A 51,781-nucleotide genomic window follows, 5' to 3' on the forward strand; every position below is an offset into this window, starting at 1 on the left:
CCTTAAACCCGGTTTTTCCGGTATGCATTTTTATCACCTTCTTTGGTTGTGATTTGACTATTATATCAGTGGATTTGTTAAAAAAAGATTACAAAATTTTAAGATTTAGATATTGAATTTATTTAAGGATTTTATTTAAAAAGAACTTATTTTTGGAATAACTTTATATACTCCCTACACCTTGATTCTATATCAGATGCGGTCCAAACATCACTGATTACAGCTACCATATCTGCTCCCAAATCTATTAGCTCTTTTGAATTTTCAGCTGTTAAACCACCTATCACACATACCGGTATTTTCAAAACATTTTTAGCTTCCAAGACAACTGATTTTGGAACTATCCTTGATTTTGGTTTTGTAGGAGATGGATAAAAACTACCGAAAGCTACATAATCTGCTCCTATTTCTTGCATCTGTAATGCTCTTTCAACACTACCATAACAGGATACACCCATTATTTTCCCTTTTGTTTTTTGACGAACTTCAACCACATCCGGGTCTTCTTCACCTACATGAACACCGTCTGCATCAACGTTTAAAGCAAGGTCAACTCTATCGTTTACAATAAAAATTGCATCGTATTTATGACATAGCTTTTTAAGCTCTAAACAGTAAGGGATTAAAAATTCATCCGGATTGTTTTTATCTCTAAGTTGAACGATGGATGCTCCTCCCTTTAATGCTCTTTCTACCATATCCAACATTCTGTCGTAAGGTGTTAACTTTTCATCTGTGATTACATACAAACCTTTTAGTTTCATTTTCACCATCCTCTAATTTCTTATTTAAGCTTAAAACAATTAAGTTTTCATTTAAAGCTTTAAAATTTCATTTAAATGGATATTTTTTTTATCGTAAATAAAAACTGGTTTTACAGAGTATTTTGATAAAAATCCACACTCTCTAACTTCTTCAAACTTTGCTTTGTATTCGTTGAAGATAAAATCATCTTTTGTTTTATAACTGCAAGCCAATATTAGTAAAACAGCTTCTTTACAGTTTACAAGTTGAAAACGCTTTATCGCTTCCGAAAAATGATTTTCAAGAATGTGTACAATACCCCTTAAAAACCATTTTTCCTGCATGTCATCAGTTTTCTCAAGTATTTTTTCTATCTCTTCTTCTTTTAAAAAGCTGTCATCTTCCTTTAAAAAACCTATCTTAAGTTTTCTAAAGTCTTTTATCTCCATCATCCAAAGTACTCTAAAAATCTTTTTAATCTAAACTTTACTCTTTCTATACCAATAACTTCAACTAAAATATCCAGTCCTACTCCCGATGATTCTCCTGTTAAAGCAACTCTTAAAGGGTGAAATAGTCCTTTTCCTTTAAATCCGTACTCTTTTTGTATTTCTTTTGTTATGTTTTTAAAATCTTCTTTGGTTATAGAATGTAAGTCTTTTATCTTTTGGTAAAAGATTTCTACCACTTTGTAAAAGTTAGGGTCAGATTTTACTTCTTCTTTTATTTCTTGGCTAAAAGGAAACTCATCTACAAAGAACACTTTTGCCCTTTCTTTAATATCCATTAGAGTTTCTATGCTGTCTCTTATTGCTTCCATAACTTTTTTGTAGTATTCAAAATCAGCTTTGTATCCAAAACCTTCAAAAAATTCTATCGCTCTTTTGGTAAGTTCTTCTAAATCCAATATTTCTCTTATATAAACTCCGTTCATCCATCTTAGTTTGGTTCTATCAAATATTGCAGGAGATTTGTTGACATCCTGTATTCTAAACTGTTTTATTATCTCTTCTTTAGACAGTATTTCTCTTTCGTCCTTAGGATGCCAACCCAGTAGAGATAGGTAGTTAAACACAGCTTCCGATAAAAAGCCGTCATCTTTCAGTGCTCTGACCGATACTGCTCCATGCCTTTTTGATAGTTTTGTTCTATCTTCCCCAAGTATTATAGGCAAGTGTGCAAACTGTGGGATGTTAAAACCAAGAGCTTCGTATATAACTATCTGTTTTGGTGTGTTTGAAAGATGGTCTTCTCCCCTAATAACATGTGTTATTCCCATCAAGGCGTCATCTATGACAACTACAAAGTTGTAAACTGGCATACCATCTTGACGAACTATTACAAAATCTCCAAACTCTTTCGTGTCTATCTCTACATGACCTCTTATTATATCTTCAAATACGACCGTTTTATCCGGAACTTTAAATCTTATAACTGGTTTTATTCCTTTTGCTTCGTAATCTGCTCTTTCTTCAGGGGTTAGATTCCTACATTTACCACTGTATCTGTATGGTCTTCCTTCTGCTATGGCTTTTTCTCTTTCTTTTTCTAACTCTTCTTCACTACAGTAACAGTAGTAAGCATATCCGGATTTTAAAAGCTTATCTACGTATTTTTGATAAATTTCTAACCTTTCAGATTGTCTGTAAGGTCCGTGTGGTCCACCTTTATCTGGTCCTTCGTCCCAATCTATTCCCATCCATTTTAAATCTTCCATCAACATTTCTTCGTACTCTTTTTTTGACCTTTCTAAATCTGTATCTTCTATCCTTAATATAAAGGTTGCTCCTTCGTGTTTTGCAAATAGGTAATTGAATAAAGCAGTCCTTGCATTTCCAAGGTGAAGATATCCGGTAGGACTTGGTGCAAATCTTACTCTTTTCATCAAAATCCTCCACTAAAAAGTTTTAAAACAAAGTAAGTTATTATTAAACCAAGTATTAATCCGATTATGGATATAATTATTTTACTACTTCTTTCTATTTCTTGCTTTTTGTACTCTTCCAACTTATTGTTTTCTTCTAAAAGTACTCTTCTGAGTTCTAATCTATCTATATGGTCTACTATTTTTTTTCTTTCTAAGTCATAAGTTGCTATAAAAATTTTTTCTTTTTTATTTAAGGGTTGTAGATACAAAGTGAATATATTTTTTTCTATTTCTCCCGAAAGGTTATAAAATTCAGCGTAATCTGAGAAATTTTCTTTGTAATCTGTTTGAAGTATCTCTTCTAAAATTTTGTAAGGTAAATAGTCTAAATTTTCTTTGAAAAATGCAAATTTCAAACTTTAACACCGAACTTTTTTCTTTTATTTTTAACAAACTTTTCAACTTCTTGCCATGATAGGGTGTTTATTATATCTTCTTTTTTAGCCCATCCTCTACGGGCTATGTATACACCTAACTGAATGTAGTGAAAGTTAGATAAAGAATGGCTATCACTACTTATTACAAGTTTAACTCCACTTTCTACTGCTTTTTTAACCATCACATCCGGTAAATCCATTCTCAGTGGTTGAGAGTTAATCTCTAAGGCTGTTCCCGTCTCTTTTGCCACTTTAAAAATCTCATCTGAGAGTTGATAACTTTCTCTACTTCCTAATATTCTTCCTGTTGGATGTCCTATTACGTTTACGTATGGATTTTCCATAGCTTTTACTATTCTATCTGTGTTGTCTCTGTTAAAGTGGGTGTGTATGGATGCCACTACCCAGTCTAACTTTGCTAAAATTTCATCTGGAAGGTCTAACGAACCATCCAACATTATATCCACTTCTATACCTTTTTTTAAAAGTGGGTACCCAAGTATTTTGTTTACTTTGTCTATCTCTTCTATCTGTTTTAAAACATCTTCTTCCGTTAAGCCATGGGCTACTCTTACAGCTTTAGAGTGGTCCGTTATTACAAGGTACTCGTATTTAAAGTTTTCTTTGATATATTTTGCTATCTCTAAGATTGTGTTGTATCCATCTGTCCAGTTTGAGTGGCAGTGAAAGTCTCCTTTTATGTCAGAAAGTTCGACTAAAATCGGTAGTTTTCCTGAAATAGCAGCTTCTATTTCACCTCTATCTTCTCTTAATTCTGGTGGTATCCACTGCATTCCTACAGCTTTGTAAACACTTTCCTCTGTCTCTCCAGCTATTTTTTCTCCCGTTTTTGAATCAAAAACACCGTATTCACTTATTTTAAGTCCTATGGATTTTGCATAGTCTCTAAGGTGGACGTTGTGTTCTTTTGAGCCAGTAAAGTATTGGAGACCACTTCCCCATTCTTCTTGTTTTAAAACTCTTAAATCGACCTGTCTGTCTTTTTCTTTTATTATTACACTTGCTTTTGTGTCTCCTTTTGCTAAAACTTCTTTAACGTCTTCAAGATTTACAAAGTAGTTTATTATTTTTTCTCTGTCCTTGTCATCACAGGTTATCAGAATATCTATATCTCCGATTGTTTCTTTCCTTCTTCTTAGGCTTCCGGCTACTTCAATGTTTTTTATCTCTTTAAGTTTTTTTAGTTTTTCAACTATTATGTTACTAATTTCAAGGGCTTCCCAAAGGGTTAATCTTGCTTGGGATTTTTCAAAGAGCTCTAATCCTTTTAACATGTTTTCAACTTTTTTTGGTCCAAAGCCTTTTATTTTTGCGACTCTACCATCTTTAAGGGCTTTTATAAGTTCTTCTTTTGTTGATATACCAAGCTCTTGGTGTATCTTTTTTAGAGTTTTTGGTCCAAATCCGGGGACTTCCATCAACTTTAAAAAATCCGGTGGAACTAATTTTTTAAGTTCTTCGTATTTTTGTATTTTTCCGGTTTTTACATACTCTACTATTTTTTCTGCTGTGTGAGTTCCTATACCTCTTATTTCGTCTAATTTTCCGGATTCTATGTAGTTTCTTACGTCATCGGGAAGGTCTTCCAAAACTTGGGCTGCTTTTTGGTAAGCTAAAGCTCTGAACTTATCATCTAAAAACTCGTAAATGTGAGACATATCCCTAAATATTTTTGCTATTTCCTTGTTTATGTTTTGGTACATACTAAATCAACTCCCTTAGTTTTTTTCCTATGTCTTTTTCTCTCATAAGGGACTCTCCTATTAAAAATGCATCTACTTGATAATTTTTCAACTCTAAAAGCTCTTGTTTTGTGTTTAAACCGCTTTCAGCAACAATTACCTCTGCTCCCAATTTTTTCATTTTTGGTGCGAGTTCTTTAGATGTATTTATATCAACTTCGAAAGTTTCCAAATTTCTGTTGTTTATTCCTATAATTTTTGCCCCGGCGTAAAGAGATTTAACTCCTTCATCGTAGGAATGGATTTCAACAAGGGGCTCCATATCAAGCTCTTTTCCAAATTCTATTAGTTTTTTCATTTCTTGCAAAGTTAAAACTTTTGCGATTAAAAGATAACTATCTGCTCCATAAGCGTAAGCTTCAAGTATCTGTCTTTCGTCTATTATGAAATCTTTTCGTAGTAAGGGTAGATTTACTTCTTTTGATATGTTGTAAAGGTACTCAATACTTCCTTGGAAGTACTGTTTATCAGTTAAAACGGATATAGCTTTTGCTCCGTTTTCTTCGTATATCTTTGCAATTGTTACAGGTTCAAAATCGTACCTTATAACACCTTTTGATGGTGATGCTTTCTTTACTTCGGCTATTATGTTTATTCCTTTACCTGTTATAGCTTTTTTAAAGTCCAACACTTTTTTCTTTCTCTCCAATGCTAAACTTTCAAGATGTTTTACGTAAGAAGATGTGTAGTTTTCAAGTTCTTCCTTTTTTGTTTGAATTATTTTTTCTAAAATGTTCATCTTTTTACCTCAATACGATAATGTAGTAAAGTATTCCCAAGATTATTCTGTAAATCCCAAATGGTGTGAAGCTGTGGTTTGATATGTATTTTAATAAAAGTTTTATAGCCAAGATAGCAAAAACAAACGCTGTAATAAATCCTATAACAAGGTTTTCCCAATCTGACACATTAAAACTACTGTGATTTTTGTAGATGTCGTAAAATGTTGCCATAAACATCGTAGGGACTGCCAACAGAAATGAAAATTCAGCTGCCGTTTTTCTGTTTAAACCAAGCATTAAACCACCTATTATTGTAGCTCCACTTCTTGACGTTCCAGGTATCATCGCAATAGACTGAAATACTCCTATAAAAAACGCTTTTTTGTAGTTTATTTCTTCAAAACTTTTTATCGGATAATCTTTGTTTTTATGGTAGTACTCAATTAGTATTAAAATCAAACCTCCTAACACAAGCATAAATACAACAATGAAAGGGTTAAAAAGTGATTTTATCAATTTGTAAAGAATAAAACCCAGAGTTCCGGTAGGAATAAACGCAATCAGTAGTTTTTTTAACAGTTGTATATCTTTAAACTTTTCAAAGTATAAAAACACAACAGCCATTATTGAACCAAGTTGTATAGAAACTTCAAAGGCTTTATGGTTATCTGTTTGCTGAATTCCCATCAATGTAGAGGCTAATATTAAATGTCCTGTTGATGATATGGGTAAAAATTCTGTTAGACCTTCTACCACTCCCAATATAAAAGCTTGTAAACTACTCACTCTTTTCTCCTTTCTTCTCCTTTTCTATCTCTTTTATTATACTTTCAAAGTCTTTAATGTCTTGGAAGTTATCACATACGGAAGCAAATCTTAAAAATGCTACGGCGTCTAACGACCTTAATTTACTTTTTACAATGTCCCCTATTTCTGCTGAGGTGACCTTTAATTTACCTTCATCTATAAAGTATCTTTCTATCTCATCAGCTATCTGTCTTATTTGTTGTTCTGTAATTGGTCTTCCTGTAGATGCAAGTTTTATTCCTCTTACTATCTTTTCTTTATCAAAAGGTTCAACGGAGTTATCTTTTTTTACAACGGTTATAAATTCTTCTTCTATTCTTTCGTAGGTTGTAAACCTGTATCCACATTTTAAACATTCCCTTCTTCTCTTTATAACTGTACCTTCTTTTGACTGTCTTGTTTCTAAAACTTTATCTTCCAATGAGCCACATTTAGGACATTTCATCTTTTCCTCTTTTATAAATTTTTAAAACATTCTCTTGCTTTTTCTAAGGTTAAATAAAGGTCTTCTTTACTGTGAGCTGTAGATAGGAAAAATGCTTCAAACTGTGATGCTGGTAGGTACACACCTTTTTCAAGCATACATCTGAAAAATTTAGCAAATTTTTGAGTGTCCGAAGTTTTCGCAGTTGTAAAGTCTTTAACTGGTGTTTGTGTAAAGAATACCGTTATCATTGAACCAACTCTGTTTATCTGGATAGGTATAGATGTTTCTTTTGATATTTCTTTAAAGCCTTCTTCGATAATTTTTCCTTTTTCGTCTAACTCTCTGTATGGGTTCAACTCTTTTAGAAGTTGGAGTTGCCTTAATCCGGCTGCCATTGCTAATGGATTTCCTGATAGTGTACCTGCTTGGTAAACGGGTCCAACAGGTGCTACATACTCCATTATCTCTCTTTTTCCTCCGTAAGCTCCAACTGGAAGACCTCCACCTATCACTTTACCAAAAGTTGTCAAATCTGGTTGAATGTCATAAAGCTCCTGTGCTCCTCCGTAGGACAGTCTAAATCCTGTCATAACTTCGTCAAATATGAGTAAAGAACCGTATTTTTGCGTTACCTCTCTAAGTTTCTGGTGGTATTCTCTGGAAGGTGCTACAACTCCCATGTTTCCAGCTACCGGTTCTACTATCACACAGGCAATGTCTTCTCCGTATTTTTTAAATGCTTCTTCTACTGCTTCTATATCGTTGTAAGGTAGTACTATCGTTAGGTTTGCTAACTCTTCAGGAATTCCGGGTGTTCCGGGTATTCCAAGGGTTGCAACTCCAGAACCTGCTGAAACAAGAAGACTATCTCCATGTCCATGATAACATCCGTCAAACTTTACTATCTTCTTTCTTTTTGTGTAGCCTCTTGCAAGTCTTATAGCACTCATTGTCGCTTCTGTTCCGGAGTTTACGAACCGAACCATTTCTACGGATTTTACAGCATCTACAACAGCTTTTGCCATCTCTACTTCTAAATAGGTAGGTGCTCCAAAACTTGTGCCATAGTTTGAAATCTGTTTTATCGCGTTAATAACTTGGTCGTGGGCATGTCCTAAGATTAAAGGTCCCCACGATAAAACATAGTCTATATATTCATTTCTGTCAACGTCCCATATCCGGCTTCCTTTTCCTTTTTCTATAAAAATAGGGTCTGTACCTACCGACTTAAAAGCTCTCACAGGAGAGTTAACACCACCAACCAAAAACTTCTGCGCTTCTTTGAATAACTCCTTAGACTTTAGGATATTCATAACTTATTTTACCTCCTTTATTTTTTGGTTTGAAAATCATTTTTGCTAGTTTAGGTGCGTACTGTATAAAGAAGGTTCCTATAAATGCCATTGTAAATGTGTATACACCAAAAAGAGGTACAAAAGAAGCCGGAGAGAATTTGGAAATGACTATTGAAAACTCACCTCTATTTACAATGGAAAATCCGGCTGTTAAAGATGCTTTTTTTGACAATCCGTAAATCTGACCCCCTATATATCCCGTTAAAACTTTACCTACGATGGAAACAACAACCATTAAGATTAAAATAATAACATTTTGTAATGTAAAAAACTCAGGACTGAAAACTATGTTTGAACCAAAAACGAAGAAAAATATAGCAACAGCTAAATCTCTTATAGAGAATAATACTCTTTCAACTTCTTCAGCTTTTCCAGATTCTGATATCAACATGCCTATTAAGAAAGCTCCCAAAGCTTCAGATAAACCTATGTAATAGGTAAATCCGGCAAAAGAAATTAGTAATCCAAATGCAAACAAAATAAAAATGTCTTCGTTTAAGAATCTTTCAATGAAAGTTGAAATCTTATCCTTCATTGTCATCGCAATAAGAATCACAAAAGAAAAAACAGCTAAAACTTTGAAAATAATAATACCAAAAGAAATAGGTTCTAACTTTCCACCTGATAGTAATCCCGCTAAAATCGCCAGCATAACAGGAGCTACAATATCTTCAAAGACCATCAATCCCAAAATCATCTCAGTTTCCGGATTGGCAATCCTTTTTTCATCTACAATAACTTTTGAGGTTATAGCTGATGAGGAAGCGTAAGCTATTGCACCACCCAAAAAGGCTATTACAGTATCAAATCCTAAAATCAGCAACAGTACAGATATAGCACCAAAATTAAAAATTATATCTAAAAGACCAACAACCCAAATTCTTTTAGAAACATCTACAGCTCTTGCTATGTTAAACTCAAGACCAAGATAGAAGAATAAAAGAACAATACCAATTTCACTGAGTCTTTCTATCGTTATATCTTCATGTAGAAACCTACCTGCCACTATTCCAGCTAAAATAAAAGCTATTATTGTAGGAATTTTAACAAATCTACTTAAAACTCCAAGTATAAAAAGGAAAAAAGTGCTTAAACCTAAGGTAAGTAAAAATTTTTCCATTACTCTAATTCGCAAACAGGATAAAAAATTTCAAAAAATCTTTTAATCTGGTCTTTATTCCCTACAACAACCAAAGTATCCCCTGGTTTTATAATTTCGTCAGGAGAAGGATTTGTAATTGTTTCGTTGTTCCTTATAATTGCTATTATAGAGGCACCTGTTTTTTTTCTTATTTCAAGTTCTTTTATGCTTCTATTAGCCAATATAGAGGAAGGTTCAACATTTATCCACTCAATCACTAAATTTTTCATAAACATCTCTTTTTCTTCTTTGGCTTCCGGTTTAAAGTAAGTTCCCATAAGAATAGAACCAAGTTGAGTAGCCTCCTCTTCGTTTAAACTAAAAGCACATACCGGTTCATCAAAATCGTCCTTTTCAAAGAAGTATATTTCTCTTTTCCCAGAAAGATGAATTATAACCACAACTTTTTCTTTGTTAGCTGTTATCACAGAAAATTTTTTGCCTATTCCAGGTAAATCAACTTCTTTAAAAAGCACAGCAAACACCTCTTTTTTATGAGATAATAAACATACTAAATTATACAAAAATTTTGCCGAAAAGGTTTAAGAATACAGATAGGAGGTTTAAAAATGTCCGTGGCTATAATATCATACGATACCAAATTCGTTGAAAATTTGATAGAGAGTTTAAAGGGTATCAAATATGAAGTATTCGGCGATAGTTTGGCGTTTATAAAAGGTTTTAACGATAGTATCAACACAGTAGTTTACGATGCATCATCCGGTGTTTTTGCGGAAGATGACCTTAGGTATCTTATAAACAAAATGAAAGATAAAAATTTAAGATACTATGTTTTAACTATACCTCAAAATCCTATAGGTAAAGAGTCTTTAGATGGAAAAATAGAATTTTTCAATAAAGAGAGAGATTTGGAGTTATTGAAAGAAAAACTTACAGATGAAAAAAATACAGTTGAAAATCAACTTTTTGGTTATAAACCACAAGAGTCTGATTTTGAAGGTAAAAACACTACAATAGAAAAAGCTACTACTTTTGATATAGAGTTTAACGATTTGAGTTTAGATTACGGGCTAACGGAAACAAAAGTTCAACCAACGGAAGGAAAAAATATTGAAGATATATTGGAATCTTTTGATTTCCAACTTATGGAAAGTAAAGAAGAAAGTAAAGTTGAGAAAAATATTGATTTAGATTCTTTAATTCAAGAATTTGAAAGTGTTTATAAAGATAAAGAAAAAGAGGAAATTAAAACCGATAGTGAATTTTTACAAACAGAAAAAGTAGACCAATCCTTGGAAAACTTTGGTGAAGAGATAAAGAATTTAGGTATAACTGAAGAGTTAATGGAGACAAAAAAAACCGCTTTTGAAAAAGTTTCAATAGATGATATACTTACAAGTCAAGAAGAAGATAAGGTAGTAATAAATGAAGGAGGAAAAGATATGGTTGCCAACTTTAACATTCAGATCTCTTCGGAGGATATTAAGAATGTGGTTTTGGACATAGCCAGAAATTATTTAAAAAACGATCCTGCGATAAACACTATAATAGACCATTTACAAATAGACTTTCAAAATGAGACAATGAAAGAACTTGAAGATATAAAAAATCAGTTGAAAGAAAAAGCAAGAGAAGAAGCAGAAAAAGTATTAAAAGAAGAGATTACAAACCTTATAAAAAATGAGCTTAAAGAATATGTAGCGGAAATAACGGCTAAAATAGTAAAAGAAAGATTGGAGCAAGCTTTTAGATCTTTTTGATGTTCAGCAAATACAGGGTAGTAGCTAAAAGGCTGCTACTTGTTATTATAAATGTGTGAACTAAAAAAGCTGAAAGTAAGGCAATTTCCCTTAATGTACCTAAGAATATAAGAATTCCTGCATACCCTGTTTCGTAAGTTCCTATTCCGGCTATTCCGTGAATAGGTAATACAGTTGTTAAATCTGCCAAAGAAGAAGCTAAAAAAGATTGTAAAATGTTTAATCCGGATTCTTTTGGAAGAATGATATAAAATGCCGAAAATTTAAGTATTACGGTTAAAACCGATAAAAGGTAAACCATAACAATGTTTTTAAAATTTATCATATTACGATTGTACTCTTTAACTTTTTCATGTTTTATAAATTTTAAAACAACTGGCAAAATAATAAATGAAAATGGAACTAAAATAAAGGCTAAAATTCCTAAAAATAAAAATCCATTATAAATAAAGTATGTTAATAAAAAAATACCAACCAGTGAAATCCCATCAAAGAATCTCGTTATAATAAAACTCATTGTTGACTCAGCGATATGAACCCCCTCTTTTTTAAGCATATAGAAGAAAGAAATCTCTCCTGTCCTAAAAGGTAGAATTATATTAAAAAAAGTGTTGAAAACTGTTAATTTAAAAAGTTTATAGAAATTTTTAATGCTTAATGTATACTGCCACCTATAAGTTCTAGCTATATAACTAAAAATGTAAAAAACAAATGCCAAAATTAGTTGTTGAAATGTAAGCAATTGAAAAAAACTAAATATTTTATCAAAGCCTACTACTCTTTGAAAAAAGTATAAAAATAATCCACTGATAAAGATTGATAAAAGGAGTTTTATTATTTTTATTTTATTCATTCTTTTGAATAATTTCTTTTATTACATAAGGTTTTTTCCCTTGAGACTCGTAATAAGTTCTTATGATTAACTCAGCTATAATACCAGTTGAAATCAGATTTATTCCTGTTAAAAATATCAAAACTCCAAATATTAAAAGAGGTCTATTCCCTATTGAATGTCCTAAGCACACCTTTTCACAGGTAAGGTACAACAATATTAAAAATCCAACTATTAAAAATAAAAATCCAAATCCACCAAATACCCTTAAAGGTTTATTTCTATAGTCTAATAAAAACTTTACCCATATTAAATCAAGGATAACTTTAAATGTCCTTGATATACCATATTTTGACTTTCCGTAAATCCTAGGATGATGTTTAACAGGAATTTCTGTTATGTTTGCACCTACAACTTTTGACAGTGCAGGTAAAAATCTGTGCATTTCACCGTAATAATCTAAACTCTTTGCAACTTCTGCTTTGTAGGCTTTAAGAGAGCAACCGTAATCATGTAGATGTACACCTGTCACTTTTGAAATTAGCCAGTTGGCAATTCTTGATGGTAGTGTCCTACTTAAAAAAGCATCTTTTCTGTCTTTTCTCCAACCACTGACAACATCGTATCCTTCATCTATCTTTTCAAGAAGTTTAGGAATATCTTCTGGGTCGTTTTGTAGGTCTCCATCCATCGTTATTATTATTTCACCTTTTGCTTTATCAAATCCGGCTGCCATAGCTGCCGTTTGACCAAAATTCCTCCTGAAATTTATTCCTACTACATGAGGGTCTTTTTCTGCAATTTCTTTAATAATTTCCCAAGACCTATCTTTACTTCCGTCGTTTACAAATATTATTTCATAGGTTTTGTCTTTGTATTTTTCTTGACGAAAAAGATTTTCTATTACATCTTTAATTTTTTTATAAAGTATGGGAAGATTTTCTTCTTCGTTGTAAATTGGTACCACTATGGATAAGTAAATCTTTTTATCCATGACTCTCCTTTATTTGATTAAAATTTTTATATTTTCTACCTCTGAATTGTTATAATTATTTGACTTTTCTGTTTCTTGCTTTTTATATTCATCTTCTATTGGTTTTTCGTAAGAATGTGTATTTTCAATCATATCTAACAAAGTTTTTCTTATTTCTTCTTGTAGTTGTTTGTTTTCTTGTGAAGACTTCAATGCTTTTTCCAAGTAAAATTTTGCTAAATCTATCTGTCCTAAATCTCGGTAAACTTTTCCAAGTTTAAAATATATTACAGGGTCGTTTAAACTTAGTGTTAAAGCTTTTGCGTAATATTCTCTTGCAAATTTTAAATAAGAAAGGTCTTTTTTATCTAAATATTTTTCGTAATAGTAATCACCTAAGGCTGTATACGCATTTAAATAGTTTGAGTTATACATTATAGCTTTGTTCATGTACTCTAAAAATAAATCCTCTTTTCCGGTATCTTTGTATATTAGTGCCATGTTAAAAAAAACTATCTCTTTTCTTTGGTAAGTGGTGTGATTTTCAGCTTTTTTTAAATAGTTTAAAGCATCGTTGTATCTTTTCTGGATTGCAAGTAGTATTCCGTAGTTTGTAAGTAGTTCCGGAGAGTTTGGATACCTTTCTAAACCTTCTTTAAATACAATCTCTGCTTTTGTAAACTCTCCGGCAAATTGGTAAGCTAATGCTAAAGAGTTGTATACATCCGGATTTTTGTAGGTTTGAATAGCTTTTTCTAAATATGAGATAGCCATTGCGTTGTTACCACTTGTTAGGTAAGAGACTCCCATATCGTACAGATATCTTCCTTCGTTAGAAGACGTTTCTTGATAAGGATAATCCACATTTTGTGTTCCAGCACAACCAAAGATGTTAAAAACGTTTAAAAAAGCCACTAAGTAAATTATTTTTTTCATAAATACTATTATACCATTGATTTAATCTTCTAAAGATATTTCCAAATCTTTGATTTTTTTAGTTATAGTGTTTCTGTGAAGTCCAAGGTATTCAGCTGCTTTTGAGACATTTCCATTTGTAAATTTTAAAGCTTCTTTTATTAGGATGTATTCAGCTTCTTCTATTAGTTTGATATATATATTTTTTCTTCTTCTGGTTAGCATTTTTCTTGCTTCTATTAAAAATCCACTCCTCCAATCTGATGTTTTTTCTTCTTCACCTTTTATGTTTGCAGGTAGTAAATCAGGAGTGATTGGTCTTTCTCTGTAAAGGGCTATAAGTTTAAAAACAAGGTTTTTAAGTTCTCTTACATTTCCGGGCCAGCTATAGTTTGTTAAAAACTTTATAGATTCGGAAGTAAATCCTCCGGAAGAAAGTCTGTATCTTTCTAATGCCTGTTTTGTAAAAAGTTCTACCAAATCCGGAATATCTTCTTTTCTTTCTCTTAACGGTGGTACTCTTATTTCTATTACAGATAACCTGTAAAACAAATCTTCCCTGAACTTTCCTTCTGCTACAAGCTTTATCAGGTCTTTGTTGGTTGCTGTTATAATTCTTACGTCTACTTTTATACTTTTGTTTGAGCCTAGAGGTTGGATTTCCATTTCTTGAATCGCTCTAAGCAGTTTTGCCTGAGATTCTAGTGGAAGTTCTCCTATCTCATCTAAAAACAAAGTTCCTCCGTTTGCTTGAAGAAACTTTCCTTCCCTTGACTTATCTGCTCCGGTAAATGCTCCCTTTTCAAATCCAAACAGTTCACTTTCTACAAGTCCGATAGGAATGGATGCCATGTTTAGAGCAATGAATGGTCTGTTGGACCTGTCTGAGTATTTATGTATAAGATTGGCTATTACTTCCTTTCCTGTTCCACTTTCTCCTGTTATTAAAACTGGGTCTTTTGAACTTGCCGCTCTTCCGACTATTTTAAACACTTCTTTCATCGCTGAGCTTTTTCCTATTATCTCTTCTTGAGGAATATCGGATACTACCTTGGCTTTTATACTTTCTCTTATTTCGTTTATTACTTGTTTTATTCTTTCTATATCAAAAGGTTTGATTATATAATCAAAGGCTCCATGTTTCATAGCTTGAATGAGATATTTGTACTCGGAATGTCCCGATATAATAACCACATAAGGATGATTTTCTAAAGATGTGATTTGTTGTAAAATGTCTAAACCATTAGAATCTTTGAGTCCTATATCTAAAAAAATAAAATCCGGATTTATCTCTTTTACTTTTTCTATAGCATCTAAGCCTTTTTCGTAATCGTAAACTTCTATGTTTTCTTTGTTTAAGATTCTTTTTAATATGTTTCGTGTAGTTTTTTCATCTTCAAAAACTATTGCTTTCAACTTCCATCCTAATTGGTAAAACTATCTCAAAAGTAGAATTTCCTATATATCTTAATACACCTTTATGACTTTTTACAACATTGTACGCATTTGCAAGTCCTACACCAGAACCAAACTGTTTTGTTGTGAAGAAAGGTAAAAATATTTTGTCAACTATTTCTGTAGGTATTCCTTTTCCACTATCTTTAATTTTTATGGATACTTTGTTCATCTTTGGGGAAAAGATAGGGTCGTTTGATAACCCTGTATATATGGTTATTTTTCCTTCCTGATTGATTGCTTCTATTGCATTTTTAATGAGATTTTCTATAACTGAGGTTATTTTTTCTTTGTCTATTGGAATATCCGGAAGGCTTGGGTCGTACACTCTTTCAAATTTTACACTTTTATAAATAGCTTGGTATTTTTTTATAAGTTTGTCAATTATCTTGTGTATGTTTTCGTACTCAAGATTTAGTCGTACTGGCTTTGATAAGTAAGAAAGTTGATTTATAAAATCTTCAATCCTTTTTACCTCATAAAGTATATCATCTAAGACTTCTAATTCATCCGGATTTTGTTTTAAAAATTGGGTTGCGGCTTTTATTCCGGTGAGAGGTCCTTTTATATCGTGAAACAGTTCTACCAAAAATTTTGAAACTGTAGTTAAAGTTCCTTCTTTTTTGGTTTCATCTTCAACTTTCAAAAGTCTTGTAATATCTTTTATCAAAACGATGAATGAATTACTTTCCAAAGGATAAACATCTATTAAAAAAGAAAGATTGTCAACGTTTAAAATATAATTTTTTACGGATATACCTTCTTTAAGATATTTTATGGAAATCACTTCAGTTATCAATTTTTTTACATCTAAGAAAAAATAACTATCAAAAGCTGGATTTGAGTATAGAATCTTTCCCTCGTTATCAATAACAATTACAGGTTCTTGAAAATTCTCTAAAATTTCCTTTTCATACATTAAGCTCTTCACAAGTTTTTAAAAGTATTATACCATTGTAATCCTTTCCTTCCCATACTTTTGACCTCAGAATAAATCCAATACCTTCATGACCATCTTTTGTAATGGAAGTTATTGTTCCAACAGGTTTTTCGTCAAAAGTTATTTTTTCTCCTTCTTTTACATTTTTGCTGAATGAGAATTTTGCCATCACTCTTGGAGGCTTTCCTCTGTAATAAACTCTTGCAATAGCTTCTTGTCCTACATAACACCCTTTATTTAAGCTTATAGCGTATTTCCATATGTTTGTTTCTAAGGGTAGTATGTTTTCTTTTAATTCTTTCCCTATTTTAGGAATACAGTTTTTTATTCTTAAATCTTCAAAATCATTTTCATTTATCTGTAGATTTTTATCTAACTTTTCAACTATTTCATCAATGTTACCAAACAAGTCAAATCCGGATACTCCTAATCTAAGAGGATTGTTTGCAATATAAAACTTATCCGTTTTTTCAAAACTAAATTTTTCAGGTGTAGGCAATCCTAAATTAGACAAAATTTTCTTAGAATCATCACCAAAGATGTAAAGATGTTTATAATCTAGTATCTCAAAGAATACTTGTAAAGATAGTTTGAGTTTATTAAACTTTTCTATAAGCTCATTTGGATTTTGGTCTGTATCAATGATAAATTTGTTTTCATCGTTGTAAACAAAAAAATCGAGTAAAGGAGAACCTTTTGAGTCAAGCATAAAGTTGTAGTTAAACTTTTTATCCGCAAGATTGTTTATATCGTTTGTCAACAAATTGTGTAAAAATGCTTTATGCTCTTCTTGTATACCTTTTAAATTAAGTTTTGATTTTTTACCTTTAACTAAAATTTTAGAGCGTTTTAGTACTATCCAGTTCATCAAAAACTCCTTTACACTTTTGATAAAAATCAATGATTTTAAATTAGCTATTATCTTAAAAATTTTTTAATCTTTTCTATGATTTAAATTAGTTAGTTGTTGTTAACTAACGGTTTCAGGAGTATGATAAAATTATTAAGATTTTTAAAAAATTTTTTTGGAGGATGCTATGGCAAAAATTGTTATTGCCGGAAGTGGGTTTGCAGGGCACTACGCAGCTCTTATTTTAGGTGATAGGCTGAAGGGTCAGCATGAAATTACGGTTGTTACCCCAAATGAGACGTTCAACTACATTCCTTCTCTTATATGGGTTGGCGTTGGACAGATGCCTGTTGAGAAAACACAGTTTCCCCTAAAACCTGTCTATGATAAGTTCGGTATCAAGTATGAAAGGGCATTTTTAACGGAAGTGCATCCGGATGAAAACTACGTAATCATTCAACCTTACGGAACTCAGGATACCAAAAAACTTGACTACGACTATCTTTTGGTAGCAACAGGTCCTAAGCTAAACTTTGATGCAACTCCCGGACTTGGACCGGATAAAGGTTATACTTACTCAGTCTGTACACCGCCCCACGCAGTAGAAACAGCAAAAGCGTACTTGGAGTTGGTAAAAAGATTGGAAAAAGGAGATAAAGCTAGAATAGTTATCGGAACAGGACACGGTACATGTACATGTCAAGGAGCCGGATTTGAGTTTATCACAAACGTTCATAATGATTTGGTAGATAGAGGTTTAAGAGACAGGGTTGAGTTGATATGGCTTTCCAACGAACCAAAACTTGGAGATTTCGGTATAGATGGTCTTGAAGCAAAGAGAGGTTCTTTGATATTCACTTCTGAAATGATGGCTGAGGCTATATTTTACGATTACGACATCAAGTATGAAATAAGAAGTCATGTTCACAAAGTAGATGAAAAGAAAATATACACAGAAAATATAGAAGGAGAGTTTAAAGAGATAGAGTACGACTTTGCAATGTTGTTACCGCCGTTTGCAGGTCAACCTATAAAATGGATAGACAAAGATGGAAACGACATTAAAGATAAAGTCTGTAATCCTGCCGGATTTGTAAAAGTTGATGCGGTTTATGGAAAACCTTACGAAGAACTTGATGGTCCAGATTGGCCCAAAACTTATCAGAACCCTATTTACAAAAACATTTTTGCTGCAGGTATTGCATTTGCACCTCCAGGACCTTTATCTAAGCCAAGTAAATCTCCAAACGGAACTTTGATAGCACCTGCACCACCAAGAACAGGATACACAGCTGAACTTTCCGGTAAAGCAGCTGCTTTAAACATAATTGATATGATTGAAGGAAGAGAGCCTCAAAACACAGCATCAATGGCTGAAACTCCAGGACTTTGTGTAGCTTCTATGAAAAATGGTATCTTTGATGGAATGGCAGGAACAATAGCAATTTTCCCTGTCGCAAGGAACAGAGCAAAATATCCGGAATACGGAAGAGATTTAGACCTTTGTGTGGCAGAACCTGGTAAAGCTGGAGCTTGGTTTAAACTTGGACTACACTATGCATTTTTATGGAAACTCCAAGGTAAACCTTTCTGGAAACTAATACCTTAAAAATAGGAGGAAGATACTATGGCACAGGCAAAATTTAGATTTTCAGATAGTGACAAAAGAAGAATGCACTCTTTGATTTATCAACTTTTCAGAGCGATAAGTCTTGCTTTTCACTTTTTAAAACTTGTTAAAGTAGCTGAAAAAGGATATAAAACTCATTAAAAAGACAGAAGCAGTCCTTTATGGACTGCTTCTATAAAGATTTTTTCTGTGTATATAATCTTCTACTTCCTTTGTTGTTAGGTACTTTATGGATTTATTCAATCTAACTCTTTCTCTTATCTCTGTTGATGATATATCAATCCTTCGGCTATCGTAAAAGTAAACACCATTTTTAATGTTCTTTTCATTATAGTAAATATCTGTAAAGTTAAACATTTTTTTTAAGTATTGAAAAATAGTTTTGTAATTGTCTTTACCTCTTCCTACAACTATAAAGTTTGCGATTTTTAAAAGTTCATCCGGATTTTTCCATTTATGAAGCGTTAAAATAGAATCAGAGCCAAGTATAAAAACAGGTTTATGAGAAAGAATCTGTTGATAATGTTTAGCTGTATCTATCGTAAAAGATTTTCCACCTTTTTTTATCTCATAGTCAGACACTTCAAAAAAAGGGTTATCTTTTATAGCTAAATTTAACATATTTACCCTATCTTCCGCTGAAGCATTTGTAAAGGATTTTAAAGGAGAGATAAAAGCCGGAATAAATACTATCTTCTCTAACCCAAAAAATTCCCTTACATCTTCAGCAATTCGTAAATGACCCAGATGAACTGGGTCAAAACTTCCACCAAATAGAGCTATCATCTTAAAGATAGTGTTGTGTATATTCTGTTATCACCTCTTTGAACATAGAGTAAAACGTTGTCTTGTCCTTCTTTTTTTGCTTTACTTACCAAAGACCAAAATTCAGAGGAAGATTTTATCGGTTTTCTGTTTACAGACAGAATAATATCTCCTGCTTGTAATCCTGCATCTTCAGCGGCAGAACCTTCTTTGACCGCATAAACTAAAACACCGTAATCAACTTTTGGAAGTCCGTATTTTCTAATTAAATCCGGAGTTAAATCTTTTACTATTAAACCTACTGTATTTTCTATACTTGTCCCATCTTGCGGTGTTTCTACAGCTGTATCCTCTGACTCCAATGGAACCGTAACAACGTCAAATGTAAGCTCTTTTCCATCTCTTATTACTTTGATTTTTAGTTTTGTACCTGGTGGATTTTTCATAATTTGATTTTGAAGGTCCGCTATGTCTGATATTTTCTTTCCATTTACTTCTACTATTATATCTCCGGCTCTTATTCCGGCTTTATCCGCAGGACCTCCTGGTTGTACGTTTGATACCAAAACTCCTTCATTTACTCCAAAGTGTTCTGCCAAATCTGCTGTTAAAGGCTGTATTATAACCCCTATCTTGCTTCTTTTTACTTTTCCGTATTTTAAAATCTGGTCCATTACCCATTTAGCTTGGTTTATAGGAACTGCAAATCCAAGTCCTTGTGCACCTGCAATTATTGCTGTATTTATTCCTACCACTTCTCCTTTCACATTTATCAAAGGTCCACCAGAGTTTCCTGGGTTAATAGCAGCATCTGTTTGAATGAATCCTTCTCCAGGTCTGTCCTCTATCTGTCTGTTTTTGGCAGAAACTATTCCTATGGTTACAGTGTCAGAAAGACCAAGAGGTGCTCCTATTGCAATTACCGTTGAACCTACTTTTAGCTGGTCTGAATCACCAAGTTTTAGCACATTTTTAGAAGCAAATTCTTCAATACCTTTCTTGAATGGAACCTCTATAAGTGCAACATCACTTAGTTTATCTCCTCCAACCACTTTACCTTTTAAAGTCACTTTGTTTTTAAATTGAACCTGTATGTCTTTTGCGTTTTCTACTACATGGTTGTTAGTCAGTAGATAGACCACTTTTTTGTTGTAGTCGATATCTACTATGAAAGCTGAACCAAGTCCTTGTCTTTTTTGTTTAAACTGGGGAGTATTTGGTATTCCAAAGAAATCTCCAAAAGGCATATCAAAAAATGGGTTTCGGACGGTTATTTCTTGTGTTGTAAATACTGTGGCAACTCCGGATGATACAGCTTCTATAAGTTTAACCCTTTCCTCGTCTGCAGCTTGCAGGTTTGGAAAGTTGTAGGACTTCCCTTGAACGTTTTGCTTATAACCTTCCTGATACTTTTCAAACTGAGCCTTAACTATAAATGTAAGTGCAAGAATTAAAGCTACGGGTAAAATCAGCTTCTTCACGATTTTTATTACCTCCTGTTTTTTAATCAACTTAGTTCTCCAACAATTGATATAATTATTATAATTTTAATGTGTTGAGGTTGTGTTAACAAGTGATAAACAAAATTAAAACTTACCTTGAACTGATTAAATTTTCTCATACAATCTTTGCTATTCCTTTTGGAATTTCATCAGTTTTTATAGTAGAAAAATCAATTCCTTCATTGGAAAAATTGTTTTGGATTTTATTAGCTTTGATATTTGCAAGGACAGCCGGAATGGCTTTTAACAGGTATATAGATGTTCCTATCGATAAAATGAACCCAAGGACCAAAAACTGGCCTTCTGTAAAAGGTGAAGTAAAACCTTGGGAAATGATGGTTATTGGTCTTATTTCTTCAATACTTTTTATGTATACTGCTTACAAGTTGAATATGCTTGCTTTTTGGCTTTCTCCGATTGTTGTTTTACTTTTACTGATATATCCGGCTGGAAAGAGATTTACTCAGTACGTTCACCTAATTTTAGGAATGGTTTACTTTTTAATACCTGTTGCTGTATCTATAGCTTTAAAGGGTTATGTTGAGCTATCAGCTGTTATGCTTGGGTTGGCTATGGCTTTTTGGGTATCCGGATTTGATATTTTATACGCACTGCAAGATTACGAATTTGATAGAGCTTTTGGAATATACTCTATACCTGCAAAATACGGAGTAAAGAATGCAATTATCATAGCAAGACTTTTTCACTTTTCAACCTTTATCTTTATAGTTCTAACAGGGATAACATCCGGATTAGGCTTGATTTACTTTGTAGGAGTGTTTATCCTTAGTGGATTTTTAATTTATGAACATCTTTTAATAAAGGAGAATGATTTATCAAAGATAAACAAAGCTTTTTTTACAGTTAACGGATTTGTAAGTATAATATATATGTTTTTTGTTATTGCAGACCTATACTTAGGAGGATTATTATGGAAAATGTAATGGACATAATGAAAGTTTTACCCCATAGATACCCATTTTTGTTGGTAGATAGGATACTGGAAATTGATGTAGAGAATATGAAGATAAAAGCTTTAAAAAATGTTACTTACAACGAGCCTTTTTTTGTTGGACACTTTCCGGATAACCCAGTTATGCCCGGTGTTTTGATAATAGAAGCTATGGCACAGGTTGGAGCTTATCTAATGTTAAAGAAAGCCAATATAACAAACGGAACAGTTTTATTTGCCAGTATAGAAGAAGCAAAGTTTAGAAAACCTGTAGTTCCCGGAGACCAGATAATATTTGAAGTAGAAGGAATAAATATAAAGAAATCTATGGGAAAGATAAAAGCGGTAGCAAAAGTGGACGGTCAAGTAGTCTGTGAAGCCATTTTGATGGCAGCAGTAAAATAAATCTAAAAATATGAAACTAAAAAAGTTTTTTAGCTTACTAATAGGTTTATACCTATTATTTGCAAACTCACTGACTTTAACACACCACCATGAAGACCATAAAACCCATCCGGACTGTCAAGTTTGTGTATTACAACTAAATCAACAATCTGAAGACCCAAACGATTTAACCTTTAACTTTGAAATTAAAAATTTTGAAGAAAAACACATATCAAAACCTCAAACATATTATATCAAGAAAGAAATACCTCTAAGCATCCTTCCACGAAGTCCTCCTCTCTTTTGATTCTTACAAAACTTTCTAACACTTTTTAACCAAAAAATTTTAGAGAGGAGGTATTACTATGAAAAAGTATTTGATTACAGCTTTAATACCATTTTTAACAGCAACTGCATCAGAAGTTGATGAGTTAAAAAAACAACTTGAAAAACAACAACAAATCATTCAACAACTCCAAGAAAAGGTAAAACAACTTCAAGACCAGCAGGAGATACTTCAACAAACCAGAGGAAAACTCCAAAACGTTGACGGAAGGGACCCTTTTGAAAAGATGTTATCTAATCCATTTTCACAAGCAAAATTTGTTCCGGATATATCCTTACTGTTAGACTTTTCTTACGTAAGTAGAAACCTTACAGATGACACTTATAAACAAGTTCAAATACCCGGATTTAACCATGGACTTTTCCACTCCCATGATGGACATGAGGGAGAAGGTCCATACAATCCGGAAAGAGGATTTAACCTAAACTACGCTCACCTTTACATCGCCCAAACTGTAGACCCATACTTTGATTTAGTTGGTATATTCCACCTAAGAGAAAGTGCTTTTGAGATAGAAGAAGCTTATATAAAAACACGTCAACTACCTTACAACTTAGGACTAAAGCTTGGGAAGTTTTACAGTAAATTTGGAAGGCTAAACGAGAAACACCACCACTACTGGGACTTTGTAGATGCACCACTTATATACTACTCAATTTTTGGTCCTCACAACTTACTTGAAAAAGGCTCTCAGTTGACTTGGCTTGCACCTACACCTTTCTTCTTACAATTTGGACTTGAAATCCTTCAAGGAGATAACGAAAACAACTTCAACAGGAATGGTTTTACCGTAAACACAAAGCAAAATGGTTCAGGAGATAACATTAAAATATCAGATACCAAAAAACCTAACCTGTATGTTTTTTATGTGAAACCATCTTTTGACATAGGTAATGTTTCCATACTCTCAGGACTATCCTACGCCCAAGGTGGAACAAGAATTGACCATCTTACAGATGATACACCTCATGCCATATCAGGTACAACTAAAATTTACGGAGCTGACCTTACAGTCAGGTACAACATAGACTCTTACAGGTATATAACTTGGCAGTCAGAGTACATATACAGAAAGTTTGACGGAACAAGGTATGGTTATAACAATGTTGGAAATCTTATAACACCTTCATTGGAAAAGAAACAGGGAGGATTTTACTCTCAAGTTGTTTACAAGTTTGACCAAAGATGGAGAACAGGTGTAAGGTACGACCTTATAAACAAAAACGATGTAATATTAAATGGAGTAAACCAAAATCAACCTGACAACCTTTACAGATACTCGTTTATGATAGACTTTTTACCTTCGGAGTTTTCAAGGATAAGACTTCAATACAACTACGACAAAAGTCTATTTTTAGAAAATGAAAGAAAACCAAACCAAGAGATTATCTTACAGTTTAACATTGCCATCGGAGCTCACGGAGCCCATGGATTTTAAAAAGACTTCAAGAAGGAGGTAGGAAATGAAAAAGTTTGTATTTTTAATACTGACATTTATAACAGTAATCGGTAGTGCAAAAGCACAGTTGAAAGTTGTTACAACCTATCCTTACATAGCAAGTATTACAAAGGAGATAGTTAAAGATAAAGCTAAGGTGGATTATTTAGCATCCGGAAACCTTGACCCTCACTTTGTAGTACCAAAGCCTTCTTTATCTGTAAAACTAAGGGATGCTGACTTGCTTATAATAAACGGAGTATCTTTAGAAATTGGTTGGCTTCCTCCTCTTCTAAACCAAGCTAACAATGGTAAAATACAGCCTTCATCTTCCGGATTTTTAGACTTATCTTTATTTGTAAAGTTGATTCAAAAACCTGAGAGTGTGTCAAGAGCTATGGGAGATGTTCATCCGGAAGGAAATCCCCACTTTCACTTGGACCCTTATAACATTCCTTTGTTGTCGGATGCCATCACCTCAAAACTGTGTAAACTTGACTCTCAAAACTGCCAATTTTATCAAGATAACAACAAAACCTTCAAAGCAAGATGGAACGAAAAAATAAAACAGTGGAACACATCTATGGAAAAAGTAAAAGGAGTAAAAGTTGTTGAGTACCATAAACTTTTTGACTACTTTTTAAACAGGTACCAAATGGTTGTAGCTGGTACTATAGAGCCTCTTCCAGGTATTCCACCTACAGCAAAACACCTTGAAAATCTCATTCAAACTATTAAAACCGAGAAAGTAAGTCTAATACTGCAGGATGTTTACCATCCTTTAAAACCAGCTCAATTTTTAAGTGAAAAAACATCTGTAAAGTACGTTATCCTCCCTCATGATGTTGGAGCTGTGAGTGAAGCAAAAGATATATTCTCACTTTTTGATGAAATAGTAAAGAGGATAACAAATGATTGACCTTCTTCTACCACCTCTTTTACTTAGTTTAGTTTTACTTGTAATCCACAGTTATTATGGGCTTGAAATTATAAAAAGAAACATCATTTTTACAGACCTTGCAGTTGGACAGATGGCAGCCGTTGGGGTTGCCGTCTCCCTTTACCTTTTTGAAGGACAATACCTTTACTTATTTTCTCTTTCTTTTGCACTTATAACATCTTTGCTAATAGCTTATGTAAGCCATAAAGAAAATCTGTCTCAGGAAGCTTTTATAGGTTTGATTTACGCTCTTGGAACATCCTTAATATTTATAGTTATGTCAAAATCTCCCCATGGATTAGAAGAACTCAACAACCTTTTAGCTTACGACATACTTTTTACTTCCTACAATGAAGTTTTTAAGGTATCTTTACTTTATCTGTTAATAGGTGTTTTTATTTACTTTGTTGTTAGTAGATTATCCGGATTTAGGAGAGAGTTGGCATTTTTCACAACATTTGCCATAACCTTAACAAGCTCTGTAAAGTTAGCAGGTGTTTTTGTTGTTTTTTCCATTTTGATATCTCCAACTTTTATATCACTTAAATTATTCAAAAAAAATCATATTCTATACTCTATCTTGGTGGGTATGGTATTGATATTCCTTTCTTTATTAATATCTTACAACTTTGATTTTCCAACAGGGTATACAATAGTATTTATTAACACTCTATTTGCCATAGTGTTGTCAATCTTTAAAAAATGATAAAATTTTATTAAAAGCTAAAAATAGAGGTAGTAAAATGAAAACCATAGAAGTATCAAAAGAACAGTTAAAACAGTTATACGATAAGGATTATCCTCTGTGGGTAGATATAAACCTCCAACTGCTAAAAGACAAGGCTTACGAGTTGGTGGACTGGGACAACCTACTTGAGGAGATAGAAGATATGGGAGCAAGACACTTAGAGGCTTGTGTCAGCTATTTAGCTGTTATTTTAGAACATCTGTACAAGTTGGATAACTTCAAACATTTAGCTGGTGGTAATACAGCCGGAAAAAGCTGGGAAAGGAGTGTAAGAAATGCAAGAAGAGAGTTAAAAGTACTTTTGGAAGATTATCCAAGTTTACAATATAAACTTCCCACTGAAATTGATAGAGCTTGGAGACATGCGGTAGTTAAGTTGAAAAATTGGCTTGATGAAAACGATAAAAATCCAGATGATTACAACTTTCCTCAAAAATGCCCGTACACATACGAAGAAGCTTTAAATAGAAGTATTGAAGATTAAACTCTTTTCAATTCATTCACAAATTTACTTAACACTTTTTCCTTTGTATACTTTTCTAAAAACTCATTGTAAGCGTTTTGTGTTATCTTTTGATAGAGTTCTTTATCTGATAGAACATTTTTAACTTTATCAACAACCTCATCTACATTATCTTTTTTTGCAATTAATCCGGATTTATAGTCTTCTACCAAGTACTTTAGATTTTCAACGTCGTAAACTACCACAAGACTTTTTACAGCAAAACCTTCTACAACCGTCCTTCCAAAACTCTCTTCTCCTTTGGATAGTACCATTACAACATCAGATGCTTTTAGATATTTATGGGGTTGTGTTGTGTTTCCGGTTGTAATTAATTTTTCATATAAACCATACTCTTTAAATTTCTCAACAACTTGATTAAAATCTGTCCCATCTCCTATTATCAAAAATCTTAAATTACCAAAACTTTCATTTAGTTTTTTACATACTTCAACATAATCAAATACACCTTTTCCTCTATTTACTTTACCTATGAATGTTATTACTTTTTCTTCCGATGTAATGTTTAGCTTCTTTCTGATTTCTTCTTTCTCTATTGGATTGTAATAAAATTTTTCCTCGTCTATAAAGTTTGGTAAAACTACTATCTTTTCTTGTGGAATTCCATCTTTTAACAGTCTTTGTTTACTTGCCTGACTTACCGCAAATATTTTATCTACATTTGGTAGAATAAACTTTTTATTAAAAAATGGTTGGTAGTTAAGCATATGGCGAAATAGTATTATCTTTGCCCGGGATACTTTACCTGCTAAAAATGTGTTTATGTACTCGTTCCCGTTGTTTCCTACTATAAAATCCGGATTTAACTTTTTTGCTAATGAAATAAGCTTTATCGTGTTTATCGGTGAAAACTCAGATTTCAACGTTATATAGTACTTGTTTTTATCTGATGTGTTTTTATCTACAAAGCTACCTTTTGCAACAGCTTTATAAAGTATTATATCCGGATAGTACTTTTCTATGTTGTTTATAAAGTCTATTGAGTGAAGTTCTGTACCTCCAGGATTTGGATTTGGGTTTGCGTTCAACCAAAGTAGTTTCATAGTAAAACTTTCCATAAAAACTGTGGTAAAATCCAATGTCCAAAAACTGTAACTCTTTTTATTTCAAACATATCTTTACTTTCTTCAAAAGTACCGTGTTTAGTTGTAAAAGCCATCTTGTATCCTGCATCAATTACCATCTCTTTTACTTTTTGGTTGTAATCTCCATAAGGATAACAGAAAGTTTTTATCTCTACACCAAGTTTGTCTTCTAAAATTTTCTTTGAGTCTTCTATCTCTGCTTTTGCTGTTTTTTCCGGAATCTTTGTTAAAAAAGGATGGGTTATTGTGTGGGAACCTATCTCAAATCCTTCACTTACTAAAAACTTTATCTCTTCCCAATCCATCAATGGCTTTTTTACATTTAGTTTTTTCCAGTCCCATAGGTTGTACTTGTCTGTTAATCCGGCTACAACGAATATTAAAGCTTTTGCTTGGTACTTTTTTAAGGTAGGGTATGCGTTTTTTATAAAATCTCTGTATCCATCGTCAAATGTAAGTAAAACTGCATTTTTACTTTTATCTATCTCGTTAGATAAAACAGTATTTTTAAATTTTTTCAAATACTTTATCTGATTTCTAAATTTATCCGGATTTACATACAAACTTTTTAACTTGGCTTCTTTGGGTGGATAGTCTATGTTGTGGTATGTTAAAACCTTCATAAAACACTAAGATAGAAAATCCTGTAGATGTTTTTTTAAAGCTAAGGCTTTTAATTTTTTCAATGCTCTTTGTTCAAGCTGTCTTACTCTTTCTCTTGATATACCAAGCATTTCTCCCACTTCTTCTAAAGTTTTTGGCTCTACACCTTCCAGTCCATATCTTAATTTTATTATTTCTCTTTCTCTTTCATCAAGAACGTTAAGCATACCTTCTAATTCTTTTTTTAAAGTTTCTTCTACCAACTCTCTTTCTACATCTTCTGTTCCTTTTTTGGATAAAATGTCAAGTAGGGTAAAGTCCTCTTCTCCACCTTCACCAAGGGGCATATCCAACGATATTGGCTGTCTTACTATGGATAGGGCATTTTTGACTTTCTTAACAGATGTTTTTAACTCTTTTGCAATCTCTTCTTCCGTTGGCTCTCTACCTAACTCTTCTTTTAACTTTTCGTAAGTATCTTTAACCTTTGCAATAAATAAAGATTCTTTTATAGGTATTCTTAACGCTCCTGTTTGTTGAAAGATGGTTTGCATTATAGCCTGTCTTATCCACCATACAGCGTAGGAGATAAACTTTACGTTTTTTTCTGGATCAAACCTCTTTGCAGCTTCTATAAGTCCAAGGTTTCCGGCTGCTATAAGGTCCGTTAAAGGAACTCCCCATCCCATAAAGTTTTTTGCAATACTTACAACAAACCTTAGATTACCTTCTATCAGCTTTTTTAAAGCTTCTTTATCTCCTTTCTTTGCACGGATAGCAAGCTCTTTTTCTTCTTCAGGAGAAAGCATCGGGTGCTTTCCCATCTGTTGCATGTATAACTGTAATGTGGTTAGTTCTTTGTCTTGTTCAGCCATTTTGATTACCTTTTTAAAGTTAAGTTTATACCATTAAAATTATTTATAAAAGTTTAGCATAAATCAATGAGATATCTCAATTTAGAAATTCTACACTACCATCTGAAAATTCAACCTTGTTAAACTGTATCTCAATCTTTAAGTCTTCTACAGGAGCGTCTTTTATGTACTTTAAGTTTGGTTTATCAGTTTCGTAAATTATCTCTATCGTTCTTCTGAATGTCTCTCCCGGTTTTATTTTATTTGACCTTATAAAGTCTAAAGGTTTGTAAACTTTTATTGGCTGAGTTAAAAGTTCGTTTCCGGATTTATCGTAAATTTTAAGGTTTCCGTATAAAACATCAACATCTTTTTTAAAGTTTGATGTAAAGTTGAAAACTAAAAGTATTTTGTCATCTCTATCGTAAAGTTTGTTTTCTCCTTTGTGAAACTTTTTCTGAATCATGGTGTATTCAACAGGTTTTACACCTTCTTTTAACAAGATAGGTTCTTTTTCTTTGCTTTGGATAACAGGTTTTCCTTCAAGTTGTAAAACTCTCTCTTCAAGTTGTTTTATTTTCTTTTCAAGATTTTCCACTCTCTCTTCCAACGATTGAGCAAAAGAAAAGCTGATTACCGATAAAACAGTTAATCCGGATAAAACTTTTTTCATCATATATTCCTCCTATCTATATAAGGTTTTCGTTTACTTTGTAATTTACCGCTGTTATAATATGTTTTTGTAAAATTTCTTTACTTTCTTCTAAGTCAGCTATTGTCCTTGCTACTTTGATTATCCTGTGATAGGACCTTGCTGTAAGGTTAAATTTGTCAGCTGCAAGGTTAAGTGTATTTTTTGCCTCTTCTGATAAGTTTGCATACTCTTGAATGTGAGATGGTGTCATTTGGCTGTTGAATTTGATTTTTTCATTTTTGAATCTATTTAGCTGAATTTCAACAGCTTTTAAAACTCTGTCTCTTATCTGTTTTGAGCTTTCCTCTGGTGTGTTTGACGACAGCTCTTGGGTTTTTACTGGCATAACTGTAACGGATAAATCTATTCTGTCTAACAGTGGACCTGATATTTTTCCAAGGTACCTCTTTATTTCAGCAGGAGTACATTTACACTCTTTAACAGGGTCAAACCTATAACCACAAGGACATGGGTTTGCTGCTGCTATAAGTTGAAAGTTAGCTGGAAATTCTAACTTTCCGCTTGCTCGAGATATACTTACGACTTTATCTTCCAATGGCTGTCTTAACACTTCTAATGTTGACTTTTTAAATTCTGGAAGTTCATCTAAAAACAAAACTCCGTTGTGGGCTAATGACACTTCTCCCGGTTTGGGGTAGCTTCCTCCTCCTATAAGCGCTATATCACTGATTGTGTGATGTGGGTGTCTAAATGGTCTGCATCTTACTATACTGTCTTTTAGTGTTCCGGCAACACTGTGGATTTTTGTTATTTCTATCGCTTCTTCAAAACTAAGGGGTGGAAGTATTGAGATGAATCTTCTTGCAAGCATGGTTTTTCCGGAACCTGGAGAGCCTATCATCAGTAAATTGTGAAATCCGGCTGCTGCTATCTCAAGGGCTTTTTTTACAGCGTACTGACCTTTTACCTCTGAAAAATCACCGTACTTATCTAAATTACACTCTAAAATTCTTTCAAAATTTATCTTTTCTGGCTCTTTTTTTAAATCTCCATTTAAAAATTCTAAAATATCCTTTAGATTTTCAAAACCGAAAACGTTAAGACCTTCTACAATTGCAGCCTCTTTTGCGTTATCTTTTGGAAGTACGAAGTTTTCAAAGCCTTCTTCTTTTAGTTTTATTGCTATCGGTAGAATACCTTTTACAGCTCTTAAATCTCCGTTTAGAGCAAGTTCTCCTATAAATGCGGTTTTTTGTAATTTAGATTGTTCTACAAATCCCGATGAAGACAAAATGCCTACAGCAATAGGTAAATCATACAGTGTTCCAACTTTTAATATATCTGCAGGAGCAAGGTTAACTGTTATTTTCTTTATAGGAAACTTTATACCTATATTTTCAATTGCAGATTTTACTCTTTCTCTACTTTCTTTTACAGCTGTATCTGGAAGTCCTACAGTTATAAACTGGGGAAGGCCTTGATTAATATTTACTTCTACATCAACAATGTAGCCGTTTATTCCAAATGTCCCTCCACTTTTAACTACCGACAGCATCTAAACTCTCCTCTTGCTTTAAGACGTTTATATCAAGTGTGAAGATGTGAGATATTCCATCTTTTGCTGATACTCCTATTAATCTATCTGCAAAACTTGCCATTGCATCTCTATGGGTTATAACTATAAATTGGGCTGTTTGAGAGAGTTGTTTTATCAGTTGTCCGACTTTTCTTGCGTTGGCATCATCCAACGCCGCATCTACTTCATCAAAGTAGTAAAATGGAGCTGGTCTGTACTGTTGAACCGCAAATAAAAATGCCAAAGCTGTCAGTGTTTTTTCTCCTCCGGACATCATCTCAAGCCTTTTAACATCTTTTCCTCTTGGTTTTGCTTTTAAAATAACTCCAGCTGATAGTGGGTCTTTTTCGTTTTCAAGTTCTAAGTAGGCTTTTCCGCCGGGAGATAAAATTTTAAAGTTTTTATCAAGATTTTTGTTTACATTTTCGTAAACTTCCATAAAAGCTTGTAGTTTCTTTTCCTCTAAACTTTCTATCAGTTCTTCTATTGATTTTTTCTCTTGAAGTAAGATGGAGAGTTTTTCGTTTATTTCATTGAATCTATTTAACTCCTCTTCGTAATCTTCGATAGCTTTTTGGTTAACTGAACCTATATTTTTTCTTTTTTCTTCCAATGTTTTAAGTTGTTTTTCTAATTGTTTTATATCAGCTTCTATAGGTTCTCCATCGTACTGAAGTTTTATCTGAATTATCTCCTCTTCTGTATCTGCCAGTTTTTGTTGTAGCTTTGCCTTTTCTTGAAGGTACGATGTAATATCTTGGTTGATATTTTCTTCTTCGTATCTAAGATTTTTTATTTTTTCTCTGGTTTCTTCTATCTGTCTGATTAAATTGTCTCTTTCTTTTTCTGTATCTTTTAATCCTTTCCAAAGTTGAGATAACTCTTTTGTTAAATCTTCTATCTTCTGTTTTATCTCTTGGATTTCTTTATTTTTTTGCTTTATTTGGTTTTCAATTTCTTCTTTTTCTGTTTCTATTTGGAATATCCGAATTTTTAAATTGTTGTCTTTTTTGTCTGTTAATGAATTTATCTGATTTTCTATATCTTTTATCTTTTCTTTCAATGAGTAAACGTTATTGGCAGCTTCTTCCCACTCTTTTCTTAATTTTGATAATCCGGCATTTTCCATTCTTTTTAAGATATCTTCTTTTTGTTTTGAGACAGATATGAAAATTTGATTATTTTTTTCTAACTCTTGTTGAAGTTTTTCTATTTTTCCTTCATAGTCTAAGGACTGTTTTTTTAAGTTAAATATTTCGTTTTCCAAGTATTGGCTTTTGTTGTTTTTTTGATATTAGTTGATTGGTTAATTCTTGTATTCTCTGGTTTATACTTGAAGTTTCCGTTTGGATTTTTATTAAATTTTTCTCGTTTTCCGATATTTTTTGATTTATGAGTTTTAGCTCGTTTTGGATTGCTTCTTCTTCTTTTTTTAGTTTTTCTTCTTCTTCTTCTAATTTTTGTTTTTCTGCTTCTAAATTAGATTTCCCAATTGATATGTTTTGTTTATCAGAGCCTCCGGATATTGCTCCGGATTTTTCAAAAAGCTCCCCATCTAAAGTTACCATTCGGTAGTTTCCAATTCCTATCAATCTTGCCGCTTCAAAATCTTCCACTACCACAGTGTCTTGGAAAACATACTTAACAGCCTTTTCTATTTTTTTATCGTAATCTACAAAGTCTATTGCGTATCCAAGAAGACCTTTTTTAAATGGAAGTTTTGGATTTTCTTGGGTTTTTATTTTGTTTAAAGGAATAAATGTAACTCTTCCGGCTTTTTCTTTTTTTAAGATTTCTATACATTTTTGAGCTACATAATCGTCTTCTACAACGATGTTTTTTAATCTTCCTCCACCGGCTGTTTCTATTGCTGTTTGGTATTTTTCATCTTTTAAGGATATCAACTCAAAAACAGGACCATAAACACCTGGTAATGTTTTTAGTAAAACTGAAATTCTGTCTTCTTTAAACTGGGACAGCTGAGCTAATATATGAGCCAACTTTTGAAAGTTCTTTTCAAGTTTTTCTCTGTTTTCTTTCAGTTTTTTTTCTAATGTCTCTTTTCTTATTTTCAGTCTTGTTATCTCACTTTGTAAAGATTGGATTTCCCGCTGGCTGTCTTTTGTGTTCGTTTTGATGTTTTCTATGGTTTTTTCTATCTGGTTGATTTCTTCTTTGTTTTTGTCTAACTCCTCATATAAATTTTTTATTTTTTCTTGGATTGAGTTTAGTTTTAATTGATACTCTACTTTTTCTTTTTCTAAGAGTTTTATTTTTTCTAAAAGTTCTTTTTCTTGTTTTTCCACTGTTCCAAGGTCGTTTTTTGCAGAACTTCCTAAAAACTCTATCTCTTGAAGTTGTTTATTTTTTTCTTCTAATAATTTTTCTGCTTTTTCAAGTTGATTTTTTAAATCCGGAAGTTTATCTGTCAGATTTTTTATCTGTTCTTCTAAGGAAAGTATCTCTTTTATCTTTTCATCTTTTTCTTTGTAAAGGTTTTGAAGTTTTTCTTGAAGCTGAGATATGTCTTTTTCTATAGAATCTTTCTTTTCACTTAGAGATTTTATCTGGGCTGTGATACTTCCTTCCTTCTCTTTTATAGGTAAAAATGTTTCTTGTATTTGATTTAGTTTTTCTTCCAACTGTTTTATGGTTTGGATTAACTCTTTTTGTTTTTCTACATTATTTTCTTTTTTGGTATAAAGATTATTTATATGATTTTGTATTTCTTCTAAATTTTTTATAATATCTTCTTTTTGGTTTAATAGGTAGTAGAGTTTTGCTCCTTTTATAGCATTTTGTATCTGTATAATTTGGTTTTCTAAGTCTAAAGCTATTAGCGCGTTTTCCTTTTCTTGCTCTAACTTTTTTAATGTGTGTTGTATTTCGTTTAAAACGGCTTTTATTTTGTCTATTTTTTCTTGGGATTGGTGAAGGTCTTCAAGGGCTTTTTGTTTTTTCTCTTCATACTGGGTTATTCCGGCTATATCACTTATTAAATCTCTCCTTTCAAAAGGTGTCATCTTCACAAATTTGTAAATATCTCCTTGGGTAACTATGTTGTATCCTTGGGTAGGTATTCCGGATAAGGTTAAAAGTTCTTCTACTTCTTGTTGTTTTGCAGGTCTTGAGTTTATTTTGTAAGTGGATTTTCCACTTAAATCTATTTTTCTTGAAATACTGACTTCTTCTGCGTTTAATGGAAAAGCTCCGTTGTTTTTAAAAACAATCTCTACTTCTGCGTAAGGGGCTGTTTTACCTTTTGAGGAAAATATTAAGTCTGTAAGTTTTAAAGCTCTCATGGCTTTGGCAGATGCTATTCCAAGACAAAATACTATGGCATCTCCGAGATTACTTTTTCCGGAACCGTTTGGTCCTACAATAGCTGTAAAACCTTCTCCAAGAGGGATTGTTAGATGTCTTTCTCCGTAGGATTTAAAACCAAAAACATTAATTCTATCTATGTATGCTTTACTCATAGTAAGATTATATCACTGTGGATTTTTTCATTCAACATTATTTAATTTTCTGTAAATGGCTCCTTTTGGGTTGAGTATACTTTCTATCAAATCAACGGTTATGGTTTTTTGATTTAAAAAAACTGTTTTTTCATACTTTTTCAATTTTTCTGTAAACTGTGGGTTTTTTACTTGCTTTATTCTTAATACTGTTATGTGAGGTACAAATGGTTTTGTTTCTTTTTTGTATCCAAGGGAAATTAATCTATCTTCCACTAGGTTATAAATTTCTTTAAGCATTTGATTTTCTAATACTTTATAGAATAGAACTTTGGGGTTTTCAAGGTTTGGAAATACTCCTAAACCTTCTACCGTTATATTGGCTAAAATTTCGTGATTAAACTCCTTATTGATTGTGTCTAAAATACAATTTATCTTTTCAAGAGATGTATTTCCTAAAAATTTGTATGTTATATGGAAATTTTCCGGTTTTACCCAGCTTCCGGATACAACTCCGGATAAATCCTTCTTAATGGATGTATAACTTTTCTTTAGTTTTTCAAAATCTACAAAACTTCCTATAAATACTCTTTTTTCCACTACTTTCCACTCTCTATAAATTCTGGACTCAGTACACCACTACAAATTTCCTCAACTTCTCCTGTCATTCTTATATTCCAATCTTCATCTATACTTATTTTTAGCTGTCCTCCTAACATTTTTATTGTGATATCTTTTTTTGCAAGTCCTTTTTTTGCCAAAACAGATGCCACAGCACAAGAGGAACTTCCTGATGCATAGGTAAATCCGGCTCCTCTTTCCCATATTAAAATCTGAGCTTCGTTTTCGGATATTGGTTTTACAAACTGGACGTTTATCCGGTTTGAGAAAATAGGGTGGTTTTCTATTAAAGGTCCGTATTTTTTTATCTCTTCTTCATCAAGGTTGTCTTTTATTATCACACAGTGAGGATTACCAACAGAAACACAGTTTACTTCAAACTCTCTATCTGCCACTGTTATTTTTTCACCTATAAACTCTTTTTTTTCTGTTTTTACAGGAATTTTTTGAGATTCAAAGATTGCTTTTCCCATATCAACCGTAATTATTTTAGCTTTTCCATACTTATTTTTTTCTTCTATTTTCGCTTTTACAACTCCCCCTTTCGTTTCAACTGTAAATTCATCTTTATCAGTGTAACCATAATCGTACAGAAACTTACAAAATATTCTAAGACCGTTTCCACTTTTTTCTGCTTCCGAACCATCCGGATTAAAGATTCTAAGCCTAAAATCCGCTATTTCAGAATGATATTTAACCAAAAGACCATCAGAACCTATACCATAGTGAACATCACAAATCTTCTTAATAAAATCATCACCAATCTCAAAATCAACCTTTTCGGCATCTATAACTATGTAATCGTTTCCAAGTCCGTGAGATTTGACAAAAAAATTTTTCTCCAACTTAACTCCTTAACTTTTATTTTATGTATTACTTATAATGTAACTCTTTACATCTTCTAAACTGTCAGATTTTATCACCAACCTGTGAATGTTTTTTAGTAAATCTAAAGATTCAATTTCATTGACTTTCTTCTTTATTTCCTCATCTACACTACCAAATTTTATCTCAATAGCATCAAATATGTCTTCCCTTGCTTGCTTAATTAATCCTTGCTGTAATCCTTCTTGTAACCCTTGCTTTAATCCTTCTATTTTCCATTTTTCTGTTAAGGTCATCATTTTTTCTTTACCTCCTATTTCTTCTAACATAACTTCTACTGATTTTAAGTCTTTTTTTACCAAAACTATATAATCTATAATAATATAGATACAGTCCTTGTTTTCTGCAATTAACAACCTTTCAAAAATAGGTCTTAAAGTTTTTATATCCTTAAAGATATTTTTAAAGGCTAAAATTGATGATAGTAAACATGCATCGTTATAAAATTTCTCTATTAATGTATCGTTTTCTATCTTTGATAAATCTATTAAGATATAGTTTAAGTTTGTTATGTAATCTTTTATGTTATCTGGATAGTGCTTTGAATCCGGAATTCTTGTTGGAATGTTCCAATCTTTTTGACCATGATAAAAAACAATTGGAATTACTGGTCTGTATGGTTTGTTGTTTCTTTCATCCTCTTCCATTATAGAAGCTCTATAGTAAGCTATTTGAGAAGGGGTTTTTTTATCCGGATAAGATTTATGTTCAAAAACAAGGTATATAATGGCATCTAAGTTTTTATCTTCAATGTTCAATCTACATTCAAAACTTAAGTCTAAAAGGAATTTTTCTTTTTTTGTCGTTTGTTTTTCTGTGGAGATAAGTTTTAGAGAGCTTGGTACGATAACACTGTATATCTCAGGTAAAAAACCTTTTATAAAGTTTTCAGTGTTTTTTACATTGCTAAACACTGTTTTAAAAAACCAATCATGAGGATGTTTTTCAATAGACATCTATAACCTCTTTTAGGATTTCTATCGCAGTATCTACTTCTTTTTTGGTTATTATAAGAGGTGGAACAAACCTTAGGGTGTTTTCTCCGGCTGTACCGATTATTAAACCTTTTTCTAATGCTTTTTTCATAATCTCTTTTGCTGATATTTCTTTTGGTAAGTCCATGCCTACCATCAAGCCAAGTCCTTTTACCGGAAAACCAAATGTTTTTAGTTTTTCTTTTAAATATTCACCTACTTGGTTTACGTTATCTAAAAATCCATCTGATAAAACTTCTTCTAAAACAACTTTTGCTGCAACCGTCGATAGATAATTCCCTCCAAAGGTAGAGGCATGTGTACCAGGAATAAAAGATTTTGCTATTTCATCTTTTGCTACAATTGCTCCGATTGGAACTCCTCCACCAAGTCCTTTTGCAAGAGATACAATATCCGGTTGAATGTCAAAATGTTGGTATGCAAAGAGTTTTCCTGTTCTTCCTATGCCGGTTTGAACTTCGTCAACCGTGAAAAGTATTTCTTTTTCTTTACAAAGGTTGTAAAGCTCTTTTACAAACTCTTTATCAGCCGGATTTACTCCTCCTTCACCTTGAACCAACTCTATCAATACTGCTGCTGTCTTTTCGTTTATCAGTTTTTTTACAGATTCAATATCGTTAAACTTTGCATATTTAAAGCCTTCAACTAACGGATAAAATCCTTCTTGATACTTTGGTTGGGCTGTTGCTGTAACTGTTGCCAATGTCCTACCATGAAAACTACCTTCAAATGTAATTATTTTGTACTTATTCTCTTTTTTGTCGTAGAAATATCTACGGACAAGTTTTATTAAAGCTTCGTTTGCTTCTGCTCCGGAATTACAGAAAAAAACTTTTCCTCCAAAACTGTTTTCAGACAGAATTTTTGCTATTTCTATCTGAGGTTTTATATAAAAAAGGTTAGATATATGAATTATTTTGCTTGCTTGTTCACATATGGCTTTTGTAAGTTTTGGATGGTTGTATCCCAACGCATTAACAGCTATTCCGGATAACATATCTAAGTACTTTTTTCCTTTTTCATCAAACAGATAACAACCTTCCCCTTTTTCAAAGAAGTATTCAAGTCTTCCGTAGTTTTGAAAAAGATATTTGTTTGCTTCTTCTATCACTTTATACCTCCGGATTTTTTCTAAAAACTGCCAAATGTATCAGTCCAAAAAATCTACTTTCATAAAAGTGTAAACTAAAGTCTCTTTCTTGAAAAAAATCTATCATCTGCTTTTTTGTCATACTGTTTGTTATTGATTCTATGAAGTAATCCCACTCTTCTTTTGAAAAGATGATTCTACCTATGGGTCTGAATATTTTATCTGCAAAAATAAGTATAAGATTGTAGGTTATATTACTATTTGGTTTTGCTATCTCCAATATTGAGACGTATCCATTTTCTTTTAAAGTTTCTTTTATCTGATTTGTTATTTCGTTTGCTGGAAGGTGCCTAAAAACTAATGAAAAGTAAATGTTATCAAGACTGTTTTTTTTAAAAGGTAGTTTTAAAGCATCTGCTTTGATAAAAAGGACGTTGTTTTTGTTTGTTTTTTCTTTAGCTTTTTTTAACATGTTAAAAGATAAATCCATACCGTAAATATAAGCGGAATCTCCCATTTTTTCATAAAGTTTTTTTACAATCTCTCCTGTTCCGGTTCCAATGTCAAGAATGTGTTTACCATTAGGAGTATTTTTTATAAGTGTGTTCTGCCAATCGTTTATTTTATTAAATGTTGCAAAGTTTAAAAATCTATCATACGCTTTGTAAACACCATCAAATATCTTTTCTACTACGCTTTTTTCCATTTTGTTCCAAATGGTGTGTCTTCTATTATTATTCCTTTTTCTGCTAATTTATTCCTTATGGTATCTGCAATCGTAAATTGTTTTTCTTTTCTTGCTTTGTCTCTTATCTCTATTAAAAGTTCTATAAGTTCATTATCTAATTTTTCTTCCGTTTTTTCTGCTTTTAGTTCTTGGGTTTTTACACAAGGTTGTAAACTGTCAAACAGTCCAAATATATCTCTTGATATGTTGTGTAGTGTATCCGCTGCTTCTTTATAAGACTGTAAAGCTTTTCTTGATATTCCACCTTGTTTTATAGCTTTGTCTTTTAAAATGTTCATCTCTCTAACCAATCCGAATAAAGATGCTAAAGCTTCCGGAGTGTTGAAATCATCACTCATCCCACTGTAAAATCCGGATTGGGCTTTTTGAATTGCCGAGTATAAGTCCCCTTCAAAATTATCGTTTGTAGGGAGTTTTTGTAGGATTTCATACTCATCTATTGCATTTTTTAATCTTTCATAGGCTTTTTTTGTTTCTTCCATCTTCTCCCAAGAAAAATCCAGTGGACTTCTGTAGTGAACAGATAGGACAAGTAGTCTCAATATATCAGGGTCATACTTTGAGTAAATCTCTTTCAATGTTACATAGTTTCCCAGAGATTTTGACATCTTCTGTCCGTTTACAGTTACAAGTCCATTGTGTATCCAGTATCTTGCAAAAGGTTTTCCTGTCAGTGCTTCAGCTTGTGCTATTTCATTTTCGTGGTGAGGAAACGTAAGGTCCAAACCACCACCGTGAATGTCTATCGTTTCTCCTAAATGTTTAAAAATCATAGCGCAGCATTCTGTATGCCATCCGGGTCTTCCTTTTCCCCAAGGTGAGTCCCAGTATGGTTCTCCAGCTTTTGCAGATTTCCAAAGTGCAAAGTCAAGAGGGTCTTTTTTCTTTTCTCCAGGCTCTATTCTTGCTCCTGCCAAAAGTTCGTCAACACTTCTTTTTGATAGTTTTCCGTACTCTTTAAACTTCCTTACAGAAAAGTAAACATCTCCATCAACTTCGTAAGCGTAACCTGCATCTATCAAATCTTGGATAAATTTTATAATATCCGGAATATGGGTTGTTACTCTTGGTTCAATATCCGCAGGTTCTATTCTATACTTTTCAGCATCATCAAAGTACTCTTTTATAAATTTATCAGCTATAACACTAAAAGGGAGACATTCATTTTTTGCTCTGTTTATTATTTTGTCATCTACATCTGTGAAGTTTCTTACAAAAATGACTCTGTATCCTAAGTATCTTAAATACCTTCTTATAACATCAAAAACGATTAAACTTCTTCCATGTCCTACGTGATTGTAATCATAAACTGTTACGCCACAGGTGTATATTTTAACTTCCGGAGGTTTTATAGGTGCAAAGTCTTCCTTTTTTCCGGATAATGTATTGTATATTTTTAAACTCATAACATCTACTCCCTTTACGGCAATTGATTTAAAAATTTTATCACAGTTATTGATTGCTTTCTCTCTTTGAAATCAGCCAAAAAACTATTCCTAACGACAAAATAACAGCACTGTAAGATAGTAAATCTAAAGCTTTTTTCTCAGAATCTGTTCCCAAAGATGCTATGAATAGTTTTCTTATAATCGCTGCCAGTGCTATACCTACAAAAACGGTAATTGCAAATTTACCACCTTTTAAGTGTCTAAGTTCTTCTGACATTAATTCTCCAACAGCCCAAAGTATAAGTAAACTTCCTAAAACTGCCAAAATACCTTCTTCAAGTTCAACGATGTTGAAAACAAGTTTGTACAAGTCATATCCAAATAAGAAAAATACAGACAGTGCGACTATAACAAGTGCTGTTAAAATAAATAAGTCTATAACATCAGAAAACTTTTTTGCAAAACTGAAAACCATCTTTTCCATTTTTGTCATTTCAGCGTATTTCGATAACTCTTCTTCTCTGTAGGACACCGTTAGTATATCCAAATTGATGTCTAAGAGCTTACCTATCGATGCAACATATCTGTTCCTTTCTTGCCTACTTTCTATCTCTTTATCAATAATATCTATGATGTATCTTCTTACAAAGTTCATACTTGCATTTACATAGTGGGTAGGAAGTCCTATTTTTACGTGTATTTCTCCAATCTTCTTTAGTTTTAAGAAGTACTCCAAATCGTAATTTCCGTTAAAAAGTTCTAAAAACCATTTTTTAACCTTTTCCCTATGTCTTTTTATGGTTTCTTCATCTTTTAAAAATCTTTTTGCTTGAGGAAATCTAAGTATAAATTCGTAGAATTTATCTATAAAATCATCTACATACCTTTCAAAAATAGGTTTAAGTTTTCGTATATTTTCTACATCGTCTTGATTAAAATCAAAATCTCTTTTTATCTGTGAAAATTCTTCTATCATCTTAAAAGCTCCCTTTTTTAACAAAATTATACTATATTTATGGTAGAATTTTGTTAAAGTTTATGGAGTTTTTTATGGAAGAAAAAGAATGTTTAAAATGTGGATGTAAAACTGATTTAAAGGAAGACCCAAATATTCCGGATATATATTTTTGTTTGGAGTGTTGGAAAGAAAGAGAAAAAACAGAAGTTAATGAAAAATGGGGTTATGATGAATCTCTTCCGGATGATGGTTAAACATAGAAAGAAGTTTTTTTTAACTTTCTTGTTATCGTTGGTTTTCAACGTATTTCATGATTATGTGTTTGTTGTATTAGAAGATAAAAATATAGAAGTTATTCTACTTGAAGATTCAAAACACTGTTCGGATAAAAACGTTGATATTCATAAGGTTTTACACTCTCCTTTTTTAGTTTTAAACAACAGTTTTAAATTGGAAAATCCAAAAGAGTCAAAAAAATATTTGTTATCTCAAACTTTATCTCAAAAACCACTTCAGAGTGATATCTTTAAACCTCCGATAACTCTTTAAAATAATAGCCTTACTCTATCTTTTTAATAAAATAGAAGGTTTTAAAGATGTTCTATGTTTTACTTATTATGTTGCTTTTGTTATCTGCAAAAGCAGATACTTTAGAAGAGATTTTATCTAAGGTAGATAACAATCCTTATATTAAAAGTAACCTTAATATGGTAAACTCATATGAAGGAGAGATAATAAAAGCAAAGAGTTTTACTAATCCGGAAGGATATATTGAGATGGGAAGAATCGTTGGGAGCAATCCTTCCGCTGCAATTACAGAAATCTACATCTCTCAGCCACTAAAACTTTACAACCAAAGGAAATATCAGATAGAATCTGCAATCAAAGAAAAAACTTTTCAAAGTTTTCAGTTTGAAACTTTTAAAAGACAGTATATTTCATCAATATATATGGCTTTTTATGAAGCCCTTTATTATAAGGAACTTTTAAAAATAGTAGAAAAAGAAACAGATTTATCTAAGCAAATATTTCAGTTTGTAGAAAAAACCTATAAGTTAGGTGAAGTGGCTAAACTTGATTTATTCAGGTCTACGAAAGAGTATGAGTTGTCTGTATCAAAGTTGAATCAGTACAAAACACTTTACTTTGAAAGTTTAAAAAATTTATCAGCTTTAGTAGGATACAAAGTAGAGGATGTTGAAGGGGACTTTTTCTTTGTGAAAGATATAAAGGATATTGATTTTGAAAATCTTCCGGATATAAAGGCTTTAGATAAAAAAGTTAAATCCTTAGAGTATTTAGAAAAGTATTACAAAGCCCAGTCTTATCCACAGGTAAGTTTAGGTATTAAAACGAAAGAGATTTCAAGTGGTAAGTATGAAGCCGGATTCATGGTTAACTTTTCCATTCCTATATTTTATAGAAATCTTGGTGAAATTGTTTCTGTAAAACATCAAAAATCAAGTTTTGAAGCTTTAAAAGACTATAAAATAAACAATATAAAAATAACTTTTTCATCTATCAAAGATAATTATCAATCCATTAAATCAATTTTATCTGATTTAAACAATACTTTACAGATATCAGCTGATGAGCTGAAATTAGCTGAAAAAAGCTATAAGTTAAAAACCATATCTCTATTTGAGTTTTCCAATGTAAAAACTCAATATTTTGAAACTTTAAAATACAGGTTAGAGCTTTATAAAAATTTACATCAACTTTTCAGTAAATATTTAGAAATCGGAGGTCAACTATGAAAGCTATTATACTTGTATTCTTAATATTATCTTTAACATTTGCCCAAGAAGTACAGGTAAATTCACAAATACAGAAAAAAATCGGTATTAAAACTATACCGGCAAAATATCAAGAAGTCAGTGTCTATCAAACTTATCCGGCTGTTGTAAATGAAGACCCTACTTTGTCTTTCAGTGTTTCTTCTTCGGTAGATGGAATAGTTGATTCTCTTTACGTAAAACAGGGAGATTTTGTTAAAAAAGGTCAGATTTTACTTACAGTTTACTCTCCAAAAATTGCAGATATTCAAGCAAATATAGAAATGGCAAAGGTAAAAGTAAGTACCGCAAAACAGGTTTTAGACAGAGAGGAAATCTTATATAAAGAAGAAGTTATTCCGTATGTCAGATACTACAATGCAAAAATAGAGTACGAGAAAGCTTTAGGAGAACTAAATGCACTAAAGAAAATGCTTAACTCTTACGGTGAGATAAAAGGTAACAGTGTGGTTTTAAGAAGTAAAACAACCGGATTTGTTGCAGATATCAAAGTGGTAAAGGGAAGTCCGGTAAACATAGGTGAACAGATTATGCTTATCCATTCTCATGAAAGATTATGGGTTGTTGCTCAAGTACCATTTAAAGATGTTGAAAGGTTAAAAGTAGGTCAAACGGTTTTTGTTATAACACTAACTGGTAAAAAAATTAAAGGAACTTTAAGTTACATTAACCACGAGATAGACCCTAAAACCAGAAGAAATGACGTAAGAGTAGTTGTAGAAAATGTAGGTAATTTTTTAAAACCTAACCTTTTTGTAAGTGTAGAAATACCAGTTTCTTCGATGAGAGGTCTTGTTATTCCATCTTCCGCTGTTTTTGTTGAGAATGGTAAAGAGTTTTGCTTTGTAAAAAATAATGATAAATTCGTATTACGGAAGATAAAAACTGGACAAAAAGATGAAAAGTATGCAGTTGTCTTATCCGGATTAAGAGAAGGAGAAGAAGTAGCTTACACAGGTGTTGTATTCCTTAGGTCTTCCATATTTGGAGGTGCTGGAGAATGATAGACTTTATTCTAAAATTCAAAGCATTTGTAATATTTTTACTGTTTCTTACGGTTGCCATTGGATACTACTCTTTTAAAACTCTTCCGATAGATACTTTTCCGGACCCAACTCCTATTCAAGTAAATATTTATACAGATGCCCCCGGATTGTCTGCAGAAGAAGTGGAAAGTTTGATAACCAAAAAGATAGAGACAGTTATGTCTGGAATAAAAGATGTTACAACAGTTAGAAGTGTTTCTTTACCGGGACTGTCCTACATATCTGTTTTCTTTAAAGATGGAACAGACGTTTACTTTGCAAGAAGACTAATTATGGAAAAACTCTCAGATGCAAAAGCCCAGATTCCACAACAGTACAACCCAATAATGGGTCCAAACAGCTCAGGACTTGGAAATGTCCTTATATACGCTTTAGTTTCAAAAAATAAATCTTTGGTAGATTTAAGAACGATACAAGAATGGAAAATAAAGCCTTTGATAAAGGCGGTTGATGGTGTAGAAGAGATAAGTCAGTGGGGACCTGAAAAGGCATTTTTGATAAAAGTTTATCCTGATAAACTTCTTTCATACGGACTGTCCTTAGACGATATAAGTAATGCTGTAGAAAAAAACGGTGGTGTTGCAGGTGGTGGTTTTTCAAAGACATCAGAAGGTGATTTGATAGTAAGGTCAACAAGCTACATAACATCAATCCAAGACATAAAAAATATTCCTATTTTATCTGAAAATGGGTACTATCTTAAACTTTCTGATGTTGCAGATGTAGAAGTAGGAGAAATTCCAAACAGAAGAGGCGCACTTACTTTAAATGGTGAAGAAGTTCAAGGAAATATAATCTTAAAGAGAGTAAACACAAATACAAAAGAGTTAGTTGATAAACTTTACAAACAATTTGAAGAAATCAAAAAAATAATTCCAAAAGATGTTGAGTTAAAAATTCTGTATGACCAATCCTATCTAACTCAAAAAGCAGTTTCAACGGTAGAAAAAGCCTTGATAGAAGGGATTATTCTTGTATCTGTAGCTATGGTGTTTTACCTTGGAAATGTAAGGTCAGCTATTTTAGTCGTTTTATCAATACCTATAACCCTTTTAATGGCTTTTATCTTTATGAAAGAAGTAGGTTTATCTGGAAACCTTATGTCTTTGTCTGGACTTGCAATCGGTATTGGACTTTTTGCAGATGCAACTGTAGTTGTAGTAGAAAATATATTTAGACATATGTTTCATAATCAAGAAAATCTGAGTAAAGTTGATATAATTAAAAAATCTGTAAAAGAAGTTATCAAACCTATTGTTTTTGCAATTTTAATAATAATTGCTGTATTTTTACCTGTTTTTAGTTTTGAATCGGTAGAAGGTAAATACTACAAACCACTTGCGTTAACTATCATATTTGCTCTCTTATCATCTTTGATTGTAGCTTTTATTTTTATGCCTGTTTTATCTTACTACTTTTTAGAAAAACCTAAAACAGAAGAAACAAAAATAATGGAATTTGTAAACAACTTCTACCATAAACTCTTAAACAGAGTTTTAAGATACGGTAAACCGATTTTAGTCGTAGTGGTAACAGCTTTTGTATTTTCTATATGGATTTTTACTAAAATCGGTACCGAGTTTGCTCCAACTTTAAACGAAGGCTCGGTTCTGGTAAAGAGTTTTCTCAATCCAAATGTAAGTCTTGAAGAAGCCAAAAGAGTTGCATCAATTGTCGAGCAAAGAGCAAAAGAGTATCCGGAAGTAGAAAACGCCTTTTCTAACATCGGAAGAGCGGAGAAAGGTGAGCCTGAAGATGTAAACTACATAGAGACGTTTATAATTTTAAAACCTTATGACCAATGGAAAAATTTTAAAAGAAGAGAAGATTTTGAAAATCTTTTAAGAGAGAAGTTAAAAGACATTCCAGGTGTGAGTTTTGGTTTTACACAACCTATTCAGATGAGAATAGATGAACTTTTATCAGGAGTAAAATCTACAGTAGCAATAAAAGTTTTTGGAGATGACCTTGATAAAGTAAATCAAATTGGTCATAAGGTAGAGGAGATAGTAAAAAGTACAAAAGGTGCTGTAGATGTAGAAACGGAAGCTCAATCCGGAAAACTACAACTTAAAATAACACCTAAAAAAGAAGTTTTATCAAAGTACGGTCTATCAGCCCAAGATATTCTATCAATCTTTGGAAAGTACTTTACCGGATACGAAGCAAACTATCTAAAAGAAGGGTTGATAACATTTCCAATCATTCTTAGACTTCCTGAAGATTACATAAACAACCTAAGGAAAATAGAAGATATACCTATCACTACGAAAGATGGATACCTTTTATCTTTATCGGAAGTGGCAGATATCGAGATTACAGAAGGTTTCTTTAAAATCAGACATGAAAACGGTATAAGGTATGCCCTTGTTCAATCTAACCTTGAAGGTAGAGACCTTGGAGGATTTATAAATGAGCTGAAAACAAAGATAGACAAAGAAGTAAAGCTTCCGGAAGGTTACTTTATTCAATTTTCCGGACAGTTTGAAAATCAAGAAAGGGCTATGAAAAGGCTTTCAATCATAGTTCCGATTGTTGTACTTTTGATTTTTATGCTTTTATACATAAACTACAACTCTTTTAAAGATGCTTTAATCGTTATTCTAAATGTTCCGTTTGCAACCATAGGAGGAATACTATCACTTTATCTATCCGGATACAACCTGTCTGTTCCGGCTGCAATAGGTTTTATAGCCGTTTTTGGTATAGCAACACTAAACGGTGTAGTTTTAATATCCTATATCCGTCAGTTAGTTTTAGAAGGTAAAAGTGTAGATGATGCTATTACCATTGCCACAAAACTAAGACTTCGTCCAATTCTTATCACTGCAACAGCCGCTTCTTTGGGACTTTTACCTATTCTTTTCAGTGGAGATATAGGCTCTGAGACTCAAAAACCTATTGCAATAGTAGTGATAGGAGGGATTTTTACATCAACGATGTTAACTTTGTTGATACTACCTGTTGTTTATAGATTGTTCACCAAAGGGGCTTAAAAGCCCCTTTAAAAATTTATTTTTTTATCAAATATTCAATGTCTTGAATAATTTTATCTTCCGGAAGATAGATACCTTTATAATCTTCAACTATATTACCATCTTTATCAATTATAAAAGTTATAACCGGAGTATGAGAAATCATTTTGTGTTTCATCGTATGCTCACCGTGTTTCATTTCCATCTCTTTTTCTTTAACTTCTATACCGTATGCTTTCCAAACCTTTTTTAAATCTTCCTCCCTTCCAGTTAAAAATGTAAATGTATCAAAACCATGAGATTCTTTATACCTTTTCAAAACTTCCGAAGTATCTCTTTTAGGGTCAACGGTGATGAATACTATTTGAAATTTATCTTGCAATCCTTTATCTTTTAAACCATCAGAGATTCTCTTTAAAGAAGCACTCACCGTAGGACAAACATGTTGACAGTTTGTAAATCCAAAGTAAAGAATAACCACTTTACCTTTAAAATCAGATAACTTTGTAGGCTTTCCTTCTTCGTTAACCAAATTCTCAACTTCGACCACTTTTTTAGGGTATCCCTTAGTACTTCCCTGTAAAGTGTGAGCCATAGAGCTTACACTAAAAATAAAAACGACCAAAAAGCCAATCAACCTTTTCATAGAAGCACCTCCGTAAATTTTTATTGATTTAAATCATATATTATTTTTATGTTAAATTCAACTGGAATTTTAACATCTTTTTTATAATTTATATCATCTTTATTATATTGAAATTAAGTCTCAATTAATATATAATAGAAACAATAAAGATTTAAATGGAGGTTTTATTTTATAAAAAAGCCTTTAATCTTTTTAATTACTCTTCTTCTTTTTTCATTAAAAGTTTATGCAGGTAAAAAAGCCCTTATATGGGACGATACTGAAACCCTTGGGACAGGAAACTCCCAAAATGAAAACTATTTTTTCTATAAAAAAACCATGGACGAAAAAGAAGGGAGTTATATTTTCAATTTTACCTACGGAGCAAACGACAAAACGGATATAGCTTTAAATGTACCCTTTGGTTACTTAAAAAACTACGAAAACGTTTACACAGATATATCGGACCCCTCAGTAGAAGTAAAGTATAGGTTTTATGAAAAAGATGGTATTAAGTTTGCAATAAAACCTTTTTTAGGCATTCCAGTTAAACACGATAGTGAATTTAGTGAGCATCATTTCAGTTATGGTATTACCTTAGTTTCACAGTTTAACTTAGAAAAGATAACTTTTTATGCAAACTCATCTTACATGGTTCATAAAAACCGGATTTTAGGACAGAATGAGTTTTTTCAATCAATCTCAGCGGAGTACAACTTATCCGATAATTTGAGTATAATCTCAACCTTATTTTTGAGTTCTTACGGACAAACAGAGGAAGGAGGATTGATAGGTGTAGGATACAGTAAAGGTAAAATTGAGATTAGTTTTGGAATAGGAAAACTTTTTAAACCTCAAAATGATTACTCTATCTATAGTGGAATAACCTTCAGATTTTTTTAAAGCTGTGGTATAATTGAATTTTCTAAGGAAGGTATTAAATTAAATAAAGAGGTTAAATATGAACCACTTAACACCACAACAGATTGAAGAGTTAAAAAACATACTTGTAGAGTGGAAAAACAGACTCATAGAGGATACAAAATCTCAGACTGGAGAAGCTTTGTCCTTTGAAGGTGCTGACGAGATGGAAAGAGCGGAAGCTGAAGCCGGAAGAATTTTAACATTGAGGACTTTAGACAGAGAAAGAAAGTTATTAAAAAAGATAGAAGACACTCTTTTAAAGATAGAGTACGGTGTTTACGGAATATGTGAATCATGTGGAGCTGAGATACCTTACGAGAGACTAAAAGCAAGACCTGTTGCATCTTTGTGTATAAACTGTAAATTAAAACAGGAAGAAGACGAAGAATGAAAGTTAGAATAACATCAAAAGACGCTTTAATAGTGGTTGATATGCAAAACGATTTTATGCCTTATGGTGCTTTACCTGTTAAAGATGCTGACAAAATCGTTCCTATCATAAATGAGTATGTCTCTATTTTTGAAGAAAAATCAAATCCAGTTTTTTATACGAGAGATTGGCATCCGGAAAACCACATATCCTTTAAGGGATACGGTGGAATATGGCCTTCACACTGTGTCCAAAATACCGAAGGAGCAAAATTCCATCCGGATTTAAAAATTCCATCAGACAACAAATTTATCATATCAAAAGGAACATCACCAGATTTTGACGCTTATTCCGGATTTCAAGGAACAGTTTTAGATTCTCTTTTAAAAGAAAGAGGTGTAAAGAGGATTTTTGTGTGTGGTGTTGCAACAGATTTTTGTGTTAAAAACACGGTTATAGGTGGTTTAAATCTTGGATATCAAGTTTTCATTCTTACAGATGCTATAAAAGCAGTTTTTCCGGATAAAGAAAATCAAGTAATAAATCAGTTGTTGGACCAAACAGCAGTTGCGATTACAATAGAAGATACTGATGCAGGTTGAGTATATAACAACACCGGAAAAATTACAGCACATAGAAGAAAACTTAAAAAGTCAACCTTTCATCTATTTAGATACAGAAGTGGCGGTAAAAGATTTTGAAAACATAGACTACTTTAAAGACCAAATAAGACTTATTCAAATAGGAACAGATACACAAATCTACGTAATAGATGCCTACAAAATAGACAAAGAAAAAATAAAAAGATTTTTAAAAGAGAATGTAGAAAACAAAGGAATAATTGGACATAACCTCAAATTTGATTTGAAATTTTTAGCAACCAACTACAACATTTATCCAAAAGTAGTATTTGATACATTTATAGCCTCTAAAATCCTTGCCAAAGGAGACAATTCTCAAAAACATTCTTTATCTGCAGTTGCCACAAGATTGACCGATGAAGAGTTAGACAAATCCTATCAAACATCTCCTTGGTGGATAGAGAACCTTACAAAAGAGCAGATAGAGTATGCCGCAAAAGATATAGAAGTTTTAAGAAGTATATTTAAAGAGCAAGTTTTAAGGTTAAATGAAGACCAAACAGCTTTAAAATCATCCGGAGAAACTTTTAAAGTGTTTGGAGTAAAAAATCCGGTTGCTGCGTTAGAAATGTCTTTCTTACCTTGTTTGGTTAAGATGGAACTATCCGGATTTCCTATCAACGAAAATAAGCTTCAAATACAAACTCAAAATGCAAAATCGAAGTTTCAAAATCTCTACATTGAATTTAAAAAAAAGTACGGAATAGACCCAATGTCTCCTCAGCAAGTAGTAAACTTTTTAACAAAAAAACTCTCTATAAAACTACCTAAAACTGAGAAAGGTTCTTTTTCTTCTCAAGACGTTTACTTAAAAGATTACGAAGATAAACAGGAAGTTAACCTTTTGCTACAAATTAGATACGAAAAGAAAAATTTAGATAAATTAGAAGAGTTAAAAAAGTACTTGAAAGAAGGAAGAATTTACGGAGAGTTCAAACAAATTGGAGCATCTACCGGAAGGATGTCTTCTTCCAAACCAAATTTACAGAACATACCTAAAAATTTAAAACACCTGTTTGAAGCTCCCGAAGGTTATATGTTTATAATAGCAGACTATTCTCAAATTGAACTTAGAATAGCAGCAGAGTATACAAAAGACCAAAACATGATAAAAGCATTCAAAGAAGGTAAAGACCTTCATAGACTAACAGCATCAATTATAACAGGAAAAGATTACGAAAATATAACCAAAGAAGAGAGAAATTTAGCAAAAGCAATAAACTTTGGACTTATATATGGTATCTCTCCAAAGTCTTTGGTTGAGTATGCAAAAAACAACTACGGAGTTGAGATAACTTTAAAAGAAGCTAAAATCTTTCACGAAAACTTCTTTAACTATTATAGTGGCTTTAAAATTTGGCATGAAAAAACAAAAGAGTATTTAGAAAAACACAGATTTATAGAACAACAAACACTTCTTGGTAGAAAACTCATCGCTTACAGATTTACAGATGCTGTAAACTATCCAATCCAAGGTTCCGGAAGTGACCTTTTGAAAATGGCTGTTGTTTTATTTTACAAAAGTTTAGACAACATAGATGCAAAAGTGGTAAACCTTGTCCACGATGAGATTGTAGTTGAAGTAAAAGAAGAAGATTTAGAAAAAGCAAGAAAGATACTTTCAACAGCTATGGAAAAAGCAGGAAAGTATCTATTGAAAGAAGTCCCTGTCTCTTTTGAAATAAGTTTATCAAAGACGTGGAATAAAGATTAGATGCACACTTTATTTAAAGATGAAGTGATAGTCTTAAAAAGGACTTTCGTAGGAGAAAAGGACGTTAGTCTTTTAGTTTACACAAAAAAACTTGGAAGAGAAAGTATTTTTATACAAAACGGTCAGTTGATAAAAAATCTTCCTTATGTCTATCTTACAGAGTTTAGCTGGTTTTACGGAGTTTTTTACAAGGTAAAAGATAAACTTTACATAAATGAGATAGATAGATTCCAAAACATAGCGATACAATTGGTTAAAGATTATGAAAAATTTTTATCCGGATACAACATCATAAATTGGATTTATAGGTTTGCCCCTCACCCAGATGAAAAAATATTCATCCTTTTAAAAAAAACTCTCTACTATTTAGCAACATCAAAAGATGTAAAAACTCTTGAATTGGCTTTTTTACTGCGTCTAACATACCTAAACGGAGAACTTAACATATCCAACTTGGATATAAACGATAAAGAAAAAAATTTTTTGAGTAAAATTTTTAAGACACCTCTTTCAGAAATTGCTAAAAACTCTAAATAAATAATTTAAATTAATCAACTGTTTAAAAGGTTGATAAGAATATTTTTTAAAATATCTGGA

Annotated in this window: 54 protein-coding genes; 20 read left to right on the forward strand and 34 right to left on the reverse strand. The window is 32.2% G+C overall.

All coding sequences use genetic code 11. The annotated features are described in order from the left end of the window. Positions 1-146: 146 nt before the first annotated feature. From thiE to NE054_RS00055, 11 genes are read right to left on the reverse strand one after another with little or no spacing between them, the layout of a single operon-like run. Entirely contained in the window at positions 147-764 is a 618-nt protein-coding gene (gene thiE / locus NE054_RS00005) for a thiamine phosphate synthase (protein WP_297886896.1), read from the reverse strand. Between the two features lie 51 nt (positions 765-815). After that, positions 816-1,196, reverse strand: coding sequence for a hypothetical protein (locus NE054_RS00010; RefSeq protein WP_297886898.1), 381 nt, complete (start codon positions 1,194-1,196; stop codon positions 816-818). After that, complete coding sequence (gene gltX, locus NE054_RS00015; RefSeq protein WP_297886900.1) at positions 1,193-2,629, reverse strand: glutamate--tRNA ligase; 1,437 nt, start codon at positions 2,627-2,629, stop codon at positions 1,193-1,195. The genes NE054_RS00010 and gltX overlap by 4 nt, the downstream gene beginning before the upstream one ends. Next, the gene (locus NE054_RS00020; RefSeq protein WP_297886902.1) at positions 2,629-3,027 is read right to left on the reverse strand and encodes a hypothetical protein; all 399 of its coding nucleotides are present in this window, start codon (positions 3,025-3,027) and stop codon (positions 2,629-2,631) included. Before NE054_RS00020 ends, gltX begins: the two co-directional genes overlap by 1 nt. Next, positions 3,024-4,772, reverse strand: a complete 1,749-nt coding sequence (gene polX / locus NE054_RS00025; protein ID WP_297886904.1) for a DNA polymerase/3'-5' exonuclease PolX — start codon at positions 4,770-4,772, stop codon at positions 3,024-3,026. Before polX ends, NE054_RS00020 begins: the two co-directional genes overlap by 4 nt. 1 nt (position 4,773) lies before the next feature. After that, a complete protein-coding gene (gene trpC, locus NE054_RS00030; RefSeq protein WP_297886906.1) occupies positions 4,774-5,550 on the reverse strand; it encodes an indole-3-glycerol phosphate synthase TrpC in 777 nt (258 codons plus the stop codon). A gap of 4 nt (positions 5,551-5,554) precedes the next feature. Next, on the reverse strand, positions 5,555-6,319 hold the full coding sequence (locus tag NE054_RS00035) for an undecaprenyl-diphosphate phosphatase (protein WP_297886908.1): 765 nt from the start codon (positions 6,317-6,319) through the stop codon (positions 5,555-5,557). After that, positions 6,312-6,785 carry a transcriptional regulator NrdR gene (gene nrdR / locus NE054_RS00040; protein WP_297886910.1) on the reverse strand — a complete coding sequence of 158 codons (474 nt, stop codon included), beginning with the start codon at positions 6,783-6,785 and terminating at the stop codon, positions 6,312-6,314. The genes NE054_RS00035 and nrdR overlap by 8 nt, the downstream gene beginning before the upstream one ends. Positions 6,786-6,796: 11 nt before the next feature. Further along, positions 6,797-8,080, reverse strand: a complete 1,284-nt coding sequence (hemL, locus tag NE054_RS00045) for a glutamate-1-semialdehyde 2,1-aminomutase (RefSeq protein WP_297886912.1) — start codon at positions 8,078-8,080, stop codon at positions 6,797-6,799. After that, entirely contained in the window at positions 8,061-9,257 is a 1,197-nt protein-coding gene (locus tag NE054_RS00050; protein ID WP_297886914.1) for a cation:proton antiporter, read from the reverse strand. Before NE054_RS00050 ends, hemL begins: the two co-directional genes overlap by 20 nt. After that, on the reverse strand, positions 9,242-9,739 hold the full coding sequence (locus tag NE054_RS00055; protein WP_297886916.1) for a cation:proton antiporter regulatory subunit: 498 nt from the start codon (positions 9,737-9,739) through the stop codon (positions 9,242-9,244). The genes NE054_RS00050 and NE054_RS00055 overlap by 16 nt, the downstream gene beginning before the upstream one ends. A 93-nt stretch (positions 9,740-9,832) precedes the next feature. Here NE054_RS00055 and NE054_RS00060 point away from each other — a divergent pair, with 93 nt between their 5' ends. Then, the gene (locus NE054_RS00060) at positions 9,833-10,984 is read left to right on the forward strand and encodes a hypothetical protein (protein WP_297886918.1); all 1,152 of its coding nucleotides are present in this window, start codon (positions 9,833-9,835) and stop codon (positions 10,982-10,984) included. On the opposite strand, the gene NE054_RS00065 is transcribed toward NE054_RS00060, so the two are convergent. From NE054_RS00065 to NE054_RS00090, 6 genes are read right to left on the reverse strand one after another with little or no spacing between them, the layout of a single operon-like run. Further along, positions 10,971-11,837 (reverse strand): lysylphosphatidylglycerol synthase transmembrane domain-containing protein, encoded by an 867-nt coding sequence (locus NE054_RS00065; protein ID WP_297886920.1) that lies wholly within the window; start codon positions 11,835-11,837, stop codon positions 10,971-10,973. The two genes, NE054_RS00060 and NE054_RS00065, sit on opposite strands and share 14 nt — an antisense overlap. Beyond that, positions 11,830-12,810, reverse strand: coding sequence for a glycosyltransferase family 2 protein (locus NE054_RS00070; RefSeq protein WP_297886921.1), 981 nt, complete (start codon positions 12,808-12,810; stop codon positions 11,830-11,832). The genes NE054_RS00065 and NE054_RS00070 overlap by 8 nt, the downstream gene beginning before the upstream one ends. Before the next feature lie 9 nt (positions 12,811-12,819). Beyond that, complete coding sequence (locus NE054_RS00075) at positions 12,820-13,725, reverse strand: tetratricopeptide repeat protein (protein WP_297886922.1); 906 nt, start codon at positions 13,723-13,725, stop codon at positions 12,820-12,822. Positions 13,726-13,746: 21 nt separating this feature from the next. Continuing rightward, positions 13,747-15,120, reverse strand: coding sequence for a sigma-54 dependent transcriptional regulator (locus tag NE054_RS00080; protein ID WP_297886923.1), 1,374 nt, complete (start codon positions 15,118-15,120; stop codon positions 13,747-13,749). Continuing rightward, positions 15,101-16,078, reverse strand: coding sequence for an ATP-binding protein (locus NE054_RS00085; protein WP_297886924.1), 978 nt, complete (start codon positions 16,076-16,078; stop codon positions 15,101-15,103). Before NE054_RS00085 ends, NE054_RS00080 begins: the two co-directional genes overlap by 20 nt. Beyond that, a complete protein-coding gene (locus tag NE054_RS00090) occupies positions 16,071-16,967 on the reverse strand; it encodes a folate-binding protein (protein ID WP_297886925.1) in 897 nt (298 codons plus the stop codon). Before NE054_RS00090 ends, NE054_RS00085 begins: the two co-directional genes overlap by 8 nt. Before the next feature lie 169 nt (positions 16,968-17,136). Here NE054_RS00090 and NE054_RS00095 point away from each other — a divergent pair, with 169 nt between their 5' ends. Next, complete coding sequence (locus NE054_RS00095; RefSeq protein WP_297886926.1) at positions 17,137-18,558, forward strand: FAD-dependent oxidoreductase; 1,422 nt, start codon at positions 17,137-17,139, stop codon at positions 18,556-18,558. Positions 18,559-18,576: 18 nt separating this feature from the next. Further along, the gene (locus NE054_RS00100) at positions 18,577-18,720 is read left to right on the forward strand and encodes a hypothetical protein (RefSeq protein WP_297886927.1); all 144 of its coding nucleotides are present in this window, start codon (positions 18,577-18,579) and stop codon (positions 18,718-18,720) included. An 18-nt stretch (positions 18,721-18,738) separates the two neighbouring features. Here the strand turns inward: NE054_RS00100 and nadD are convergent, their stop codons facing one another. Continuing rightward, positions 18,739-19,365, reverse strand: a complete 627-nt coding sequence (gene nadD, locus NE054_RS00105) for a nicotinate (nicotinamide) nucleotide adenylyltransferase (RefSeq protein ID WP_297886929.1) — start codon at positions 19,363-19,365, stop codon at positions 18,739-18,741. Then, positions 19,362-20,825: a Do family serine endopeptidase gene (locus NE054_RS00110; RefSeq protein ID WP_297886931.1), complete on the reverse strand. Its 1,464-nt coding sequence runs from the start codon at positions 20,823-20,825 to the stop codon at positions 19,362-19,364. The genes nadD and NE054_RS00110 overlap by 4 nt, the downstream gene beginning before the upstream one ends. A 92-nt stretch (positions 20,826-20,917) precedes the next feature. Between NE054_RS00110 and NE054_RS00115 the strand changes: the two genes are divergently transcribed. Genes NE054_RS00115 through NE054_RS00145 form a run of 7 tightly spaced genes read left to right on the forward strand, consistent with a single transcriptional unit; the run spans position 20,918 to position 26,138 of the window. Beyond that, positions 20,918-21,790 carry a UbiA-like polyprenyltransferase gene (locus NE054_RS00115; protein ID WP_297886932.1) on the forward strand — a complete coding sequence of 291 codons (873 nt, stop codon included), beginning with the start codon at positions 20,918-20,920 and terminating at the stop codon, positions 21,788-21,790. Next, on the forward strand, positions 21,778-22,203 hold the full coding sequence (fabZ, locus tag NE054_RS00120; RefSeq protein ID WP_297886934.1) for a 3-hydroxyacyl-ACP dehydratase FabZ: 426 nt from the start codon (positions 21,778-21,780) through the stop codon (positions 22,201-22,203). The genes NE054_RS00115 and fabZ overlap by 13 nt, the downstream gene beginning before the upstream one ends. Positions 22,204-22,213: 10 nt before the next feature. After that, positions 22,214-22,489, forward strand: a complete 276-nt coding sequence (locus tag NE054_RS00125) for a hypothetical protein (RefSeq protein WP_297886936.1) — start codon at positions 22,214-22,216, stop codon at positions 22,487-22,489. A 58-nt stretch (positions 22,490-22,547) separates the two neighbouring features. Beyond that, a complete protein-coding gene (locus NE054_RS00130; protein WP_297886938.1) occupies positions 22,548-23,966 on the forward strand; it encodes a hypothetical protein in 1,419 nt (472 codons plus the stop codon). Positions 23,967-23,991: 25 nt separating this feature from the next. Next, positions 23,992-24,885 (forward strand): zinc ABC transporter substrate-binding protein, encoded by an 894-nt coding sequence (locus NE054_RS00135; protein ID WP_297886939.1) that lies wholly within the window; start codon positions 23,992-23,994, stop codon positions 24,883-24,885. Next, the gene (locus NE054_RS00140) at positions 24,878-25,612 is read left to right on the forward strand and encodes a metal ABC transporter permease (RefSeq protein ID WP_297886940.1); all 735 of its coding nucleotides are present in this window, start codon (positions 24,878-24,880) and stop codon (positions 25,610-25,612) included. Before NE054_RS00135 ends, NE054_RS00140 begins: the two co-directional genes overlap by 8 nt. Before the next feature lie 37 nt (positions 25,613-25,649). Beyond that, on the forward strand, positions 25,650-26,138 hold the full coding sequence (locus tag NE054_RS00145; protein ID WP_297886941.1) for a DUF29 domain-containing protein: 489 nt from the start codon (positions 25,650-25,652) through the stop codon (positions 26,136-26,138). Here NE054_RS00145 and NE054_RS00150 read toward each other — a convergent pair. The 14 genes from NE054_RS00150 to NE054_RS00215 all read right to left on the reverse strand — a co-directional run bounded on the left by NE054_RS00150 (position 26,135) and on the right by NE054_RS00215 (position 41,111). Beyond that, positions 26,135-27,235, reverse strand: a complete 1,101-nt coding sequence (locus NE054_RS00150; protein WP_297886942.1) for a glycosyltransferase family 4 protein — start codon at positions 27,233-27,235, stop codon at positions 26,135-26,137. The genes NE054_RS00145 and NE054_RS00150 overlap by 4 nt on opposite strands. Continuing rightward, positions 27,217-27,885: a polysaccharide deacetylase family protein gene (locus NE054_RS00155; RefSeq protein WP_297886944.1), complete on the reverse strand. Its 669-nt coding sequence runs from the start codon at positions 27,883-27,885 to the stop codon at positions 27,217-27,219. The genes NE054_RS00150 and NE054_RS00155 overlap by 19 nt, the downstream gene beginning before the upstream one ends. 6 nt (positions 27,886-27,891) lie before the next feature. Then, a complete protein-coding gene (locus NE054_RS00160; RefSeq protein ID WP_297886946.1) occupies positions 27,892-28,740 on the reverse strand; it encodes an RNA polymerase sigma factor RpoD/SigA in 849 nt (282 codons plus the stop codon). Between the two features lie 76 nt (positions 28,741-28,816). Further along, the gene (locus NE054_RS00165) at positions 28,817-29,392 is read right to left on the reverse strand and encodes a hypothetical protein (protein ID WP_297886948.1); all 576 of its coding nucleotides are present in this window, start codon (positions 29,390-29,392) and stop codon (positions 28,817-28,819) included. A 16-nt stretch (positions 29,393-29,408) separates the two neighbouring features. Next, positions 29,409-30,929, reverse strand: a complete 1,521-nt coding sequence (locus NE054_RS00170) for a YifB family Mg chelatase-like AAA ATPase (protein ID WP_297886950.1) — start codon at positions 30,927-30,929, stop codon at positions 29,409-29,411. Then, positions 30,913-32,217, reverse strand: a complete 1,305-nt coding sequence (locus NE054_RS00175; RefSeq protein WP_297886952.1) for an AAA family ATPase — start codon at positions 32,215-32,217, stop codon at positions 30,913-30,915. Before NE054_RS00175 ends, NE054_RS00170 begins: the two co-directional genes overlap by 17 nt. Continuing rightward, on the reverse strand, positions 32,198-34,429 hold the full coding sequence (locus tag NE054_RS00180) for an AAA family ATPase (RefSeq protein ID WP_297886953.1): 2,232 nt from the start codon (positions 34,427-34,429) through the stop codon (positions 32,198-32,200). Before NE054_RS00180 ends, NE054_RS00175 begins: the two co-directional genes overlap by 20 nt. 27 nt (positions 34,430-34,456) lie before the next feature. Then, positions 34,457-35,008 (reverse strand): RNA 2',3'-cyclic phosphodiesterase, encoded by a 552-nt coding sequence (gene thpR, locus NE054_RS00185; RefSeq protein WP_297886954.1) that lies wholly within the window; start codon positions 35,006-35,008, stop codon positions 34,457-34,459. Continuing rightward, complete coding sequence (dapF, locus tag NE054_RS00190) at positions 35,008-35,874, reverse strand: diaminopimelate epimerase (RefSeq protein WP_297886955.1); 867 nt, start codon at positions 35,872-35,874, stop codon at positions 35,008-35,010. The genes thpR and dapF overlap by 1 nt, the downstream gene beginning before the upstream one ends. A gap of 21 nt (positions 35,875-35,895) precedes the next feature. Continuing rightward, on the reverse strand, positions 35,896-36,870 hold the full coding sequence (locus tag NE054_RS00195) for an Rpn family recombination-promoting nuclease/putative transposase (protein WP_297886957.1): 975 nt from the start codon (positions 36,868-36,870) through the stop codon (positions 35,896-35,898). After that, on the reverse strand, positions 36,860-38,020 hold the full coding sequence (locus tag NE054_RS00200) for an aspartate aminotransferase family protein (RefSeq protein ID WP_297886959.1): 1,161 nt from the start codon (positions 38,018-38,020) through the stop codon (positions 36,860-36,862). Before NE054_RS00200 ends, NE054_RS00195 begins: the two co-directional genes overlap by 11 nt. Before the next feature lies 1 nt (position 38,021). Beyond that, positions 38,022-38,705, reverse strand: coding sequence for a class I SAM-dependent methyltransferase (locus NE054_RS00205; protein ID WP_297886961.1), 684 nt, complete (start codon positions 38,703-38,705; stop codon positions 38,022-38,024). Further along, positions 38,690-40,153, reverse strand: a complete 1,464-nt coding sequence (gene cysS / locus NE054_RS00210; protein WP_297886963.1) for a cysteine--tRNA ligase — start codon at positions 40,151-40,153, stop codon at positions 38,690-38,692. The genes NE054_RS00205 and cysS overlap by 16 nt, the downstream gene beginning before the upstream one ends. Positions 40,154-40,199: 46 nt before the next feature. Continuing rightward, positions 40,200-41,111: a protoglobin domain-containing protein gene (locus NE054_RS00215; protein ID WP_297886965.1), complete on the reverse strand. Its 912-nt coding sequence runs from the start codon at positions 41,109-41,111 to the stop codon at positions 40,200-40,202. Between the two features lie 74 nt (positions 41,112-41,185). Here NE054_RS00215 and NE054_RS00220 point away from each other — a divergent pair, with 74 nt between their 5' ends. From NE054_RS00220 to NE054_RS00240, 5 genes are read left to right on the forward strand one after another with little or no spacing between them, the layout of a single operon-like run. Beyond that, complete coding sequence (locus NE054_RS00220; RefSeq protein ID WP_297886967.1) at positions 41,186-41,347, forward strand: hypothetical protein; 162 nt, start codon at positions 41,186-41,188, stop codon at positions 41,345-41,347. Positions 41,348-41,384: 37 nt separating this feature from the next. Continuing rightward, positions 41,385-41,642, forward strand: coding sequence for a hypothetical protein (locus tag NE054_RS00225; RefSeq protein ID WP_297886969.1), 258 nt, complete (start codon positions 41,385-41,387; stop codon positions 41,640-41,642). A 47-nt stretch (positions 41,643-41,689) separates the two neighbouring features. Then, positions 41,690-42,850 carry a TolC family protein gene (locus tag NE054_RS00230; protein WP_297886971.1) on the forward strand — a complete coding sequence of 387 codons (1,161 nt, stop codon included), beginning with the start codon at positions 41,690-41,692 and terminating at the stop codon, positions 42,848-42,850. Beyond that, positions 42,847-43,893, forward strand: coding sequence for an efflux RND transporter periplasmic adaptor subunit (locus tag NE054_RS00235; protein ID WP_297886973.1), 1,047 nt, complete (start codon positions 42,847-42,849; stop codon positions 43,891-43,893). Before NE054_RS00230 ends, NE054_RS00235 begins: the two co-directional genes overlap by 4 nt. After that, positions 43,890-46,931: a CusA/CzcA family heavy metal efflux RND transporter gene (locus NE054_RS00240; protein ID WP_297886975.1), complete on the forward strand. Its 3,042-nt coding sequence runs from the start codon at positions 43,890-43,892 to the stop codon at positions 46,929-46,931. The genes NE054_RS00235 and NE054_RS00240 overlap by 4 nt, the downstream gene beginning before the upstream one ends. Before the next feature lie 16 nt (positions 46,932-46,947). On the opposite strand, the gene NE054_RS00245 is transcribed toward NE054_RS00240, so the two are convergent. Next, complete coding sequence (locus tag NE054_RS00245) at positions 46,948-47,556, reverse strand: SCO family protein (protein WP_297886977.1); 609 nt, start codon at positions 47,554-47,556, stop codon at positions 46,948-46,950. A gap of 195 nt (positions 47,557-47,751) precedes the next feature. Between NE054_RS00245 and NE054_RS00250 the strand changes: the two genes are divergently transcribed. From NE054_RS00250 to NE054_RS00270, 5 genes are read left to right on the forward strand one after another with little or no spacing between them, the layout of a single operon-like run. Continuing rightward, the gene (locus tag NE054_RS00250) at positions 47,752-48,438 is read left to right on the forward strand and encodes a transporter (RefSeq protein ID WP_345780593.1); all 687 of its coding nucleotides are present in this window, start codon (positions 47,752-47,754) and stop codon (positions 48,436-48,438) included. A gap of 58 nt (positions 48,439-48,496) precedes the next feature. After that, on the forward strand, positions 48,497-48,850 hold the full coding sequence (locus NE054_RS00255) for a TraR/DksA C4-type zinc finger protein (RefSeq protein ID WP_297886981.1): 354 nt from the start codon (positions 48,497-48,499) through the stop codon (positions 48,848-48,850). Next, on the forward strand, positions 48,847-49,431 hold the full coding sequence (locus tag NE054_RS00260; RefSeq protein ID WP_297886983.1) for a nicotinamidase: 585 nt from the start codon (positions 48,847-48,849) through the stop codon (positions 49,429-49,431). Before NE054_RS00255 ends, NE054_RS00260 begins: the two co-directional genes overlap by 4 nt. After that, positions 49,421-51,184 carry a bifunctional 3'-5' exonuclease/DNA polymerase gene (locus NE054_RS00265; RefSeq protein ID WP_297886986.1) on the forward strand — a complete coding sequence of 588 codons (1,764 nt, stop codon included), beginning with the start codon at positions 49,421-49,423 and terminating at the stop codon, positions 51,182-51,184. Before NE054_RS00260 ends, NE054_RS00265 begins: the two co-directional genes overlap by 11 nt. Next, positions 51,185-51,721 carry a hypothetical protein gene (locus NE054_RS00270; RefSeq protein ID WP_297886988.1) on the forward strand — a complete coding sequence of 179 codons (537 nt, stop codon included), beginning with the start codon at positions 51,185-51,187 and terminating at the stop codon, positions 51,719-51,721. The last annotated feature ends 60 nt before the right edge of the window (positions 51,722-51,781 follow it).

The organism is Sulfurihydrogenibium sp. (assembly GCF_027448985.1).
Lineage (GTDB): Bacteria > Aquificota > Aquificia > Aquificales > Hydrogenothermaceae > Sulfurihydrogenibium.

Excerpts from the sequence above, each read along its gene's own strand:
- NE054_RS00125 (WP_297886936.1), top strand. The coding sequence starts at position 22,214 with ATGAAACTAAAAAAGTTTTTTAGCTTACTAATAGGTTTATACCTATTA.
- NE054_RS00270 (WP_297886988.1), top strand. The coding sequence starts at position 51,185 with ATGCACACTTTATTTAAAGATGAAGTGATAGTCTTAAAAAGGACTTTC.
- NE054_RS00145 (WP_297886941.1), top strand. The coding sequence starts at position 25,650 with ATGAAAACCATAGAAGTATCAAAAGAACAGTTAAAACAGTTATACGAT.
- NE054_RS00230 (WP_297886971.1), top strand. The coding sequence starts at position 41,690 with ATGTTCTATGTTTTACTTATTATGTTGCTTTTGTTATCTGCAAAAGCA.
- NE054_RS00215 (WP_297886965.1), bottom strand. The coding sequence starts at position 41,111 with ATGATAGAAGAATTTTCACAGATAAAAAGAGATTTTGATTTTAATCAA.
- trpC (WP_297886906.1), bottom strand. The coding sequence starts at position 5,550 with ATGAACATTTTAGAAAAAATAATTCAAACAAAAAAGGAAGAACTTGAA.
- polX (WP_297886904.1), bottom strand. The coding sequence starts at position 4,772 with ATGTACCAAAACATAAACAAGGAAATAGCAAAAATATTTAGGGATATG.
- NE054_RS00180 (WP_297886953.1), bottom strand. The coding sequence starts at position 34,429 with ATGAGTAAAGCATACATAGATAGAATTAATGTTTTTGGTTTTAAATCC.
- NE054_RS00070 (WP_297886921.1), bottom strand. The coding sequence starts at position 12,810 with ATGGATAAAAAGATTTACTTATCCATAGTGGTACCAATTTACAACGAA.
- NE054_RS00150 (WP_297886942.1), bottom strand. The coding sequence starts at position 27,235 with ATGGAAAGTTTTACTATGAAACTACTTTGGTTGAACGCAAACCCAAAT.
- NE054_RS00140 (WP_297886940.1), top strand. The coding sequence starts at position 24,878 with ATGATTGACCTTCTTCTACCACCTCTTTTACTTAGTTTAGTTTTACTT.
- NE054_RS00235 (WP_297886973.1), top strand. The coding sequence starts at position 42,847 with ATGAAAGCTATTATACTTGTATTCTTAATATTATCTTTAACATTTGCC.
- NE054_RS00155 (WP_297886944.1), bottom strand. The coding sequence starts at position 27,885 with ATGAAGGTTTTAACATACCACAACATAGACTATCCACCCAAAGAAGCC.
- gltX (WP_297886900.1), bottom strand. The coding sequence starts at position 2,629 with ATGAAAAGAGTAAGATTTGCACCAAGTCCTACCGGATATCTTCACCTT.
- nrdR (WP_297886910.1), bottom strand. The coding sequence starts at position 6,785 with ATGAAATGTCCTAAATGTGGCTCATTGGAAGATAAAGTTTTAGAAACA.
- NE054_RS00060 (WP_297886918.1), top strand. The coding sequence starts at position 9,833 with ATGTCCGTGGCTATAATATCATACGATACCAAATTCGTTGAAAATTTG.
- NE054_RS00085 (WP_297886924.1), bottom strand. The coding sequence starts at position 16,078 with ATGTATGAAAAGGAAATTTTAGAGAATTTTCAAGAACCTGTAATTGTT.
- NE054_RS00265 (WP_297886986.1), top strand. The coding sequence starts at position 49,421 with ATGCAGGTTGAGTATATAACAACACCGGAAAAATTACAGCACATAGAA.
- thiE (WP_297886896.1), bottom strand. The coding sequence starts at position 764 with ATGAAACTAAAAGGTTTGTATGTAATCACAGATGAAAAGTTAACACCT.
- NE054_RS00090 (WP_297886925.1), bottom strand. The coding sequence starts at position 16,967 with ATGAACTGGATAGTACTAAAACGCTCTAAAATTTTAGTTAAAGGTAAA.
- NE054_RS00260 (WP_297886983.1), top strand. The coding sequence starts at position 48,847 with ATGAAAGTTAGAATAACATCAAAAGACGCTTTAATAGTGGTTGATATG.
- NE054_RS00010 (WP_297886898.1), bottom strand. The coding sequence starts at position 1,196 with ATGATGGAGATAAAAGACTTTAGAAAACTTAAGATAGGTTTTTTAAAG.
- NE054_RS00065 (WP_297886920.1), bottom strand. The coding sequence starts at position 11,837 with ATGAATAAAATAAAAATAATAAAACTCCTTTTATCAATCTTTATCAGT.
- NE054_RS00160 (WP_297886946.1), bottom strand. The coding sequence starts at position 28,740 with ATGGCTGAACAAGACAAAGAACTAACCACATTACAGTTATACATGCAA.
- cysS (WP_297886963.1), bottom strand. The coding sequence starts at position 40,153 with ATGAGTTTAAAAATATACAATACATTATCCGGAAAAAAGGAAGACTTT.
- NE054_RS00195 (WP_297886957.1), bottom strand. The coding sequence starts at position 36,870 with ATGTCTATTGAAAAACATCCTCATGATTGGTTTTTTAAAACAGTGTTT.
- NE054_RS00220 (WP_297886967.1), top strand. The coding sequence starts at position 41,186 with ATGGAAGAAAAAGAATGTTTAAAATGTGGATGTAAAACTGATTTAAAG.
- fabZ (WP_297886934.1), top strand. The coding sequence starts at position 21,778 with ATGGAAAATGTAATGGACATAATGAAAGTTTTACCCCATAGATACCCA.
- NE054_RS00130 (WP_297886938.1), top strand. The coding sequence starts at position 22,548 with ATGAAAAAGTATTTGATTACAGCTTTAATACCATTTTTAACAGCAACT.
- NE054_RS00205 (WP_297886961.1), bottom strand. The coding sequence starts at position 38,705 with ATGGAAAAAAGCGTAGTAGAAAAGATATTTGATGGTGTTTACAAAGCG.
- NE054_RS00095 (WP_297886926.1), top strand. The coding sequence starts at position 17,137 with ATGGCAAAAATTGTTATTGCCGGAAGTGGGTTTGCAGGGCACTACGCA.
- hemL (WP_297886912.1), bottom strand. The coding sequence starts at position 8,080 with ATGAATATCCTAAAGTCTAAGGAGTTATTCAAAGAAGCGCAGAAGTTT.
- NE054_RS00255 (WP_297886981.1), top strand. The coding sequence starts at position 48,497 with ATGAACCACTTAACACCACAACAGATTGAAGAGTTAAAAAACATACTT.
- NE054_RS00075 (WP_297886922.1), bottom strand. The coding sequence starts at position 13,725 with ATGAAAAAAATAATTTACTTAGTGGCTTTTTTAAACGTTTTTAACATC.
- NE054_RS00135 (WP_297886939.1), top strand. The coding sequence starts at position 23,992 with ATGAAAAAGTTTGTATTTTTAATACTGACATTTATAACAGTAATCGGT.
- NE054_RS00245 (WP_297886977.1), bottom strand. The coding sequence starts at position 47,556 with ATGAAAAGGTTGATTGGCTTTTTGGTCGTTTTTATTTTTAGTGTAAGC.
- nadD (WP_297886929.1), bottom strand. The coding sequence starts at position 19,365 with ATGATAGCTCTATTTGGTGGAAGTTTTGACCCAGTTCATCTGGGTCAT.
- NE054_RS00170 (WP_297886950.1), bottom strand. The coding sequence starts at position 30,929 with ATGCTGTCGGTAGTTAAAAGTGGAGGGACATTTGGAATAAACGGCTAC.
- NE054_RS00240 (WP_297886975.1), top strand. The coding sequence starts at position 43,890 with ATGATAGACTTTATTCTAAAATTCAAAGCATTTGTAATATTTTTACTG.
- NE054_RS00165 (WP_297886948.1), bottom strand. The coding sequence starts at position 29,392 with ATGAAAAAAGTTTTATCCGGATTAACTGTTTTATCGGTAATCAGCTTT.
- NE054_RS00100 (WP_297886927.1), top strand. The coding sequence starts at position 18,577 with ATGGCACAGGCAAAATTTAGATTTTCAGATAGTGACAAAAGAAGAATG.